This is a genomic window from Mycobacterium sp. NPDC048908 (assembly GCF_043197955.1).
GTDB lineage: Bacteria > Actinomycetota > Actinomycetes > Mycobacteriales > Mycobacteriaceae > Mycobacterium.
In genome coordinates this window covers 1-57,671 of record NZ_JBICUE010000001.1, presented here as the reverse complement: position 1 = coordinate 57,671, position 57,671 = coordinate 1, and the positions used below count along the sequence as shown (strand labels likewise).

Below are 57,671 nucleotides of genomic sequence, written 5' to 3'. Positions count from 1 at the left end.
CAGCTGCTTGGGGTCGTCGAGGTCGACGTCGAGAAGTTTGGCGATCTGGTCGAGCCGGTAATACAGCGACTGCCGCCGCATGTGCAGACGTTTGGCCGCCTCCGCCTTGTTGCCCCCGCAGGCGGCGAGCACCTCCAACGTGTGGGAGAGCTGACCGCTCTTCGCGGAGTCCGCCCGCTCGAGGATGCCGATCTGGTCCTCGACGAAACGTCTTGTGGCGTCCAGGTTTCCATGCGCGGTCAGCATGCGTTCGAGAGCAAGCGCCTGCACACTGACGATCGGCTGCCTCACGTGCAGATCCTGGCCAAGGGCCAGGGTTGCCCGCGCCTCGGACATGGCGCGCGGTAGATCCGACGGGTCGCGTACCGACCGCCCGACGGCTGCACACAGCCGAGTCTGGCGCGGCAGCGCATCCCGTGCCGCCGACCGCACCGCGTTGGCGAGATTCGGTGCCGCATCGTCGATCTGGCCGGCCATCAACGCGCACAGCGTCCCCTCGACCAAGCCGAAGATCCCGTGTCCCACATGCCGAACCAGCCCATCGACGATCTTCGCCGCCGACTCCACCCTGCGGGGATCGACCGCGATGCATGCGTATTCGTGGTTGGCGGTGGGCACGCCTGCCGCTCGCATCCTCGCCTCCAACAGGCGCCGCTCGACAGACTGATTGGTGCCGAGCTGGTCGAGCAGCAGCTGCTGGGCACGAAGAGTGCCCGCGACGTCTTTCTGCTCGCGGATCAGATACAGGCCCAAAACCGTTGGCGCCCGCTCCATCACGGCCTTGACGAACACCTCCGGCACGCCGTGTGCGCCGACGGTCAGGCGGCCCCATGCGGTGCCGTCGACCAGCACCGGCGCTTCGGCGCTCAGTCCGCCGCCCTTGTCGACGCCGCCTGCGGCGACGACGACTCGGCCTGCGTAGTCACTGAGCCGCACCCACGTTCCCAAGGTGGTGCCGATGTGTTCGATCAATTCGCGCAGCGAAGCACCACGGGCCAACCGCTCCGACAGCGTTCTGGATATCTCGTCGGCGTGCCGCAGTCGGGCCACCGAACGGTCGATCAGCTCACTGTTGACCGCCTCGGCCACCTCGGTGAAACGCAGCACCGGTTGCAGTTCGACGACAGGTAAGCCGACGTCACAGCCTTCGGCCACCATGTCTGCAGGCACCTCGGCGAAGGTTCGGCCCACCTCGAACAGCAGGCCCGCAACGCCGCTCTCGGCCAGCCGTCGCACGTACAGCCTGCGACCGACCTCATCGACGCCGATGAGCCCCACCCCGTTGGTCAGTAGCACCTCGTCACCGCGCAACAGCGGGGCGATGTCATACAGGTCGGCGGTGTGCACCCAGCGAACCGCGTGGTCGATGTGGTCGGCGCCGCTCAGCAGCACGGGCCGGGCGGGCGCCAGCACCGGATGGTCGAGGACCTGTCGCAGCATCACATCTGACAGTATGTCCCACACGATGCGGGGAAGTTCTGACAATTCGTCCGTTGCTGCACCACGGGATCGGTCGCATGCTGGACACTCATGAGCACCCTCGTGACCGGCGGCCTCGGCTTTGTGGGGCGTCACCTGGTCAATCAACTGCTGGAAGACGGCGACAAGGTCGTCAGCTACAACCGCGATTTCGCCGTCGACACTCGCGACGGGGTGACCCTCGTGCAGGGCGAGTTGTCCGACATCCCCCGCCTCACCGAGACGCTGCGTCGGCACAGCGTCGATCGCATCATTCACACCGCAGGCCAGAGCCACCCCGGTGTGTCGATCGACCTGCCGTGGACCACCTTCAAGGCCAACGCGGAGGGCACCCTCGCGGTCTACGAGGCGGCCCGCGTCACCGGCGTGCACCGCATCGTCAACTTCTCGTCGGAATGCGCGCTCGGCAATCTCGACCCAGCCACCACCGTCGACGAGACCGTCACGCCGCGACCGACGACGCCGTATGGCGTCACCAAGGTCAGTGGTGAATTGTTCGGCGTCGTCTACAACTCGCTGTACGGGATGGAGATCGTGTCGCTGCGGGTGACCGAGGTCTATGGCCCGGGGTTGTGGATGCCGAGTCTGCTTGGCGACATGATCCGCGCCGGTCTTCGCGGCGAGGCGTTCCAACTCGAAGCAGGCGGGGACCATCCGTTCCAGTTCGTCTATGTGGCCGACGTCGCCACCGCCGCCGGCCTGGCCGCGTTCAGCAGCACGGTGTCGCAACCGGTGTACAACGTCTCGGGCGGCCGCCAGGTCACCGTCGCCGAGACGGCGAGGCTGCTCGCGGGGCGCATCCCCGGCAGCCGCTATGAAATCGGCCCCGGCTTCCTACCCGACTGGGACCGCCAAGGTCCCTACGACCTCTCCGCGACAACGCGCGACCTCGGCTACACGCCGGCCTGGTCATTGGAGCGCGGACTGGACAGTCAAATCGCTTGGCTGCGTTCACGGGAAGCAGGCAGATGAGCGACGAGATGACCGACCGCATCGCCGTTGTCACCGGGGCCGCCTCCGGAATCGGACTGGCCACTGCCGAGGCGCTGGCCCGTGAAGGCGCGGCCGTCGCGCTGTTGTCGCGTCCCGGTGATGACCTCGACGGCGCGCGAGATCGGGTCAAACAGTACGGCGGTCGCGTCCTCACCGTCGCCGCTGATGTCGCGGATCCGGAGGCGGTCCGGGCCGCGTTCGCACGAGTGGAATCGCAGTTGGGTCCCGTCGATGCGGTGCACAACAACGCGGGCATTTCGATCGTCAGCCCGCTCACCGAGACCACCGATGAAGTCTTCCGGCGGCTCGTGGACGTCAACCTCGCCGGCTCGTTCTATGTGCTGCGCGAGGCCGCCCGCGTCATGCAGGGTCGCCGGGCCGGATCGATCGTCAACACCGCCTCCGAGTTGGCGATCATCGGCCAGACGGGGTATGTCGCGTACACCGCGACCAAAGGCGCGATCCTCGCGATGACGCGAAGCGCCGCCGCCGAATTGTCGTCGTGGAACATCCGGGTGAACGCGGTGTGCCCCGGTACCACCAAGACGCCGATGTTTCTAGCCGAGTTCGACGGCGCTGACGACCCGGCCGCCGAACTCGCCGACAACGCCGCAAGCGTTGCGATGAAGCGCATCGCCGAACCAGCCGAGATCGCCGAGGCGGTGGTCTTCTTGCTGTCACATCGCGCGGGATACATCACCGGCACACATCTGATCGCCGACGGCGGCCGCACCGGTTGTGTGCCCGCCGGGTCCATCGGCGTTGCCACCCATTAACCCACCGTCACGGAGGACACGATGTCCGAATCCCGTTCTCGGCTCGAGCAACTCGGCTATTCTCAGCAACTCGAGCGAAGACTGAACATCCCCGAAGTCGTCGGGCTTGCCATGGCCGACGTCTCGCCCACCATGGCGGTGCTGTTCCTGTCCGCGGGAGTGTTCGTGGTCGGAGGCACGTTCTCGATCGGCGCGGGCCTGCTGTTGTCGGTTGTCGTGGTTTTCATCGCGTTGTGCCTCGGCGAGTTGGCGGGGATGTTCCCGATCGCAGGCGGCATGTACTCGCTTGTCCGGCGCGTGCTGCCGGGACCGCTGTCATGGATCACGATGTTCAACTACCTCATTCAGGGCATCGTGATCCCGGCCAGTATCGCGCTCGGAATGGTCGGCTTCTTGCGGGACCTGTTCCCGTCGTTGGGGTTTCCCGACACCACCATCGCGATCGTGTTGTTGGCGCTGGCCACCGGGCTTGCGCTGACGAAAGTAGAGGTGGGCGCATGGGCGACCGCGGCGATGGTCGTCGTCGAATGCGTCGTACTGGGCATCATCACGGTGGCGGCGCTTTTACACCCACATCAGCAACTGGCCGAGGTCACCTTCCACCCGACCGTGCTGAGCAACGGAGAACTCGTCGCGGTCGGCGCCGCGGTCATGTTGGCCACCCTCGCGCCCGCATTCAATGTCATCAACGGCTACGACGCCGCTCTGGGTTTCTCTGAGGAACTCAAGGGCGGCGAACGCAATATCGCCAAGGCGGTCATCATCTCCGCCGTGCTCGCGTGCCTGCTGATCATGGTTCCGCTGATCGCTGCCGTCGTCGCCGCGCCGGATCTGAAGGAATTCTTCAACGCCCCGGCACCGGTCATCTATTCGGTGGAGGCGTCGCTTGGCGACAAGGCAAGGATCATCATCGACGTCGGGGTGATAATCGCGTTGTTCAACGCGATGTTGTCACTGCTGATGTACTTCGGTCGCGGGGTCTACACGACCGGCCGCGACGGGGTGTGGCCTGCCGCGGTGAACCGGATCCTCGGTTCGATCAACAGGTTCCGCGCACCGGGGGCAGGTGTCATGCTGCTGGCTGTCCCGGCGGGCGTGCTGATCTTCACCTCGGCGCTCAACTTCCTCATCATCTTCGCGGGTACCGTGATCGCCACTGTGTACTTCTGCATCGGCATGGCCGCGCTGTGGAGTCGCCGCAGCATGCCGGACGAACCGCGGCCGTACAAAATGCCTTTGTGGCCGCTGCCACCGCTGGTGGTGATCGGGTTCACCGGGATCGCGTTGGCGACTCAGGAGCGGCAGTACCTGATCGCCGAGGTGGTGCTCATCTGCCTCGCCCTGGCAGCATGGCTCGGCTCGAAGAAGTGGTCGGCCCCACGGCCCACGGCCCCCGCGCCCGAGACGGCGCCCGAGACCAAGATCCGCCTGGATCCGATTCCGTGATCCGCCAGATGATACGAAAGCCGTTGATCCGGAACAGGAGTTCGATATGACAGCGCCGCGCGTGTACCGCCAGATGACGTGGGAGGAAATCGCCGATGCGGCTCGCGCCGACACCCCGATCGTCATCCCTGTCGGCGCCACCGAGCAGCACGGACGCCATCTGCCGGTGTGCACCGACTGGGTGTTACCGGAGAACATCCTTCGCGAAGCCAGCCGAACCCGCGACCTGGTCGTCGGTCCGTTCATCCCGTTCGGCTACCGAAGCCGGCCCGGAAGCGGTGGAGGTCAACACTTCCCCGGCACCGTCTCGTTGCGGGCCACCACATTCATGAGCGTGCTCGAGGACGTCCTCAGCGAGCTCAAACGCACCGGATTCCGCAACATCGTGCTGTACAGCTGGCATTACGAGAATGCCGGGTTCGTATACGAGCCGGCGTATCTCGTCTCCGAGCAGAATCCGGAACTCAAGATCGTGGTGATCGAGGACGTCTTCCCCGAGTTCACCGCGGAACGCCGTCGGCTCATCTGGCCAGACGAATTTCCCGGACTGGCGCTCGAACACGCCGCCGTCATCGAGACTTCGCTGTGGCTGCACTTCGACCCCTCGGCGGTCCGCAACGACCGGATGTCGCCCGACCGCCCGCAACGGGTGGTCAACCACGACGTGGTTCCCATCGACACCCGCATGTCGACGGCGAGCGGGTCGCTGTCGTCGCCGCTGGGTGCCAGCGCTGAAAAGGGCAGGCTGCTCACCGAGTGGCTGGTGAATCGGCTGGCCGAGATCCTCGACGAGGAATTCGCAACGGCGGGTGGCGCGGCCGAGCGCAATGGCGACCGCGAAAGCTCAAAGGCCTGAAGCACTGGCGACGACCGCGCGGGCGAGCGCCTTCGCATTCGTGGCGATGCGGCGCTGACTGAGGTTGACCTCGCGGCGTTGAAACGCGTAGAGGTGGGCGTCCACGCAGGCAAGCAGCATGTCGGCGTACCACCCGGCGTCCTTGACACCGAGATCCGTACGCAACTCACGCAGCAATAGGGCGACATGCTGGCGCCAACCGCCGTAGGCGCCGACCTTCAACCGGCCTGGCGGGATGGCCTCAGTCGCAACGAGTGCGCCCAGGTTGCGTTCGGTCAGCGCCACCAACGCATCGATGAACGCCGCCAACCGTTCATCGGCAGGGGCGCCGGGCCCAAGCGGCGGCGCGCCCCGCAGGATGGCCTCCTGCAGCGCGCGTTCGTCGTCCCCGATCACGGCCGCCAGCAGCCCGCTCTTGTCGCCGAAGCGCCGATACAAGGTGCCGACCCCCACCCCGGCCGCCTGCGCGATATCGCGCATGTCGAGCTTTGTCGCGTCGGGAGACCGCAACACCGATCGCGCTGTCTGCAGGAGCCTTTCCTCGTTGCGCGCCGCCGCTTCCCGCTGAGGACGCCACCGCGGACCCTCGAGCGCAGATTTCGCCATCTCACCATTCTAGGTGCGGAATACAGTTCCGCATCTCCCTGTTCTGAGGTGCGGAACTTTATTCCGCACCTGCGAGGAGAAGACATGACTCATTCGGCCTGCGCAACCACCACGTCACGGGTGCTGTTCGTCATCGCGTCGCCGCGCGAGGATTCGCGTTCCGTCCATCTCGCCGAGTCGTTCCTCGACAGCTATCGCACCGTGCTACCGAACACGATCGTGGACCGGCTCAACACCTTCACCGATCTGCCCGCCTTCGGTGCTCACCATGTGGCTGCCAAGATGGCGGTGATCACCGGCGAGCAGGTGCCCGACGCCGCGGCGAAGAACTGGGCAGCGGCACTCGAGGTGGCCGGTCGACTCCAAGCGGCCGACACGTTGCTGTTCGCGGTGCCGATGTGGAACGGCGGAATTCCATGGTCGCTCAAGCTGTTCATCGACATCGTCACGCAGCCCGAAGTAGCGTTCAGGTACGACCCGGCGACCGGTTATACGGGTCTGCTCGGCGGCCGCCGCGCAGTGGTGGCCTACACCAGCAGGGTCTACGCACCCAACGTGGCTCCCGCCTTCGGTGTCGATCACCAATCCACCTACTTCGGATGGTGGCTGCGCTACTGCGGCATCGACGACATCCACGATCTACGTTGGCAGCCCGCACTTCCCAGCGATGCCCTGGCCGCCAAACACGAGCGAGTCGCGGCGGCAGCCAAGAGTTTGGGCCGGGTGCTGGCCGCCTCAGCGCTGACGGTACCCCGGTGACTCCATGGGCGTGGCTGCTGACCGCCTCAGCAGCGGAAGTGGCGTGGTCGCAAAGCATCAAGCCGACCGACGGCTTCACCCGCGTACTGCCCACTCTGCTGTGCTTCATTCTCGGCGTCGCCGCCGTCTATCCGCTCACACGCGCCATGCAGGGCATTCCGGTCGGCACGGCGTACACGGTGTTCACCGGCATCGGCGCGACAGGTGCGGTGACGCTAGGCATCCTGAGATACGGCGACCCCGTGACAGTGCTGCGATTGGTCGGCATCACGCTTGTCGTCACGGGCGTCGTCGCATTGCGCGCCTCGGGTGGATGACCTGTCAGGCGCTGCGCCGCCTGCTCACTGACTCGACCAGCATGCGCAGATGCTTGTTGACATCATCCGGCCGTTCCACAATCGCGCAGTGCCCGCCGGGCAACTCGACGAAGGACGCCAGGTTGGGCGCCATCTTGGCGATGTGCTGCGACGAAACCATGGGCAGCAGACGGTCTTTCGTGCTCCCGATGACCAGCGTCGGCACCGTCAGATTGGTCATCCCGATGTGCTCGGGGCCGAGCGCGTCGACCAGCGTGCGCGCCCATCCACCCCGCCCGGCGGCCGGCGTCGACGTGAACAACTCGTAGATGAAGTCGACGACCGAGGGGTCGGCGTCGCGACCCACCGCGATGGTCGACACGAACCGCCGACTCGGCCGGTCCGCCGCGCGCATAAGCGGCGCGGCACCAAACGTCTTGAGCAGGGTACCTGCGGCGCGCACCCGCGCCTGTGCCAGCGGCGCAGGGACCGGAAGAAGCTTCACATTTCGCAGTAGGTCGCCGGTGGTGGTGTTGATCAAAGCGACGGCGTCGGCGCGCTCGGACACCCGATCAGGAAACCGGTCGGCCCAGGAGGTGATCGCGATCCCGCCCATCGAATGCCCCGCGATGACCGCGCGCTGACCAGGCGACAGCGTCGCCGCCAGTACCGCGTCAAGGTCGGCGGCAAGCAGGTCGAGGCTGTACCGGTGGTGTCGCGGCGGCACCGCGCTCTTGCCGTGGCCGCGGTGATCGAATGCGATGACGCGGTAGTCGGTCGACAGGTCTGCAATCTGGTATGCCCACACCCGCAGTGCGCAGGTGATGCCGTGCGCGAGGACGATGGGGTAACCGTCGTCAGGTCCGAACACCTCGGCGTGCAAACGGATGCCGTCCTCGGATCGAACAGGAACGACGCGGCCCCTCGGCAACGCCTCGGCCGCGGCGAATCGTCTGGCCGGCGAACCGGGCCCCTGGCCACGTCCCATACGAGCTCCCATCGAGTTCGGCAACGCTGCCCTCATACCAGCCTACCGGTCGGTTGGCTGGCTATGGCGCAGGAGTTAAATTACAGCGGTGCGCGCGATTCAGATAAGCAGCCTCGACGGACCACAAGCCGCGACGGTCGTCGAGATCGACGAACCCAGCGCCGGTGACGGCGAAGTCCTCATCGATGTCCACGCCGCGGGTGTGGCGTTTCCCGATGCCCTGCAATCGCGGGGGCTGTATCAGTACAAGCCGGAGATGCCGTACACGCCGGGCGCCGAGATCGCCGGGGTGGTGCGCAGTGCGCCCGACGGTGCGCACGTGGCTGCGGGTGATCGTGTCGCGGGTCTGACGATGCTGTGCGGGGCGATGGCGGAAGTCGTTGCATTGCAAGCCGATCGGGTGTTCAAGCTGCCGGATGCGGTGTCGTTCGAAGCGGGCGCGGGCCTCTTGTTCAACGACTTGACCATGCATCACGCGTTGCGCACACGGGGTCGGCTCGCCGACGGCGAGACGGTGCTTGTGCACGGCGCCGCAGGCGGCATCGGCACATCGACGCTGCGGCTTGCACCGGCATGGGGCGCATCGCGCACCATCGCGGTGGTCAGCACCGAGGACAAGATCTCGATCGCCAAGGCGGCGGGGGCGTCTGATGTGGTGCTGGCCGACGGGTTCAAGGACGCGGTCAAGGAGTTGACCGGTGGGCGCGGTGTCGACATCGTCGTCGACCCCGTCGGCGGCGATCGGTTCACCGACTCGTTGCGGTCGCTGGCTCCTGGCGGCAGGCTGCTGGTCATCGGCTTCACCGGCGGCGACATCCCGACCGTCAAGGTGAATCGACTGTTGCTCAACAACGTCGACGTCGTCGGTGTCGGCTGGGGCGCATGGAGCTTGACTCATCCCGGTTATCTGCACGAGCAGTGGGAAGAGCTGCAGCCGCTTCTGGCGTCGGGCAGGGTGTCGGCCCCGGAACCGATCGTCTACCCGCTCGACCGGGCTGCCGACGCGATCGCCTCGCTCGAAGAGCGGACCGCGAAGGGCAAGGTCGTTGTCAAGGTGCGGTGAGCAACCGCCCCAGCTCTTCCCCCACCGCGGTGAGCAGTTCGGCCGCCCTCGCCATCGACTGCGCCTTGTCCGGCTCGAGGTCGCTCAGCGCGTATACGCCCGCGAAACCGGCTTCTTCTGCCTCGGTCGGCGTCAGGGCTGATACCCCCGCAATGGCGTACGTCGGCACCTCGTGCGCGCGTGCGCGCCAGCACACGCCGACTGCGGCCTTGCCCCTCAACGACTGTCGATCGAGCGAGCCCTCGCCGGTGATGACGGCGCGTGCGCCCTGCAGTTGGCGGTCAAGCTCGATGCGGTCGATGATGACATCGATGCCTGGCTGCATCTTGGCGCGTAGCACGGCGAGCGCGGCGAAGCCGACACCGCCTGCCGCGCCTGCGCCCGCGGCGGCACTGTAGACCGCTCCCATTTCGCGCTCGACCACCTCGGCCCAGCGGCGAAGCGACCGATCAAGCTCCTCGACTTGCCTGGCGTCTGCCCCCTTCTGCGGGGCATACACGCTCGCGGCTCCCACCGGACCGTAGAGCGGGTTGTCCACATCGCTGGCGAGAGTAAACGTGGCTGAGGCGATCTCGGGATGCAGTGCGGACAGATCGAGCGTTACCGCATCACCGATCCCCCGCCCGGTCGCCTCGATCGGGAATCCGTTGCGATCGCGCGCCACCGCGCCGAGCGCGGCGAGGAAGCCTGCTCCGCCGTCGGTGCTCGCGCTGCCGCCCACGCCAATGATGATGTCTCGGCAACCGTGCTCGAGCGCCTGCGCCACCACCGCGCCGAGGCCGTGGCTGGACGCCGTCATCGGAGCCGGCTCGGCGCGCGGAAGACGTTGCAGGCCACATATTTCCGCCATTTCAATGACGGCGGTGCCGCCGCTGCGGGCATATGCCGTCTGCACCACCTGACCCGTTGGCCCTTTGGCGTAGACAGGAATTCGCGCAAACCCGGCGGCGAGCACAGTGTCGAGCGTCCCATCGCCGCCGTCGGCGACCGGGCGGTGCATTGTCGCAAGTGTAGGGGCGCCGCGTTTGAGTCCCACCGAAATGGCCTCGGCGGCGGCCGCCGCCGTCAGCGAGCCCTTGAACTTGTCTGGCGCGATCACAACATGGCCGGCCACGGCCATCTCCCCTCGGTGGTAGCAAATAATTCCACTTTGCGGAATACCTATTCCATGACCATACCGTGGCACGTCCTGGGCATGACCGTCAATCGTTCCAGCCGGTTCGAAGCCCGTTACCAGCGGTCCGCCCTTGACAGCACGACCGGCCGTGAAGTTGACTATTTTGCATCGTGATTTAGAAATTCCGTAGTACGGAATATGAAAGGAAGTCAGATGACGGCCTATACGGTCAACTGCTCGATTCTGCTGACCGATCTCCCGCTGCTGGACCGCCCGCGCGCCGCGCGGAACGCGGGATTCGAGGCGGTCGAGTTCTGGTGGCCGTTCGACTCCCCGACGCCCCCTGACGCCGACGTCACCGCGTTCATCCGCGCCATCCAGGACGCGGGCGTGCAGTTGACCGGGCTCAACTTCGCCGCCGGCGACATGCCCGCGGGCGACCGCGGGATCCTGTCCAATCCCGCTCTGACGCAGGATTTCCGCGACAACGTCGAGATCGCCGTCGGCATCGCCGAAACCCTCGGCACCCGGGCCTTCAACGCGCTGTACGGCAATCGCATCGACGAGCACTCCCCCGCGACACAGGATGACGTCGCCGTCGGGAACCTCGGCTACGCCGCCCGCTCGGCAGATCGTATCGGTGCCACGGTGCTGATCGAACCGGTCAGCGGAGCACCGAAGTATCCGCTTCTCACCGCCGCTGACGCCATCCGCGTCATCGACCGGGTGCACGACGAACACGGCGTCGACAACCTGCGCTTGCTCGCCGACTTCTATCACTTGCACGTCAATGGCGACGACATCACGGCCGCGATAGCCGATTACGGCAGCCGGATCGGGCACGTACAGATCGCGGACGCCCCTGGCCGCGGTGAGCCGGGCACCGGCGAGATCCCGATCCGCACCTACCTCGAGCAACTCGCCGCACAGGGCTACCAGGGACACGTCGGCCTCGAATACAAAGCCACCAAACCCGACACGTTCGAATGGCTGCCGCGCGAAGACCGCGTTGCCACCTTGCAACCACAAGCAGAAACGAGGATCTAATGAGCACAATCGCTTTCATCGGACTTGGCATCATGGGCAGCCCGATGGCATGCCATCTGGTCAAGGCCGGCCACACCGTCGTCGGCCTCGACGCGACGCCCGAGCGCACCGCGGCGTTGGTGGAAGCCGGCGGCCGGGCAGCCGAATCCATCGAGCAGGCGGTCAAAGAGGCCGATGTGGTGGCCGTGATGGTGCCCGACTCGCCTCAGGTGCAGGCCGTTCTACTCGGCGACGACGGCGTCTTCGCCCACGCGCAGCCCGGCACGCTGGTCATCGACTTCTCGTCCATCCGGCCCGACGTCACCGCCGAATTCGCCAAGATCGGCGCCGAGCGCGGCCTGCGCATCCTCGACGCCCCGGTGTCCGGCGGCGAACCCGGCGCGAAAAACGCCACGCTGTCGATCATGGTCGGCGGCTCCGACGATGACTTCGCCGCGGCCAAGCCGATTCTCGATACCGTCGGCAAGACCATCGTGCACGTCGGGGCCAACGGCGCGGGCCAGACCGTCAAGGCGGCCAACCAGTTGATCGTCGCGGGCAACATCGAGTTGCTTGCCGAGGCGATCACGTTCCTGAAGGCCTACGACGTCGACATCGACGCCGCCGTCAAGGTCCTCGGCGGCGGGCTGGCCGGTTCGGCCGTGCTCGACCAGAAGGCGTCGAAGATGCTGGAACGCAACTTCGACCCCGGGTTCCGGATCGCGTTGCACCACAAGGACATGGGTATCGTCACCGCGGCCGCGCGCGAGGCGGGTGTGGTCACTCCGCTCGGTTCTCTGGTGGCACAGTTGATGGCCTCGGCGCTGGCCAACGGCGAGGGTGGTCTCGACCATTCCGCGCTGCTGCTGGGTGTCGAGCGGCTCTCGGGCAAGGAGATCTGATGGCGCGGATGCGAACCGTCGACGCAGCGGTCCGAATCCTCGAGATCGAGGGTGCGACACAGGCGTTCGGCCTCCCCGGCGCGGCGATCAACCCGTTCTACTCGGCGATGCGCGCGCACGGGGGTATCAAACACGTGCTGGCGCGGCATGTCGAAGCCGCCAGCCACATGGCTGAGGGCTTCACACGCGCCGCCGCCGGCAACATCGGCGTGTGCATCGGCACGTCCGGTCCTGCGGGGACCGACATGATCACCGGGTTGTACTCCGCCTCGGCGGACTCCATTCCGATCCTCGCGATCACCGGGCAGGCACCGGTGGACCGGCTCCACAAGGAGGATTTCCAGGCGGTCGACATCGCCGCTATCGCCGCGCCTGTCACCAAGATGGCGATGACGGTGCTCGAACCCGGCCAAGTCCCAGGCGCTTTCGCGCAAGCGTTCCACTTGATGCGCTCGGGACGGCCGGGGCCGGTGCTCATCGACCTGCCCATCGACGTTCAACTGGCCGAAATCGATTTCGATCCCGAGGCGTATCAACCGTTGCCGGTCTACAAGCCTGCGGCGTCACGGGCGCAGGCGGCGAAGGCCATCGACATGCTGATGTCGGCGGAGCGGCCGCTGCTGATCGCCGGCGGCGGTGTCATCAACGCCGACGCGTCGGAACTGCTTGTCGAGCTGGCCGAGATCCTCAATGTGCCTGTGGTGCCGACGCTGATGGGCTGGGGCAGCATTCCCGACGACCACCGGCTCGCCGCCGGCATGGTCGGGCTGCAGACGTCCCAGCGCTACGGCAACGCGACGATGTTGGCCTCGGACTTCGTGCTGGGCATCGGCAATCGGTGGGCCAATCGCCACACCGGCGGGCTGGAGACCTACCGTCGCGGCCGGCGTTTCGTTCACGTCGACATCGAGCCGACACAGATCGGTCGCGTCTTCGCCCCCGACTTCGGGATCGTCTCGGACGCGAAGGCGGCGCTGGAGCATTTCGTGGCCATCGCCAAGGAGCGACGCGCCGCGGGCGCGCTGCCCGATTGGAGCACCTGGGTCGAGGAATGCGGCCAGCGCAAGCGGACCATGCATCGCAAGACCCATTTCGACGACGTGCCGATCAAGCCGCAACGGGTCTACGAGGAGATGAACCGCGCATTCGGCCGCGACGTCCGCTACGTGACCGCGATCGGCCTGTCGCAGATCGCGGGCGGGCAGTTCCTGCAGGTGTTCGGTCCGCGCAATTGGATCAACTGTGGGCAGGCCGGACCCCTCGGATGGACGGTGCCCGCAGCGCTGGGTGTCGTCGCGGCGGACCCGAACGCCTCCGTCGTCGGGTTGTCGGGCGACTACGACTTCCAGTTCCTCATCGAGGAATTGGCGGTCGGAGCGCAGTTCAACCTGCCCTACGTGCACGTGGTGGTGAACAACTCCTACCTGGGGCTGATCAGGCAAGCGCAGCGCAACTTCGACATGAACTACCACGTGTCGCTGGGCTTCGACAACATCAATGCGCAGGAAAGCGAGGACAGCACCGTCCCCAAGGGCTACGGCGTCGATCACCTGCGAGTCGCGGAGGGCCTGGGCTGCAAGGCGATTCAGGTCGTCGATCCCGCCGAGATCGGCCCGGCCCTGATCCGGGCTCGGCAACTCGCCAAGGAACACAAGGTGCCGGTGGTGGTCGAGATCTTCCTCGAGAAGATCACCAACATCGCGATGGGCACCGAGATCGACAACGTCACCGAGTTCAACGATCTCGCCGAAACGCTCGACGACGCGCCGACGGCCGCGGCTTTGCTCCTGGTCGACTAGTACCCGGCTGCGACTGATACCCCCGGTTACGCGAAATGCACGTTTTGTAGAGGTCTTCTCGAAGTTCCTCTACAAAACGTGCATTTCGGCGTTTCTAGACGGCGGACTCCCGGTCGAATTCCGAAGCGATGTCACGCGCGACGCGTTTCAGCAGCGGCGCCACCTTCGTCGCGGATTTCAGCGTGAGGCGCGCGGCGGGCCCGGAGATGGAGATCGCGGTGGGGGTCGGGGCGTCTGGCACCGGTACCGCAAAACACCTGACGCCGATTTCCTGCTCGCCTTCGTCGATGGCGTAGCCGCGGGCCCTGCTCAGCTCGATGTCGCGGATCAGCGCCTCGGGGGTGGTGTAGGAGTTCTCGTTCGACGCCGGCATTCCCGCGCGCTTCAACAATGCCTCGACGCTGTCGTTGGGCAACTGCATGAGCAGGGCCTTGCCGACTCCGGTGCAATGCAGGTGCACACGCCGGCCCACTTCGGTGAACATCCGCATCGCGTGAGGCGAAGGGACCTGGGCGACGTAGACCGCCATGTCGTTGTCCAGTGCGGCCATGTTGGCGCTCTCACCGGTGCGCTCCACCAGCTCGGTGAGGTGCGGGCGCGACCACGCGCCGATGAGTTGGGCGGCGCTTTCACCCAGGCGAATCAGCTTGGGCCCCAACGCATAACGACGGTTCTGGAGCTGCCGCACGTAGCCCATCGCCAACAGCGTCCTGACCAGGCGGTGGATTGTGGGCTGCGGCAATTCGGCGCGGGTGGCCAACTCTCCCAGAGCGATACTGCCGCCGGCACTCGCCATGATCTCCAGCAGCTCGAAGGCGCGCTCCACCGATTGCACACCGTCCGCCACGGCAAACCTCCCGTCATCCGCCGAGCCAGCGCTCCGCTCAATGACTAGATTATTCCGTATTGCGAAACAATCGAAGTACTGGCCGTTTCGGGATGCCCGTGTGCCACACCTCTCAGCGGGTATGACCGTTGATTGGATCCTGACGACTGTATGCTGATGGCACCCTGCCGCAAACCAGAAGGGCAGCCCATGACCCACCCGATAACCCCCACCGCCACCCTCGGAGGCGGCGCGACGCGGAAACGGGCGCCCGTTGTCGAGCGTCCCGCGCCGCTGCGCGAGGCCGTCTTCGAGGCCCTTGTCGAGATGATCATCACTCGTGAGCTGGAGCCAGGTCAGCATCTGGTCGAGAAGGACCTGGCCGATGCGCTTGGGGTCAGCAGGCAGCCCGTTCGAGAAGCGTTGCAGCGCATGCACACCGAAGGTTGGGTTGACCTGCGCCCCGCGCTCGGCGCGTATGTCCACATCCCCACCGAGTCCGAGGCAGATCAGCTACTCGCCGCACGCAGCCTTCTCGAGGCTGAGTCGGCAAGGCTGGCAGCCGAACACGCGACACGCGAACAGATCGAGCACCTGTACGACTTGCAGCGCATCGGCGAGGAAGCGCTAGCCGTGGACGACGAGGAGGTCCTGGTCTCCGCCAACGCTGCGCTGCACACCCATATCGTGACGATGTCGGCCAACAAGGTGCTTGCCGACCTCAGGGCGTCGGTCGAGCACCGGGTGCGGTGGTACTACCTTCCCATCGCCCAGGTGCGTTCGAAGGCGGCCTGGGAGGAGCATGCCGAGTTGATCGACGCGATCGCCAAGCGAGACGCGGGACGCGCGGGCGCCCTGATGCGGCTGCACACCGAGCGCACCAGGGAGATCTATCAGGAGCAGCGACGCCAAGAGGCGGCCAAGGGGAACGTCTGACGTTCGCCCTTGGCCGCCTCTGCGGCTCGGTTCAGTCGGCCAGCGTTGGTGTCAGCGACTTCTCGGCAACCGAGTTGCTCGGCCGTGCCGCGGGTACCCGGTCGCGGCCCGGCTGCCGCAGGAAGGCCGCCAGCACCGCAGAGACCAGAGCGCTCGCCGCGGCCAGCCAGTAGGCGCCGCTGTAGCCCCATGCGTCAATGACACTGGCGCCCACGCCGATTCCGACGACAGATCCCAGCAGTTTGGAGCTGTAGACGAGGCCGTAGTTGCTGGCGTTGTTGTTCTCGCCGAAGTAGTCCGGCGTCAGCGAGGCGAACATCGGGTAGAACGCGCCGCCACCGAAGCCGACCAGGAAGGCGAACACCAGGAAAGCGACCTCACTGCCTGCTTTGCCGGCATAGAGCAACCCCACCAGTGACAACGCCTCGATCAACAACACCACAAGCAGCGTTTGCTTGCGCCCGAACTTGTCTGACAGCCAACCGGTCACGGTGCGACCGGTGCCGTTGATGACGGACAGCACACCGGCCGACGACGCGGCGATCAACGGGCCGAAGCCGAGGTCCTTGGCGAACGGCACCATGTAACTGATGCCGAAAAGCGAGACACCTGCGCTGATTCCCAATGACAGCCACATCAGCGGCAACATGCCGGTCTTGACGGCTTCCATCGGCGTGAACTGCCGTGCGGCAGGCGGGTTCTTCTTCAGGCTCTCCGCACCGCTCTTGCTGTCCGCCCACTCCACCGGGTCGATGTCCGACGGCCACCAGTTTTTCGGCGGGTCGCGGAAGAGCCATCCGCAGACGGCGCAGACGATCAGCATGTACGCGGCCACCAGGTCGAGCACCCATACATACGTGTTCGGATGCAGGGCGTAGCTGAAGATGAAGATGAACGGCACTGCGCCATAGGCGAATCCGCCGTTCACGAAACCCGTTTTGGCACCGCGCCGCTCGGGGTACCACTTGCCGACGAGGTTGATGCACGTGGCGTACACCAAGCCAGCGCCGACGCCTCCACATACCGCAAAGCCGAGGTATGCGAGCACCAGGTTGCTCTGGGTGATGCTGACGAAGCCGACCGCCGACAGCACCGCGCCCACGATCATGGCGGTCCGAGCTGAGACGATGTCCTTCTCGCGCAACTTCCCGGCCGGAAATGCGATGCCTGCCTGGAAGAACGCCCAGATCGACAGCAGCCAGAACGTCTGGCCCATGCTCCAGTGGTGCGCCTCCCGAAGGGCTTCCTCCGCGGCGCCGTAGCCGTACTCGTACACGCTGACGGCCATCATGGCGGCCCAGGGCAGCCAGACCATCCACGAGCGGGACCTGCCGAGCAGTTCCTGGTCGGTCTCCCCGACGCGGTACACCCGGCCGTTCGCGTCGGTGACCTCGCGATAACTTGCGAAAGTTGACGACATGCTTGATTCTCTTTCTACGAATGGTTGAAGGCTTGCGCATCGAGCGCTGTCGCGTGGCGTTTTCGCTACACAACTCTCAAGCGCTTGCTCAGCTTCACGCGGGTGGCAGCCCGTATGAATCAATTGCGTACCGCCGCTGTATTTTTCGTGGGCACGCGTGTTGTTGGCCTCGGCGGCGCATGCGCCGCCGCCCCGGTCTATCGCATGACAGTTTCGTCCTTTCGTCGCAGAGCCGACTGGCTCAGATGACGCCGGCGCTCCTGAACAGTTCGAGCTGCTCGGACGAGTAGCCGAGCTCCGTGCAGATCTCGTCGGTGTGCTCGCCGAGCAGTGGAGAGCGGACGATATCGACTGGCGAGTCCGACAGCCGAAGCGGAGAGCCGACGGTTTTGAAAGGGCCACGTTCGGGATGCTCGACCGTGACGATCGCTCCGAGTTCGGTCAGCGTTTCGTCCTCGATCAGCTCCTTGGTGGAAAGCACTGGCCCGCATGGGATGTTGATCGCATTGAGCGCCTCGAGCGCCTCCCATTTGGTGTGCCGTTCCGACCAGTCCTCGATCAGCGCGAAAACCTTGTCGAGCTTCGGAAGCCGGTCCTCTGGCCGTGCCCAGTCCGAGTGGTCGGCGAGGTCGGGCCTGCCGATGAGGTCGGCCAACGGCGCCCAGCCCTGCGGCTGCACGATCACATAGATGTAGTCGTTGGGGCCGCCGCCCTTTGTCTTGACCGCCCATCCCGGTTGACCACCGCCGGAGGCGTTGCCCGATCGGGGCACCTCGTCACCGAAGCTCTGATTCGGGTACTCAGGAAGCGGCCCGCTCGCGAGCCGTTGCTGGTCCCGCAGCTTGACACGGCATAGGTTGAGCACCGCCTCCTGCATCGAGACCTCGACGCGCTGCCCGCGGCCGGTGTTCGTGCGTTGATAGAGCGCGGCCAAAATGCCGGAGACGAGATGGATTCCGGTGCCCGAGTCGCCGATCTGTGCGCCGGTCGCGACTGGCGGGCCGTCTTCGAAACCCGTCGTGGCCATCGATCCGCCCATCGCTTGTGCGATGACCTCGTACGCCTTGAAGTCGAAGTACTTGCCTGGACCGAAGCCCTTGATGGAGGCGTAGATGAGGCGGGGGTTGATCTCGCGCAACCGATCCCAGGTGAAGCCGAACCGATCGACGACGCCGGGGCCGAAGTTCTCGACGAGAATGTCGACTCGCGAAACCAGATCGGTGAAGATCCGCTTGCCCTCATCGCTTTTCATGTTGAGTGTGATGCTGCGCTTGTTGCAGTTGAGCATCGTGAAGTACAGGCTGTCCGCGCCGGGAACGTCGCGGAGCTGCCCGCGTGTGACGTCGCCGGTGCCAGGCGCCTCGAGCTTGATGACGTCCGCGCCCAGCCACGCGAGCAGTTGGGTGGCCGATGGGCCGGATTGCACGTGGGTCATGTCAAGCACTCGCACGCCGGAGAGTGCCTTGCCCATCGGCGGGTCGGATTCCACCTTGTCGCTGACCGAGGGGATCTGAGCCATATCGGAGACTTCCTTAACTCGAGCCGGTGTGCTTCCTCGGGAGAGAAAGTCATCTCAAGATTGCATACCGTATGAGGTAGACAACAGTGTGGTGCACGCAACACAGGATGTCCAGCGATCCACCAGTACTCACAGACTTCTCTGTCAGGAACCTGAAAGCGCCCTTGCCGTAAGTCGACGCACAGGTCATCCGACTGCCGCCGCGGCCCGCGCGATGGCTTCGGGATCAGGCGTGTCGGGCCGATGCCGACGTGCACCAATTGGATGCGTTATGACGTTGTCTAACAACGTGTTTCATGACCACACTCGATCATTCGCTGACACCTCCGGGTGGCCAGAGGGCACCGCCGTAACCCTGCCGGCCATGCTCGGAGCGGGCACACTGTACGCGGTGATGTCGCGCTCGTGAAGTGCCTCCAGGAAACGTACAGAAAACTGGGGGCTTGCGCGCAGATTGTATGAGGTATACCGTACGCCGTGTGATGTCCGTTACTTTCCGACAAGGCAAGTGACTGCCTTCACACACCACAGCGAGCGAACTGTGCCGGGTCCGGCAAGCGGTCACTGATCAACGTGTGGTTCCCCGACGCGCGGGCTGTGCCCGCCGCACCGGCGATGAACCAAAACACCACTAAAGGGGACTGTCTTGAGGAAGGCACTCGATGGCGTGCGCGTCCTGGACATGACGCATGTCCAGTCCGGCCCGTCTTGCACACAGATCCTCGCCTGGCTGGGCGCGGATGTCGTCAAACTGGAATCTCCTGCCGGCGACGTCACCCGCAAGCAGCTGCGCGACATTCCCGGGGCGGACAGCCTCTACTTCACGATGCTCAACTGCAACAAGCGCAGCATCACGCTGAACATGAAGTCCGCGGAAGGCAAGCGGATCTTCGCCGACCTTCTCCCCCGGTTCGACATCCTGGCTGAGAACTTCGGCCCCGGTGCGATCGAGCGCATGGGCTTCGGATGGGAAGAGCTGCAGCGCATCAACCCGCGGCTGATCTTCGCCTCCATCAAGGGCTTTGGCGACGGGCCGTACACCCATTACAAGGCCTATGAGGTGATCGCCCAGGCGATGGGCGGGTCCATGAGCACCACCGGTTTCGAAGACGGTCCTCCGCTGGCCACCGGTGCGCAGATCGGTGATTCGGGCACCGGCATCCACACCGTCGCAGGCATCCTCGCCGCGCTCTTCCAACGCGAGCACACTGGTCGCGGACAACGCGTGACCGTTGCGATGCAGCACGCGGTGCTGAACCTGTGCCGGGTCAAGCTCCGCGACCACCAGCGCCTGGAGCACGGCCCGCTCGGCGAGTACCCCAACGACGACTTCGACGAGTGCGTCCCGCGATCGGGCAATGCTTCCGGCGGCGGTCAGCCCGGTTGGGCGGTGAAGTGTGCGCCCGGCGGGCCCAACGACTACATCTACGTCGTCGTCCAGCCCGTCGGCTGGGAACCCATCGCGAATCTGATCGGCAGGCCCGAGTTGGTCACCGATCCGGAGTGGAGCACGCCGCAGGCACGGCTGAACAAGTTGGACAAGATGTTCCAGCTCATCGAGGAGTGGACGATGAGCCTTGGCAAGTGGCGCGCGCTCGACCTACTGACCGAGCACAACATTCCTTGCGGCCCAATTCTTTCCACCAAGGAGATCATCGACGACCCGTCGTTGGCAGCCAACGAGATGGTGGTCCGGGTCGATCACCCCCAGCGCGGCGAGTTCACCACGGTCGGTTGCCCGATCAAGCTGTCCGACTCCCCTGTCGACGTCGTCCGCTCCCCTTTGCTGGGCGAACACAACTGCGACATCTACGGCGGCGAACTCGGGCTCGGCGACCACCTCTCCGCACTCAAGGCGAAGGGAGTCATCTAGCGATTCCGCTCCGAAAAAAGCAGACAGTCGGCAGTATACAGAGACGAAGAGGAGATTCGACACGAATGAACGCGTCAGCTCAGTCGACATACCGCGAGGTAGTCGACGATAACGGCAGGGTGTACCGGGTCGGCGAGACCGACCGGGACATCCTGGGACGGTCACGGGCCTGGATGGTATGGCTCCCGTGGATTGCGATGATGGCAGTCAGCTCGTCCGAATATGCCTTCACCTCCGCCGAGGAAACGCTGTCGGAGGCGCACAGCTGGCACGGCGGCCACATCTTCTGGTTGCTCGGCGTGTGGGTGATGTTCCAGGCGGCGGTGGCGTTCCCGGTCGGTCAGATGCGGGAAAGCGGCAAGCTGTCGGCGCGCTCGGCGATGTTGCTGGGCGCATGTGGGGCATTCCTCGGATACCTGTCACTGGCCTACGCCCCGCATGTGATCATCGCCTACCTCGGCTTCGGGTTGTTCGGTGGCGGTGGCGCCGGCTTCGTGTACGCCACCTGCATCAACATGGTGGGCAAGTGGTATCCGGAGCGGAAGGGCGGCAAGACCGGGTTCGTCAACGGTGGGTTCGCCTATGGCTCAGTGCCTTTCATCTTCTTGTTCACTAACTACATGGACCTGGAGAACTACGAGGGCATTCTGTTGGCCGTCGGCATCTTCCTGGCCGCGGTGGTCGCGCTGTGCGGCTTCTTCTTCATCGACCCACCGAAGAACTGGTGGCCGCCGCACGTCGATCCGCTCAAGGTCAACGACGATCCGAAGATCCGCCGGGCGCTGCGCAAGAACCCGCCCGCGGTCAGGCAGTACACCCCGAAGGAAGCCATCAAGACCGGCATCCTGCCGCTGATGTGGTTCGTGCTGCTGTGCACCGCGGGCATCAACATCTTCGGCATCGCGATGCAGGTGCCGTTCGGCAAGGAGATGGGCTTCGCCGGCGGCATCGTCGCCCTCGCGATGAGCTTCAAGGCCATCGTCAACGGCACGGGCCGCGGCGTGATCGGCTGGATCTCGGACCAGGTCGGTCGCAGGGACACCCTGATCATCGTTTGCGTGGTGTTGGGCCTGGCCCAGTACGCGGTCTACTTCTCCGGCTCGATCGGCAGCATGCCGCTGTTCCTGTTGGCGTCGATGGTGTCCGGCTTCGGCGGCGGCGCGATCTTCCCGTTGTTCGCGGCCATGACGGCTGATTACTTCGGCGAGAACAACAACGCCACCAACTACGGCCTGGTCTACAGCTCGAAGCTGGTGTCCGGTCTGGTCGGTGCGGGACTCGGCGCGGTTGTCGTGGACAACTGGGGATACGGCGCCGCGTTCGGAATCGCGGGCTCGGTGGGCATCGCCTGTGCCTTCCTGTCGATCCTGCTGAAGCAGCCCAAGCTGACGGACACCACACCGTCGCGGCGCGTCGATCCGACGCAGCCCGAGGAAAAGGTACTCGTAGTCGACTGATCGGCTCCGGCGGACAACACCCCGGGTGAGAGAGGTCCTGTTGGACATCCGCACCCGGGGTGTTCTGTTGCGTTAACGGAGGTATCCGGTGGCGCGTCGGCAGCGAACTCGGTTTATTGCATACGAAAGCCTGTAGTCTGGGTCCCCAGAACAACCTGGTTGGAGGAAAGCGCGATGTCACTTCCCACTCCGCGTAAGCGTGCCCAGACATTGAGCGACGCGGCCGCCCGGCGAGTGCAGCGCCCCGCGCCGCTGCGCCAGGCCGTCTACGACGCGATCGTGGATCTGATCGTGCAGGGCACGCTGCAACGCGGCCAGCACCTGGTCGAGAACGAACTCGCCGAGTACCTCGGCGTCAGCAGACAACCGGTGCGCGAGGCGCTGCAGCGGTTGCAGACGGATGGCTGGATCGACCTTCGTCCCGCCCAGGGCGCGTTCGTCCATACTCCCTCGGAGGACGAGGTGGACCAGCTTCTCGGCGTCCGCACCGTGCTCGAGACCTACTCGGCGCGACTCGCCGCGGAGAACGCCACTGCCGAAGACGTCAACCGGCTGTGGGAGCTGCAGCAGGACGGTCTCAACGCGCTCGCCGCCAACGACTCGGAGGCTTTGGTGGCGGCGAATGTGAACCTACACGCCGCGATCACCGACATAGCGGGAAATTCCGTGTTGGCCAAGCACATTGGCTTGGTCGAACGTCGGTGGCACTGGTATTACCTGCCGATCGCGAAGCCACGCGGTCAGGCTGCGTGGACCGAGCATGCCGAATTGATCAAGGCGATCGCCGCCGGGGACGCCGATCTGGCCAGCAGCATCATGCAGCGCCACACCGAGCACACGCAGAAGGTCTACCACGACCAGCGCCAGGCCAAATCAGAGGCGGAGTAGTCCGGCTTCGAGGGCTTCCGCCGAGGCCTCGTCTCAGCTCAGTACGGGCTGGGCCGAGGCGATCCGGTCAGCGCCGGAGTAGATGTTCATCGATGACCCCCGCAGGAATCCGATCAACGTCAGCCCCATCTCTCTGGCCAGATCCACCGCGAGCGATGAGGGGGCGGAAACCGCTGCCAGAGCTGGGATTCCGGCCATCACGGCCTTTTGCACCAATTCGAACGAGGCGCGACCGCTGACCATCAGCGTCGTGCCGGTGAGCGGCAAACGTCGCTGATCGAACGCCCACCCAATGACCTTGTCCACCGCGTTGTGCCGCCCGACGTCCTCGCGGACGCACAACAGATCGCCCGCCGCGTCGAAGAGTGCTGCCGCGTGCAACCCGCCCGTCCGATCGAAGACGCGCTGGGCCGACCGCAGCTTGTCCGGCAGAGTGGCGATCGTCTCGGTGTTGAGCCGCAACGGATCATCGCCCACACGCCACCTGCTGATGGTGCGCACCGTCTCGAGGCTGGCCTTGCCGCACAGACCGCACGATGACGTGGTGTAGAAGTTGCGCTCGACAGACGTATCGGGCAACGGGACGCCGGCGGCCAGCACCACGTCGAGGATGTTGTAGGTGTTGGCTCCGTCGGCGGTGGCACCCGCGCAGTATCGGATCCCGGCGATGTCCGAGTCGGCGGCGACGACGCCCTCGCTGACCAGGAAACCGCGCGCCAGGTCGAAGTCGTTGCCTGGCGTCCGCATCGTCACCGTGAGGGGTCGCCCCGACACCCGGATCTCCAGCGGCTCCTCCGCCGCCAACGAGTCGGGCCTCGCGGACGCCACGCCATCGGTGACGCGGACGATCCGGTATCTGCTGGTTACCCGTCCCATGGCGGTGCTCCGTTTCGGCTAGGTCGAACGCTGGACAAGTGATCCATGTCATAGTTATGCTACTCGCATACTGTATGCAATCGTACCGAAAACTCCCGGAGGCCGACCATGACCGGCAACAATCACGGAGTCGCAGTCGCCGAAGTGCGCGATTTCCACGGACTTTCCTACCGGGTCGGCGAGCGGCCGCAGGACATCATGGGCCGGTCCCGCCGATGGATGCTGTGGCTGCCGTGGCTGGCCATGGCGGCGGCGAGCGTGCTGCAGTACGGGTACAGCGTTGCCGTTATCGCGATGCAGGGCACCTCGACGGCGGCGTTCTGGGTGCTGTCTCTGTGGGTGATGTTCCAGGCTGGAGCCGCCGCATTGACCGCGACATTGCGCCATCGATCCGTCGTCGCTCCATCGCGGGCAATGCTGGTCGGCGCGCTGTTGTGCGCCGCGGGCCCGTTGAGCCTCGCCCACACCAACAGCTTCGCCATCGCCGTGCTCGGCTATTCGGTGCTGTGCGGCAGCGGCGCGGGCATCGTCTATGCCACATGCGCTTCCACCGTCGCAAAGTGGTATCCAGAGTCGCGCGGGGCGCGAATCGGCGTTGTCACCGGGGCGTTCGGCTACGGCGCGGTGCCGTTCATCATCCTGTTCACATCAGCGTTGACGGACGCCAACCATACCGCGATCTTCACCGTCGTCGGTGTGTTCGTTTTGGCGGTAGTGGCGTTGTGCGGCTTGCTTTTCCGGGATCCGCCAGTGGGTTGGTGGCCGGCTGATGTCGATCCGCGGCTGTGGGCGGTCGACAAGCGGATCAATCGCGGTTTGCGCAGCAATGCTCCCGCAGCGCGGCAGTATGCGCCGGGGCAGGCCGTGCGGACGACCGCGTTCGTGGTCATGTATCTGATCATGGTGTTCGCCGCCGCGGCGTTCTTGTTGGCGGTGGCTTACGCGCCAATCATCGCCATCTCCAATGGTTTCAGTGCCCTGGTGGCCGCGTCGGCCATCGGTCTGCTCGCTGTCGTCTCTGGCGGCGGTCGTGCGGTGGCCAGCCATGTCTCCGACCGGTTCGGGCGACGCCAAACACTCACTGCCGCATTGCTGCTCGCAGGTTGCGCGCAACTGGGGTTGGTGTACTCGGCCTCGATCCATCAGGCGGCACCGTTCGTGGTCTTCGCCGCGCTCAGCGGATTGGCCGGCGGCGCGTTCTACCCGTTGCTGGCGAGTTTGGTCGCGGACTACTTCGGTGAGCGCAACGCGGTGCGCAACTTCGGCGTTGTCTACAGCGCCAAAGTGTTCGGCGGCCTGCTCGGCATAGGGCTGCCCGCGTTCGTCGTGTCCTCCCCCGCCCTCTCGGGAGCGTTCGTCGCCGCCGGCGTGATCAGCCTGTGTGCGGCGGTCACCACGCGTCTGCTTCACCAGCCTGGGCACCTGCTGTCAAGACTGCCGCGCTAACACCGAAATACACTATTGCCAAGGAGTTTTCATGTCGTCAATCACTACTGAAATCGACGAGCTGCAAAAGCTGATCGCCGATTTACGGAATTGCGTGACCTCGCTTGTCGCGGCGTATCGAGAGTGCCCCGCGGCCCGTCGAATCGGGAACGACGTCGAATCCATTGTGAACGGGATCCACCGGCTTCAAATCGACATCGAAGAGCTCGAAGTAGCGGGCGTGCTTGCGCAAGCATCAAGGCAGATGATCCAAGTTCCGGACACTCAATACGATCACGATTTCTGGCGAGACGTCGACCATGAGGGGATCGGCGGACAGACCGGGGCTTGCACGCAGGTCTCACGCAACGGCAAACGCCGGTAGGTGGACACCGCATCGGCGAACATCGCCGTCAGCCGCCGCCCGAGGACGATCATCCTTGCCACGGTGCACCAACTCGGGAAGCGGCTTGGACACCCCATGCGAATCCGGCTTCGCAGAACAGGGTTTCGCACGCTTGGCGCATCGACGCGCTGCCCAACGGCTCGAGGGCGGCGGACGACTCCAAGACGCGGGCCGGTGTAGGCGGCTGCGCCGGCCCGTTGTCGCGGCCAGCGCCGAAAGCTACCGCAGCAGCGCCGCAGCGGCCACCGAAATGGGATCGAGATCCGTTGTGTCCGAAGCCGCAAGCATCAACAGCCGTTGCTTCATGCGCGGATCCCAGAACCGCCGGATGTGATCAGCGACGGCAGTCGCGGCCTGCTCGGCACGCAAATAGCCGAAGTGTGCGGCGATGTTGTTGATCATCTTGATCTCGGCAGGAGCGTTGGACGCCATGATCAATCCACCAGTTCCGCGGTCAACACGTCGTCGAGCGCCTGCTCCGACCGCTCGCTGACCGCTGGATGGGCCAGCGCCACCTGAACCGCGGTCACCTTGTACTCCGGGCAGTTCGTCGCCCAGTCCGAGTTGTCGGTGGTCACCACGTTGGCCCCGGTCACCGGGTAATGGAAAGTGGTGTACACGACGCCGGTTGGCATCCGGTCGGAGATCTTCGCGCGCAGTTTCGTCGTGCCGACCCTGCTCGCGACCGACACCTCGTCACCGTCGGTGATACCGCGATCCTCGGCGTCGTGCGGATGGATCTCGAGTACATCCTCCTGGTGCCAAGCGATGTTCGCCGTGCGCCGGGTCTGCGCGCCGACGTTGTACTGACTGAGGATCCGGCCCGTCGTCAGGATCAACCGGAAGCGACGCGTGCTGCGCTCGTCGGTGGGCACGAACGGCGTAGGCATGAACCTGCCCTTGCCCCTGGTGAACGACTCGACATGCATGATCGGCGTGCCGTCGGGGGCGTCGCTGTCGCAGGGCCACTGGATGCTGCCCATCTGGTCGATCCGGTCGAATGACACACCCGCGAAGGTCGGTGTCACCGAGGCGATTTCATCCATGATCTGGCTCGGGTGGTCATAGCGCATGGGATAACCCATCGCGGTCGCGATCTGGCAGACGATGTCCCACTCATGCCTGCCACTCTTCGGCTTCATCACCGCGCGCACGCGGTTGATCCGCCGTTCGGCGTTGGTGAATGTGCCGTCCTTCTCCAGGAAGGACGCCCCGGGCAGGAACACGTGGGCGTACTTGGCTGTCTCGTTGAGGAACAGGTCCTGAATGACCACCAACTCCATCGCGGCCAGCGCGGCGGTGACATGCCCGACGTTCGGATCTGATTGGGCGATGTCCTCGCCGTGCACGAACAGGCCACGGAAGCTGCCCTCAATCGCGGCGTCGAACATGTTCGGGATACGCAACCCCGGCTCCGGGAGAAGTGCTGTACCCCAGAGATTTTCGAAGACCTCACGCACCGCGTCGTCGGACACGTGCCGGTACCCGCTGAATTCGTGCGGGAACGAGCCCATGTCACAGGAGCCCTGCACGTTGTTCTGACCGCGCAGCGGGTTGACCCCGACACCGTCGCGGCCGATGTTGCCGCACGCCATGGCCAGGTTGGCCATGCCCATCACCATGGTCGATCCCTGGCTGTGTTCGGTCACCCCGAGGCCGTAGTAGATGGCGCCGTTGGGGGCCTGCGCGTACAACCGCGCTGCGGCCCGCACCTCGGCGGCAGGCACACCCGTGATCTCTTGCACGGCTTCGGGACTGTTCTCGGGGCGCGCGATGAACTCCGCCCATTCGTCGAAGCCCTCACAGCGCTCGGCGATGAACGACTTGTCGACCAAGCCCTCGGTCACCACCACATGCGCGATCGCGTTGACCACGGCCACGTTAGTGCCCGGCCTCAACTGCAGGTGGTGCTCGGCCTCGACATGCGGTGAGCGGACCAGGTCGATACGACGGGGGTCGACGACGATGAGCTTGGCGCCCTGGCGGATCCGCTGCTTCATCCTGGATCCGAACACCGGGTGGCCATCGGTGGGATTGGCGCCGATCACCATGATCACGTCGGCTTGTGCCACCGATCGGAAGTCCTGGGTGCCCGCCGACTCGCCGAACGTCTGCTTCAGGCCGTACCCCGTCGGCGAGTGGCACACGCGCGCGCATGTGTCGACGTTGTTGTTGCCGAACGCCGCCCGGACCATCTTCTGGACGACGTAGACCTCTTCGTTCGTACACCGCGACGACGTGATGGCGCCGATCGCGCCCGCCCCGTGCCGTCGCCGGATGTCGAGCATTTTGCGAGCGACGGTGTCGATCGCCTCATCCCATTCGACTTCGCGCCACGGGTCGGTGATTGCGTCGCGCACCATGGGGCGCAGTTTGCGGTCGGGATGGGTGGCGTAGCCAAAGGCGAACCGGCCCTTGACACATGAGTGACCCTCATTGGCGCCGCCGTCCTTGTGGGGCACCATGCGGACCAATTCATCACCACGCATCTCGGCTTTGAAAGAACACCCCACACCGCAGTAGGCACACGTGGTGACCACCGAACGCGAGGGCATGCCGAGCTCGATCACCGAGCGTTCCTGCAGGGTGGCGGTCGGGCAGGCCTGTACGCATGCCCCGCACGACACACATTCGGAGTCCATGAACGACTCACCGGCGCCGGGGGAAACCTTCGACGCGAAACCACGGCCTTCGATCGTCAGCGCGAACGTGCCCTGGATTTCGTCGCACGCCCGCACACAGCGGGAGCAGACGATGCATTTCGACGGGTCGAAGTCGAAGTAGGGATTGCTCTGGTCCTTGACCGCGTCGAAGTGGTTCTCGCCCTCGTAGCCGTACCGAACTTGCCGCAGACCGACAACGCCTGCCATGTCCTGCAATTCGCAGTCACCGTTGGCACCACAGGTGAGGCAGTCCAGGGGATGGTCGGAGATGTAGAGCTCCATGACGTTCTCACGAAGCTTGGCCACCTTCGGTGTCTGTGTGCGCACCACCATGCCGTCGGCGACCGGGGTCGTGCATGAAGCAGGCGTTCCCCGGCGCCCGTCGATCTCCACCAGACACAGCCGGCAGGATCCGAATGCGTCGAGCCGATCGGTCGCACACAATTTGGGAACGTCGATGCCTGCCAACGCGGCGGCGCGCATGACAGACGTGCCCTCAGGCACGGAGACGGAGAACCCGTCCACTTCGAGCGAGACCGTCGCGGGCCCGCTCTTGGCGGGGGTGCCGAAGTCGGGTTCCTTGAGCAAACTCATGGCTTACCTTCCGTCCTCGCGCTGATGGGTTCCTTGGCTTCCGGGTTCTTGGCAGAAAAGTCATCGGGGAAGTGGTTGATGGCGCTGCGCACCGGCATCGGCGTCAATCCGCCCATGGCGCACAACGACCCTTCGGTCATCACGTCGCACAGGTCCTCGAGCAGCGCGAGGTTTTCGTCGCGGTGCTCGCCCGCGGTGATCCGGTCGATGACTTCCACGCCGCGCACCGCGCCCACCCGGCACGGCGTGCACTTCCCGCACGACTCCGCCGCGCAGAACTCCATCGCAAACCGGGCCTGGGCGGCCATGTCGACCGTCTCGTCGAACACCACGATGCCGCCGTGGCCGACCATCGCGCCTGCCGCCACAAACGCCTCGTAGTCCATCGGCAGGTCGAACTGGTCCCTCGGCAGGTACGCCCCGAGTGGGCCGCCGACTTGCACCGCGCGCACTGGGCGACCGGACCGGGTTCCGCCGCCGTAACCGTCGACGAGTTCACCGAGGGTGATCCCGAATGCAGTCTCGACGATGCCACCGTGGTTGATGTTGCCGCCGAGCTGAAACACCTGCGTGCCGCGTGAACGCTCCACGCCCAGTTCTTGATACGCCTGTGCACCGTGTGCGAGCACGGTCGGCACGGTGGCCAGCGTGAGCACGTTGTTGACAACGGTTGGCTTGCCGAACAACCCATTGATCGCCGGAATGGGCGGCTTGGCGCGGACCATGCCGCGCTTGCCCTCCAGGCTTTCCAGCATCGAGGTTTCCTCGCCGCAGATGTATGCGCCGCCGCCCACTCGGACGAAGAGGTCGAAGTTCAACGACGAGCCGAGCACGCTGTCGCCGAGCCACCCTCGGCCGTAGGCGATCTCGATCGCCGCGCGCATCGTGGCCACCGCGTCCGGATATTCGGATCTGATGTAGATGTAGCCCTCGGAGGCACCCACCGCGTACGCGGCGATGGTCATACCCTCGATGAGAAGGAACGGATCGCCCTCCATCAGCATGCGGTCGGCGAAGGTGCCGCTGTCCCCTTCGTCGGCGTTGCAGCAGACGAACTTCAACTCGTCGACACAGTCGAGTACCGTCTTCCACTTGATGCCCGCCGGGAAGCCGGCGCCGCCACGCCCCCGCAGCCCGGATTCGGTCACCGCGGCGACGACGTCGGATGGTGAGTTCTCCAACGCGCGAACCAGTCCGACCAGTCCGCCGTGCCGCAGATAGTCGTCCGGCGAGAGCGGGTCGGTGATGCCCATCCTGCTGAAGGTCACCCGGTTCTGCGATGCCAGCCATGGCAAGTCGTCGACCACGCCCAAGCGCCCAGGCAGTTCCGCACCATCCAGTAGGCCCGCCGCCACCAAGCCGTCGACGTCGGATGCGGCGACCGGCCCATAGCCGACGCGGCCCTGCGGGGTAACCACTTCGATCAGCGGTTCGAGCCAGAGCATCCCGCGGGAACCATTGCGAACCACCTGAACTGAGCGGCCTCGCCGTGACGCAGCGCTCGACAGCGCAGCGGCGACGTCGTCGGCGCCAACCGATCGGGCCGCGGAATCCTTTGGCACGTAGACGGTTACCGGCGTGTTCATTGCGTGACCGCCTCATCAATGATTGTCGACAAGCGAGCTTCGTCCAGCCGTCCCCGCAAGCGGCCGTTCACCTGCGCTGCCGGCCCCAGCGCGCAGTTGCCCAGGCAGAAAACCTGCTCGACAGTGACAGATCCGTCCGGGCTGGTGTCACCCAGCCTCATGCCGTGGCTCTCGCGTACGTGGTCCACCAGACGTTGCGCGCCAACGGCCTGACATGCCTCTCCGCGGCAAATCCGCACCGTGGTGCGGCCCGCGGGTGTCGCGCGGAAGTCATGGTAGAAGGACACCACGCCGTGCACATCGGCGCGGGACAGGTTGAGTTCCTCAGCGAGCACCGGTATTGCCTCCGGCGGAACGCATCCCAGCGCTTCCTGGATGGCGTGCAGGATGGGAAGCAGAGCGCCGCGCTGTCCTTTGTGAGTGCCGACGATGTCTCGAACAAGCGCTGTATTCATCAGGGCTCGACTCCCAGAGAAAGGGTGGAACCGCCCCAGGTAGCCGAAGTGTCCTGGGGCGGTTCACACCCGGGCGGGCGGAATTAAACGACGATCTTCTTCTCGTGCCACGCCGCGATGGTGTCCGCGTCGTAGCCGAGCTCGGCGAGGACCTCATCGGTGTGCTCACCGAGCAGCGGTGCGCCCTTGATATCGGGCTTGAACGACGAGAACTTGATCGGGCTGCCGACGGTCAGGTAGGTGCCCCGCCCTGGCTGCTCGACCTCGACAATGCTTCCGCTCTTGCGCAAATCCTTGTCTTCGGCGAGATCCTTCATGGACATGACAGGTGCGCACGGCACCTCCCACTCGCGCAGGATGTCGACCGCTTCCCACTTCGTCTTGTCCGCCAGCCACTTCTCGATCTCGGCGAAGATGTCGAAGATCTTGTCTTGACGGGCGCGTGCGGTGCTGTAGCCCGGGTCATCCACCCACTCCGGCCGACCGATGGCCTCGGCGGTGCGCTTCCAGTTCTGCTCCTGGATGGTGAAGTAGATGTAGGCGTTGGGGTCGGTCTCCCAACCCTTGCACTTGACCACCCAGCCCGGCTGCCCACCGCCGCCTGCGTTGCCGCCGCGCGGAACGGCCTCACCGAACTCGCCGTTCGGCCACTGCGGGTACTCCTCCAGGTAGCCGACGCGCTCGAGGCGCTGCTGGTCGCGCAGCTTGACCCGGCACAGGTTCAGCACCGCATCCTGCATGGCGGCAGAGACCTTCTGGCCCTTGCCGGTCTTCTCCCGGTGAATCAGCGCGGTCAGGATGCCGATCAGCAGGTGCATACCCGTGTTGCTGTCGCCGAGGGCGGCGCCGGCCACGGTCGGCGGGCCATCCCAGAACCCGGTGGTCGAGGCGTTGCCGCCGGCACACTGGGCGACGTTCTCGTACACCTTGAGGTCATTCCACGACGAGTCGTCGTTGAAGCCCTTGACAGAGCCGAAGATCAGCCGGGGATTCCATTCCTGGATCTTGTCCCAGGACAGGCCCATCCGGTCCATCGCGCCCGGTGCGAAGTTCTCCACCAGGACGTCGGCCCCGCGAATCAGCTTCTCCATCACCTCGAGACCCTCGGCTGACTTCGTGTTGATCGCCAGCGAGCGCTTGTTGCTGTTGAGCATCGTGAAGTACAGCGCGTCCAGATCGGGGATGTCCCGCAACTGATTCCGTGTGACGTCACCCCCGCTCGTGCGCTCGACCTTCAGCACGTCGGCTCCCAGCCAGGCGAGCATCTGGGTGCAGGCCGGGCCGGCCTGGACCCCGGTGAAGTCAATCACCTTGATCCCGGAGAGCGGCAAATCGGTCATGACACGTTTCCTTTCGTCGGTTGCTGTCGTGTCGGTGCGAGCAAGCTCAGTGCTTTGCGGTGATTCCCTTGGGGTTGAGGTGCGCGATGTTGCCGCTCTCGGTCCCGTCGGATGGATCGATGACGCAGTCGATGAGCGCAGGCCTGCCCGACGCGAGGGCTTCGCGCAGCGCTGCGCCAACCTCTGCGGGCGTCGTAGCCTGATATCCCTTGCCGCCGAACGCCTTGATCATGTACTCGTGTCGAGCCTGCAGCACGGTCGGCGCGGGGTCTGTGGTGTTGGACGACTCATCACCGCGATAGACGCCGCTGTTGTTGAGGATGACGGTGACGATCGGCAGGTTGTAGCGGCAAACGGCCTCCAGTTCCATGCCGGAGAACCCGAACGCGCTGTCGCCCTCGATCGCGACCACAGGATCACCCGTCTCGACAGCGGCGGCGATCGCGTAGCCCATACCGATGCCCATCACGCCCCAGGTACCGCTGTCGAGGCGGTGCCGCGGCACCTGCATCCCAATGGTGTTGCGGGCCAGATCGAGTGCGTTTGCGCCTTCGTTGACGACATAGGCCTGCGGGTTGTCCTGCAGCACGTCGCGGATGGCCTGCAACGCGCCGAGGAACTTCATCGGGTGCGCGGTCAGCGCCGACTCGAGCCGGCCCGCCATCTTCGTGACGTTCGCCGACGACTTCGCCTCGAGTTCTTCACGCCACTGGGCCTGCACGCTGATCTGTCCGGGCTTCGCGCGCTCCAGCAGTGCTTCCATCACCGAGCCGATGTCACCGACGAGGGGCGCCGCGATCGGCTGGTTGCTGTCCATCTCGTTGGCCGCGATGTCAACCTGGATGAACTTCGCATCCGGATTCCATTGCGGCGCATCGCCATGCCCGAGCAGCCAGTTGAGCCGAGCACCGACCAACATGACCACGTCGGCGCGCTTGAGAGCCAGCGAGCGGGCGGTGGCCGCCGACTGGGGGTGGTCATCAGGCAGCAGGCCCTTCGCCATCGACATCGGCAGGTACGGCACGCCGGTGGTCTCGACGAATTCGCGGATCTGCTCGTCGGCCTGCGCGTAGGCGGCGCCCTTGCCGAGCACGATCAGTGGCCGCTCGGCATTGGCCAGCAGATCGATTGCCGAGTCCACCATCTCGGTTTCGGGCAGCTGCCGCGGCGCCGGGTTGACGACGCGCCACAACGTCTTGGCTGCCTCCTCCGCGTCGATCACCTCACCCAACACCGCGGCGGGGATGTCGAGATACACCCCGCCGGGGCGACCCGACACCGCGGTGCGGATCGCTCGGGCGATACCCCGGCCGATGTCCTCAGCCCGCGATACTCGGTACGCCGCCTTGGCGAACATCCTGGCCGCCGCCAGCTGATCCATCTCCTCGTAGTCGCCGCGCTGAAGGTCCACCAGATGGCGCTCGCTGGAGCCCGAGATCTGCACCATCGGGAAGCAGTTCGTGGTTGCGTTGGCCAGTGCCACAAGGCCGTTGAGGAAGCCGGGGGCCGACACCGTCAGGCAGATGCCCGGCTTCTTGGTGAGGAAGCCTGCGGCGGCCGCGGCGTGGCCCGCGTCGCTCTCGTGGCGGAAACCGATGTAGCGGATGCCCGACGCCTGGGCGAGTCGGGCCAGATCGGTGATCGGAATTCCGACCACACCGTAGATGGTGTGTACATCGTTGAGCTTGAGCGCATCCACGACCAGATGGATCCCATCGGTGAGCGCACCCGGCTGTTGGGGCTCGGGGGTGCTCTCTACCTCCGTGTCCGGCAGGGAAGCAATGGTCATGGTGTGGCCCTTCCTGGCTGTAGCGCTTTTCCCTTGTTGGAGTTAACTTTCCGCGTCTTGATGGAGTGAGTCCAACACCTGTCTCCGATCACCTGATAGACGACGGTTATCACGGCGTGCCGACCGTGGACCCACGCCCACTGCCGGCGTCATGCGACGTGGACGAGATCCTTTCCGTGTAGTTCGAAAATGTCGTTCAACGGCGTTCCCACGGCGACGTTGAGGAACGCGCGTGCGGCGACCGAACCGGGCATGCCCGCGTGGATCGCCATCGATATCTGTGCCGTGGTGTCGGGGCCAACCAGGCGGATCACCCGCGCCGCGCCGTTCACCGGCATCGCGCGCAGCCAGGTGTGCGGCACCACGCTCGCCCATGCACCGGTTGCGACATGCGCGTAAAGCGATGCGACGGAATCGGTTTCCACTTGCGGAGCGGGAAGCGCGCCGCTGCCGGCGAAGGCCTTGTCGATGAACTGGCGGAACCGCATATCGGGTGTCAGCAGCGCCAGCGGCAGCTGTGCAGCCTCGGCCCACGTGATGGTCCGCGTCGACGGCACCAGCTGATCACCCGACACCAGTAGCACGTACTGCTCTTGGTACAACGGAACCACCTCGAGCCCCGACTGATCATCGGGACCGAAATGGGCGATGGCGACGTCTAATTCGAAGTCGCGAAGTTGACGAAGCAGTTCCGTGGACGACAGCCGCGAGCAGACCTTGACCCGGGCCAGTGGGTGCAGCGCGCAGAAGGCGGCCACCGGAATCGCCGCCGTCGTCGATACCGTCGGCCCGGTGCCGAGTCGCAGGGTCGCCGAGATGCCGGACCGCATCGCGGCGGCTTCGGCCTTGAGGGCATCGTGCTCGGCGAGCACGCGCTTGGCCCAGACGACCAGCCGCTCCCCTTCGGGGGTGAGCCCCTCGAAGTTCTGCCCGCGATTGATGAGGGTGACGCTGAGCTCGCGCTCGAGCTTGGCGATCGAGGTCGACAGCGCAGGCTGCGACACGTAGCAACTCTCGGCCGCGCGCGCGAAGTGTCGCTCCCTGGCTACCGCCACGAAGTACTCCAGTTGGCGCAGCAGCACAGGCCCTCCTCGGCGTCTTACAGATTGTATTCAGTATTCGATATTGCGTATGCTAGAGGTCTGCTGCGACGATGTCCAGCGAGCAATCGGACAAAGAACGGAGCGTGACGTGGCTGAAGGTTCAACCGTGACTGGTGTGACTGAGGAGTGGCTTGCCACGGCGGTCGTCAGAGAATCCGCTGAGGCCATCGTGGTCACCGACCCGGCCGGAATCATCCGCCTGTGGAACGAGGGGGCCGCCAGAATGTTCGGCTACTCCGTCGAAGAAGCCATGGGCCAGAACCTCGACATCATCATCCCGGAGAAGCTGCGTGAGCGGCACTGGAAGGGCTACTTCCAGACCATGGCCACCGGATACACCCGGTACGGCGACAAACTTCTCGGCGTGCCCGCCAGTCACCGCGATGGGCAGCGGTTGTCGATCGAGTTCAGCGTCGCGCTGCTGCGTGACGACGCCGATCAGATCGTCGGGATCTCGGCGATCATGCGCGAGGTCTCCGAGCGCCGCAATACCGAACGCGAGTTGCGCGCCAAGATCGCCGAACTCGAAAGCCGGTTGGGGCCGGCCTGACCGGCCCCACGCGCCGTTCGCGGTGATCACTCGATGCGAAGCACCCGCATCCTGTCTGTGTAACCGGCGACCCCGTCACGGCTTCCGGACACCACAACCACCAAGCTGCCGGGTAGCGAGATACCGAGATCGGCCAGGCCTCGGCTGACCTCGGCGGGCATTGCCTCCGGCGTGCCCGACGGCGCCAGCACCGCGGACTGGATCCCCCAGGTGAACGCCAACCGCGCCCTGACGGATTCGTTGTGCGCGAACGCGATCAGCGGTAACGGCGAACGTTGCCGAGCCAACCGCATAGCCGTGTCCCCGGAACGGGTGAAGCAGCACAGGGCCGACGCTCCGATTCGTCTGCCCAGCTCGCAGGCGGCCGCCGTCACGGCATCGCTGATGCTCGCATCCTCGTCTTCCCGCAGCGCCGGTTCCGTCGCCTTCCTCTGACGCAGTGCGTCTTCGGCTGTCACGACGATGCGGCCCATCGTCGCGACGGTGTGCGCGGGATAGGCGCCGACGCTCGTCTCCGCGGACAGCATCACCGCGTCGGCACCGTCGAAGACCGCGTTGGCCACGTCGGACACCTCGGCCCGAGTCGGCCGCATATCGGCGACCATCGAGTCGAGCATGTGCGTTGCCACGATCACCGGCTTGGCCGCTTGTCTGCAGAGGCTGATCGCCCGCTTCTGCACCAGCGGAACCTGCTCCAACGGCATCTCGACGCCGAGGTCACCGCGAGCGACCATCAGCCCATCGAACGCGTCGATGATCGCGGGCAGGTCCGAAACCGCCTCCGGCTTCTCGAGTTTGACCATGACCGGAACTCGCTTGCCCATTTCGTCCATCACCGCGTGGGCCAGCTTGACCTCTTCGGGTGCACGAACGAACGACATGGCCACCATGTCGACGCCGAGTTTCAACGCGAACCTCAGGTCCTCGATGTCTTTCTCGGACAAGGGCGGAACGCTGACCGCGACACCGGGCAGCGAGATGCCCTTGTTGTCGCTGACGGGTCCGCCATGGATGACCTCGCAGTGAACGTCGTCGGCGTCCACGTCGAGCACCCGCAGTTCGATCTTGCCGTCGTTGACGAGCAGTCGATCGCCGGATCGCACGTCTGACGCCAGACCGTCGTAGGTCGTCGACACCCTGTCATGGTCGCCGGCGCACGCCGATGTGGTGATCACGATTCGCTCACCATCGGCCCAGAACACGGGTCCGTCGGCGAAGCGGCCCAGCCGGATCTTGGGACCCTGCAGGTCGGCGAGTACCCCGACCGCACGACCACGCTCGGCGGCGATCCGGCGCACGGTCTCATAGACCACCGAATGTTCGGCCTGCGACCCGTGGCTGAAATTGAGCCGTGCCACGTCCATTCCGGCTTCGATGAGTTCGGCAAGTCGGGGGGCCGTCGCGGTGGCAGGCCCCAGCGTGCAGACGATCTTGGCGCGTCGGTTCACGATGTTCCTCTCGTCAGCGCAGAGCGGGTTCGGGTTGCGGCTGCTGGACAGTGGACACCTGCGACGCCGCGGGTGCGCACGTCTGCGCGAGGAGGTCGGTGGCGGCGTGCACAGTGCGAAGCGTGGGCGCGGGAGCACCGGTGAGGTCGGCCATCTCCACCACCGCGGTGACGATGGCGTCCAGCTCCAGCTGCTTGCCTGCCTCGAGGTCCTGCAGCATCGACGTCTTGTGGTGGCCAACATTCTCTGCGCCGCGCAAGCGCTTCTCGATCGAAATGTCCGGTGTACTACCGACTCTGGCGGCGATGTCGAGCGTCTCTTCCATCAGTTGTGAGACGATCCGGCGGGTGTTGGGGTTCTGGCAGATCTCGACCATGGTCGCTCTAGTGAGCGCGCTGAGCGGATTGAACGCCACGTTGCCCATCAGCTTGATCCAGATGTCGTCGCGCAGATTGGCCTCGACCGGTGCCTTCAGCCCGCCGGCAATCATCGCGTCGCTCAAGTCTTTACAGCGTTGCGAGATTGCGCCGGACGGTTCGCCGATGGAGAACCTGGTGCCTTCGAGATGCCGAATCACACCGGGCGCCTCGATCGTCGTCGCGGGGTAGACCACGCACCCGATCGCCCGCTCCGGCGACAGCACCGCACTGGTGGCACCGCCAGGATCGACGGCTTCGATACGTCGGCCCTGGTACGGGCCAGGCAGTTGATGGAAGTACCACCACGGAATTCCGTTCTGCGCGGGCAGCACTGCGGTGTGCTCTCCCAACAACGGCGTCACCAGCGGACCGCACGAGGGGTAGCTGTGCGCCTTGAGGCCGAGGAAGACATAGTCGACGGGGCCGATCTCGGCGGGGTCGTCGGTGGCATGCGGATGGGCGACGAAGTCGCCGCGCGGGCTGAGAACTCGCACCCCGTTTTCACGCATGGCCCGCAGGTGCTCATTGCGCGCGATCAGATGGACCTCGGCGCCACCTCGGTGCAGTGCCGCACCCCAGTAGGCGCCGATTGCTCCGGCACCGACGACTGCAATTCTCACGGCGACTCCTGACTGTGAATATGTATGTGCAGCCACGCCCGGCCACGATGGCCGTGCGCGAGTTCCTAGGATCTGGTTGCATACAGTATGCGATCTCCTTTACTGTGGCAATGGTCCCCGCCTGGGCGTCGCCGTCGAAGGCGTACGAACTTTCTGCCCGGCCACAGCCAGGAAGAGGAATATGACGCTGATCGGAGTGCCGCGAGAGGCCGCGGAAGGTGAACGCCGTGTCGCGCTGGTCCCCAAGGTCGTCGAACGACTGCACGCCGCCGGCCTTGGCGTCGTCGTCGAAAGTGGCGCAGGCACAGGGGCATTGATCCCCGACGAAGAGTATGAGCGCGCCGGTGCCACCATCGGCGATCCATGGCCCGCCGACCTGGTAGTGAAAGTCAACCCGCCCACCACCGACGAAATCGCGCTGCTGAAGCCGGAATCCACCGTCGTCGGGTTCCTGGCGCCCCGCACGCGCCCGGAGGTCGCCGAGGGTTTGCGGCTCGCGGGCGTCACCGGCTTTGCCATGGAGGCGATTCCGCGGATATCCCGTGCGCAGGCAATGGACGCGTTGTCATCGCAAGCCAACGTCGCCGGATACAAGGCGGTGTTGGTGGCGGCCTCGGAGGCCACTCGGTTCTTTCCCATGCTGACCACCGCGGCGGGCACCGTGAAGCCGGCCACCGTGCTGGTGCTCGGTGTCGGGGTGGCCGGTCTGCAGGCACTCGCAACGGCAAAGCGGTTGGGCGGCAAGACCACCGGCTACGACGTGCGCCCGGAGGTCGCCGACCAGGTGCGCTCGGTCGGCGCGCAGTGGCTGGACCTGGGCAACAGTGCCGTCGCCGCGGCTGGCAGCGGCGGATACGCACGCGAACTCACCGAGGCCGAGCGGGCCCAGCAGCAGGACGCTCTGGAGAAGGCGATCACCGGATTCGACGTCGTCATCACCACGGCGCTGGTCCCCGGGCGTCCGGCGCCCCGCCTCGTGACGGCGGAGGCGGTGCGCGGCATGAAGCCGGGCAGTGTGGTGGTCGACCTGGCCGGCGAGGCCGGCGGCAACTGCGAGCTGACCGAACCGGGTCAGACCGTCGTCAAGCACGATGTGACGATCGCGTCGCCGCTGAACCTGCCTGCCACCATGCCCGAACACGCCAGCGAGTTGTACGCCAAGAACATTGCGTCGCTGCTCGACCTGCTGATCAAGGACGGCGAAGTGGCCCCGGATTTCGATGACGAAGTCATCGCCGCTTCATGCGTCACACGTGAGGAGACGAACTGAGATGTATGACCAGTTGTTGGCCAATCTCGCGATCCTGGTGTTGTCCGGATTCGTCGGGTTCTCGGTGATCTCCAAGGTGCCCAACACCTTACACACCCCATTGATGTCGGGAACCAACGCAATCCACGGCATCGTGCTGATCGGGGCGCTGGTGGTGCTGGGCCGCGTCGAGCATCCCAACCTCGCCGAGCAGGTCATCCTGTTCGTCGCAGTGGTGTTCGGAACGCTCAACGTGGTCGGCGGATTCGTGGTGACCGACCGCATGCTCGGCATGTTCAAAGGCAAGAAGGCAGCGCGATGAACTATCTCGTTACAGTGCTCTACATCATCGCGTTCGCGATGTTCATCTACGGTCTGATGGGCCTGACCGGACCGAAGACCGCGGTGCGGGGCAACTGGATCGCCGGCGCGGGCATGGCCGTCGCGGTACTCGCGACGCTGATCGCGATCCGGCACACCGACAACTGGGGATTGATCATCGCCGGTCTACTCGTCGGTGTGGCGCTGGGCGTGCCACCTGCCAGGATGACCAAGATGACCGCGATGCCACAGTTGGTCGCGCTGTTCAACGGCGTTGGCGGCGGCACGGTCGCGCTGATCGCGCTGTCGGAATTCATTGACACGTCGGGCTTCTCGAGCTTCCAGCACGGTGAATCGCCGACGGTGCACATCGTGGTGGCCTCGTTGTTCGCCGCAATCATCGGCTCGATCTCGTTCTGGGGTTCGATCATCGCGTTCGGCAAGCTGCAAGAAGTCCTGCCCGGCCGACCGATCGGTATCGGCAAGGCGCAGCAGCCGTTCAACCTGTTGCTCCTCGTGGGTGCCGTCGCCGCCGCGGTGGCGATCGGGCTTGGCGCGCATCCCGGCAGCGGCGGGGCGTCGCTGTGGTGGATGGTCGGACTGCTGATCACCGCGGGCGTATTGGGGCTGATGGTGGTGCTGCCGATCGGTGGCGCCGATATGCCCGTGGTGATCTCGCTGCTCAACGCGTTGACCGGACTGTCAGCTGCGGCAGCCGGTTTGGCGCTGAACAACACCGCGATGATCGTGGCGGGCATGATCGTCGGCGCGTCCGGTTCGATCCTGACCAACCTGATGGCCAAGGCGATGAACCGGTCCATCCCCGCGATCGTCGCCGGCGGATTCGGCGGCGGTGGTATCGCCGCGTCGAGCGACGACGGTGCCGACAAGGTGGTCAAGGCGACGTCGGCGGCTGACGCCGCGATCCAGATGGCCTACGCCAACCAGGTCATCGTCGTGCCCGGCTACGGCCTGGCCGTCGCGCAGGCCCAGCACGCCGTCAAGGACCTCGCAGGCATGCTCGAACAGCGTGGGGTGCCAGTGAAGTATGCGATTCATCCTGTCGCGGGGCGGATGCCCGGACACATGAATGTCTTGCTGGCCGAGGCGGATGTCGAATACGACGCGATGAAGGAAATGGACGACATCAACGACGAATTCGGCCGCACCGACGTCACGATCGTCATCGGCGCCAACGACGTCACCAACCCGGCGGCACGCAACGACCCGTCCAGCCCGATCCACGGCATGCCGATACTCAACGTCGACCAGTCGAAGTCGGTCATCGTGCTGAAGCGCTCGATGAACTCCGGATTCGCGGGCATCGAGAATCCGCTGTTCTACGCTGACGGCACCACGATGTTGTTCGGTGATGCGAAGAAGTCGGTCACCGAGGTCGCCGAGGAACTCAAGGTCCTCTGACCGGCGCTGATAACATCTCGCTATCGGCCGGTAACAGATTTCTGTTGGACGGCTGTGGGCCGAAGCCGCAATGATCGACGGCAGCAACGAGATTCGGCCGGTCCACGCGAGCGCGAAAGGCAACTGAACACATGGGCGTCGAGAACCCCAAGGTCAACCCGCCCAAGAAGTCAGCCGCCGGAGTGCCTGCCGTCATGCATGCGCTCGAGTACTCGCTGGAGCAGACATCGTTGGTGCGAACGGCGATCAATCTGCTCAGCATCAACCAGGCCGACGGCATCGACTGCCCCGGCTGCGCCTGGCCGGAACCCGAGGCAGGCAAGCGGCACCGCAACGAGTACTGCGAGAACGGCGCCAAACACGTCAACGACGAGGCCACCACTCGCCGGATCAGCCGAGAGTTCTTCCGCCAACACTCGATCGCCGACTTGGCGACCAAGTCGGACATGTGGCTCAACGAGCAGGGCCGGCTGACCGAGCCGATGGTGAAGTGGCCAGGATCGCAGCACTACGAACCCATCGACTGGGACGGCGCCTTCGATGTGCTGGCAAGCGAATTGCGCGGCCTCGACTCACCCCACGAGGCGCTGTTCTACACCTCGGGCAGGCTCAGCAATGAGGCGGCATTCCTCCTGCAACTATTTGCGAGGGCGTACGGCACCAACAACCTGCCCGACTGCTCCAACATGTGCCACGAGTCCAGCGGCGCAGGCTTGAGCGAGACACTCGGCATCGGCAAGGGCAGCGTCAGCCTGGAGGACCTCGAGACCGCCGATCTGGTGTTGGCCATCGGGCTCAACCCCGGCACCAACATGCCTCGCATGCTGTCCGCTCTGGAGCAGACCAAACGCAACGGCGGATACGTCATCGCCGTCAATCCGCTGCCTGAAGCCGGGCTGATGCGGTTCAAGAACCCGCAGAAGGTCAGCGGAGTCCTCGGCCGCGGCACCGCGATCGCCGACCAGTTCCTGCACATCAAGCCATGTGGCGACCTTGCGCTGTTTCAGGCCATCAACGCGCTGCTGCTGAAGGCCGAAGACGCCGGCGCCGGAACGGTGCTGGACTCGGAGTTCATCGACAGCCACACCGTGGGCTTCGCCGAGTTCGCCAACCACGTGCGACAGATCTCATGGTCGGATGTTCTTGACGCGACCGGGCTTTCGCAAGAGGAGATCCAACAGGTCGTCGACCGCGTGCTCATCAGCTCGAAGGTCATCGTGTGCTGGGCGATGGGAATCACGCAGCAGAAGCACGGGGTGGCCACGGTCCGCGAGATCGTGAACTTTCTGATGCTGCGCGGAAATCTGGGCCGACCGGGCGCAGGGGTCTGTCCGGTCCGTGGACACAGCAACGTCCAGGGTGACCGCACCATGGGCATCTGGGAGAAGATGCCGCAGTCGTTTCTCGACGCACTCGAGCGAGAGTTCGGTTTCACTCCCCCGACCGAGCACGGTCTGGATGCGGTCGACTCGATCCGCGCGATGCGTGATGGCCGGGCAAAAGTATTCGTGGGCTTCGCAGGCAATTTCGTGCGCGCGACCCCTGACAGCGAATTGACCGAACGCGCGATGCGGAACTGCCGACTGACGGCCCACATCTCGACCAAACTCAACATGTCGCACGCGGTGTGCGGCGAGACGGCGTTGATCCTGCCGACACTCGGCCGCACCGACCGTGATGTGCAGGCCACGGGTGAGCAGTTCATCACGGTCGAGGACTCGATGAGCATCGTGCATCAGTCTCGTGGCAGGCTGACACCTGCGTCGGGGCACCTGCTGAGCGAGGTGGCGATCGTCTGCCGACTGGCTCGCCGCACCCTGCGCGAGACGCACGAAATCGACTGGGAAAAGTTCGAATCCGACTACGACGTGATTCGCGATGCCATCTCGCGCGTCGTACCCGACTTCGAGGACTTCAACGAGCGGGTGCGCAAACCCGGCGGCTTCCGACTTCCCAACCCAGTCAACGAGCACCGATTCAACACCGCGTCGGGGAAGGCCCACTTCACCTGCAACACCTTTGAGCGAATCAAGGTTCCGCCAGGCCACCTCGTGTTGCAGACCATGCGCAGCCACGACCAGTGGAACACCGTGCCGTACGCCCCAAACGATCGCTATCGCGGCATCAAGAATGGGCGGCGCATCGTGCTGATCAATCCCGCTGACATCGACGAACTGGGCTTGGCCGACCGGCAGATGGTCGATTTGGTGGGCACGTGGGAAGACGGCGTCGAGCGGCGAGCCGAGAACTTCCGCGTTGTCGCATACCCCGCGGCGCGTGGTTCGGCGGCGTCGTACTACCCGGAAACCAACGTGCTGGTTCCGTTGGACAGCGTCGCCGACATCAGCAACACCCCCACCTCCAAAGGCGTGTTCGTCCGCTTCGAGCCGAGGGTTTGAGAACTGCGACGTCGGGTCCGCACTACCCGGTGAGCGGGGTCAGAAGTAGCCGGGAGCCCATTCCGACCGTGCCTGCCAGAGTGGCTGCATAGGCGTCGAACAGGAATCCGGACCTGCGCAATTCCCACAGGGTCTGCGCGTTCAACCAGGCGAAGTCGCGCGCCTTTTCGATGTCCCAGGAACAGACCAAGTGCGCGATGGGGCTCAGGTGGTCATCGATGGCCTCCTCGACCTCGGTCAGAAACGACCGCCGGATCTCCGCCTCCACGCTGGCGAGCAGTTCGTTGACCTTGTCGAAATCGTCACGGATTCCGGCACTTTCGGGCGTCCGTCGATGCGCGGCACAGGTGTCGACTACAGCGAACGGCAGATCGTGCTCGATGTGCGCGTTCATACCCGCGAGTGCAAACTGAATCGGCAACAGCCGGCGGTCCGCCCGTGCGGCGAACAACGGCGCCCAGGCCTTGGGCTTCACCCCGGACGCGTCATACGCTTTGAACCAGTACCCGGCAAATCGCACGTCGAGGTCGGCGATGAACGCGTCGTCGTGGAACACCCCGCCTCCAGCCAGGCGGTCCGCCATCATCTCGGTGACGCGAAGATAGACCCGATTGAACACGGCGGCACCGTCATCAGCGGGCGTCTGGGCATCGATGGCACGCATCCGCGTGAGCACATCTGCGACGGAATCCGAACCCATGCGCCCAATCACAGCAGACGTGATGATTCAAGAAGCCCGAACGCGGATATCGACGGTTCACCCCAGCACAACAGCCCGAAGCGGCCGCCGGGTCACCGGGCGGCCGCTGGACTGCTGCGCTCATACGTCGCTGGTGACGTACCGCTTCTTGACGGGGGGTTGGGCAAGCAGCGGAGGAAGGTCGGTGATTCGGCCCTCCTCGGCGCGAAACCGGCGGTACGCCTCGTCATGATCGACGGTGTCCCAGATTTCGTAAATGAGCCAGTGCGCTTCATCGTCCTCGTCGATCAGGACATCGGTTCGGCGATTTCCATCGAACGCGCGGGTGTCCTTCAATGCCCGACCCAGGACCTCACGAGCCGCTGGAACCGATTCTGGCTTGAATTGCAGTTCCAGTATCACGGTGACTGTCATCGTCATCTCCCTTTTCTTCCACGGTGGCAAAGCACCCACTTCTACAACGTTCGCGGCGCTGACGTCGTACAACACCAAGAGACTTTTTTGATCGTGCGCCCGTACCCCTCACATCCGATGCTCGGCCTCAAGGAACCGGGCCGCCCGCTCGCCGATCACCACGCATGGAGCCATGGTGTTGGCGGTGGTGATCCGCGGCATGATCGACGCATCCGCCACGCGCAGATTTTCGACGCCGTAGACCTTCAGGCGGCCGTCGACCACCGACATCTCGTCTCTGCCCATCTTCGCCGTACCCGACTCGTGCCAGTACGTGGTCACGGCGTTGCGCAGGTACGTCTCGAGGTCGACGCCCGACAGATCGCCCGGCATGACCTCGCGGGCGACGAAGGGCCTGAGCAACGCGGAGTTGCCGATCTCGCGTAGGGTTTCGACACACGCGATTGCCGCCTTGACGTCATCCGGGTGAGACAGGGCGTTGGCCTCGATCCTGATAGGGTCGGCCGGCCCCGGTCCCGACAACCGCAACCGGCCGCGGCTCTTGGCGTGTGTGGGAGCGCCGAACAGGGTCCAACTGTTCTGCGGCAAGCCGTATTTCGCCGCGTTCTCCGGCGTGGCTTTCGCGAACGCGCCGAAGCATGCGAACAGATCTGGTCCGTCGGCGTCGGCCGCACCGGAGTCCCAAAAGATGGTGGCGCCCACCTGGAGACTGCCTTGCACCTTTTCCGGAAACTCCCACACGCAGTCAAAACCGAAGTGGTCCTGAAAGTTTCGGCCCACCCCGGGAAGGTGCTGACGGACCGAAACCCCGGCGCGACGCAGTTCGTCCTCATCGCCAACGCCGGACTGCATCAACACCTTGGGCGTGTGGATGGCACCAAGCGACAACACCACCTCCACGTCGGCGGCCACATGATGGATCGTGCCACCGTACTGCACGTCGACCCCGCTCGCGCGGTTGCCGTCGAACGTCACCCGGGTCACCAGGGCGTGTGGAAGCACGGTCAGATTCGGCTTATCGAGATACGGGACCGTATACGTGCGATACACGGACAGCCGCTTATCGTCGCGCCACCGGAGGTCTGAGATGGCCGCGCCGCGCAATCCCTCCATCAGCCTGCCGTTGGGACTCTGATAGGTCGGGATTCCGATCGCCCTGGCCGCATCCAGCACCGACGGGGCCATCGGATGCACGCCGGGCGCCGGCTGCACAATGATCGGACCGCCCATTCCTCGGTGATCCGGCTCCCCCGTGCCGTGCCAGTCCTCGAGGCTGCGGTACAAGTCGAGCACCGGTTCGTATCCCCACGCCGGTTCCCCGGATTCGGACGCGAAGTAATCCCAGTCGCTGCGGTGCCCGCGGGCCCAGATCATCACGTTGATGCTGGAACCGCCGCCGAGCACCTTGCCCATCGAGAACGGAATCGAACGCCCGTACAGTTGCGGATCGGGTTCGGCGGCGAAACCCCAGTCTCGTTCACTGCCGAGGTTCAACGGCCACTGACTGGCCTCCATCACGCTGTCGACCTCATCGGTGCCGCCCGCCTCCAGGAGCAAAACCTCGAGATCGGGGTTCTCCGCGAGCCGGCGGGCGAGCACCGATCCGGACGTTCCTGCCCCGCAGACGACGACGTTGTAGCTCGATTTCAATTCAGCGGTCACGATTGCTCCATTCAGCTGGGTATAGCGGTCTATAACCAGCTGAAACGCCGACGCTTCTGAAACCGTTCAACGGTCAAGCAGATTCACAGGCGCGACTACGCTCGCTTGGATGGACGAACCGAGTCGCACCACCGCTGAACTGATCGTCGAGTGCCTGGAGAACGAGGGCGTGACGCACGTCTTCGGCATCCCCGGTGAGGAGAACATCCGACTGGTCGAGGCGCTCTCGAAGTCGTCGATCGAGTACGTGCTGACGCGTCACGAACAGGGTGCCTCGTTCATGGCGGAGGTGTACGGGCGGCTGACCGGCCGCGCCGGAGTCTGCTCGGCGACGCTGGGCCCCGGCGCGATCAACCTGTTACTCGGCGTGGCGGATGCCACCACGAATTCCACTCCCATGGTTGCGCTTTCGGCACAGGTGGGCATGGGCCGTAGTTATAAGGAGTCGCACCAAGGGGTGGACCTGGTGTCGATGTTTGCCCCGGTGACCAAGTGGTCTGCGCTCGTCGCGACCCCGCAGGCGGTGCCCGAAATGGTCAGGAAGGCGTTCAAGCTGGCACAGACCGAGCGCCCTGGGGCCGTCTATCTAGCGGTCCCCGAGGATGTGGAAGACGCCGCGGCTCCGGACGGGTTCAGTCCGCTGCCGATCAATGTCCCACGGCCTGACGACCCCTCGGACGCCCAACTGGAGCGCGCGGCAGAAATCTTGCGGGCCGCCCGCAATCCCATCCTGTTGGCCGGCCACGGCGCTGCCCGCGGTGGGGCCGCCGACGCGGTGCGCCGATTCGCCGAAGCCCTCGACATCCCGGTGGCGACAACGTTTCACGGCAAAGGTGTGATGCCCGACGACCATCGCCTCGCGCTCGGTGCCGTTGGCTTCATGCGCCATGACTACGTCAACTTCGGCTTCGATCAGGCTGATGCGATCGTTGCCGTCGGTTACGAGTTGCAGGAATTCGACCCGGTGCGGATCAACCCGAGCGGTGACACGAAAATCGTCCATATCCACCGCTTCCCCGCCGAGGTAGACGCGCACTACGACGTCGCGGTCGGCCTGCACGCCGATACCGGGCGGACCCTCGATGCGCTGGCAGAACGGGTGTCGCGCGAGCATCCGTCGCTGTCGGGTCACGAACGGATTCGTGAGTTGCTGTTCGGCGAACTCGAGCGGGGCCGCGCCGACGACAGCTTTCCGCTCGCGCCGGCCCGCATCGTCGCCGACACACGAGAAGCCCTGCGCCGCAACGATATTGTGCTCGTCGATACGGGTGCCCTCAAGATGTGGATGGCGCGGCTGTACCCGACGTACGAGCCGAACACCTGCCTGATCTCCAATGGGCTCTCGACGATGGCGTGGACGCTGCCAGGGGCGATCGCGGCCAAGATCGCCCGGCCGGAGGCGAAGATACTCGTCGCGACGGGCGACGGTGCATTCTTGATGAACTCGCAGGAGATCGAGACTGCTCTGCGACTGCAAACCCCGATGGTGATCCTGATCTGGGACGACAACGCCTACGGCCTGATCAGCTGGAAGATGGACCTCGAGATCGGCCACAACGTCGACACACATTTCGACAATCCCGACTTCGTGGCTTACGCCGAGAGCTTCGGCGCAAGGGGTTATCGCATCTCGGCGGCCGATGAACTGCTGCCGACCCTGCGCCGAGCACTCGCTGATGACACGGTCAGCGTGATCGCCTGCCCGGTCGACTACTCGGCGAACAGCGCCCTGATCGCCTCGCTCGGCGAGTTGGACGAGTCGTTGTCCTGACGGTTGGCCGCGCTGCCCGCGCGAGCCGCCACCAGCGGATGACCGCGGGCAATTCGTCCCCGCTCGCCGACGGCGCCAGTGCCGTCGGCGACCGAGTTGCGGGAACGCAATGCACGCGACGCGTGATCGGCGTCTGCATCGGCTCAGGTCAGGGCATCGCACTCGTGCTGGAGAAACCGCAGGCTGGGTGACGCTGAGCAATCGTGAAGAAACGGTTGTTGAGCGGCCGCCCAGCACTTAGTCTGCCTTGGTGTCCAGCACGGCAGCTGACGAGCGACCACGCGTCCGGCGTGAGGCGGCGAGGGCCTCGCTGATCGAGGCAACTGCCCAAATCATGCTCGACGAGGGCTATGCGGCGGCAACCTCGCGGCGGGTCGCGGCCAAGGCGGGTGTGAAGCCGGCGTTGGTGCACTACTACTTCCCCAGCATGGACGACCTGTTTGTCGCGGTGCTGCGTGATAAGGCCGAGGACAATCTGGCCCACCAACGAGAGGCGATCGCCGAGGCGCAACCGGTGCACGCATTGTGGCGGCTCAACGAAACTCTTGATGCGCAATTGTTCGCCGAGTTCTTGGCGATGGCCAACCATCGCAAGGCGATTCGCAGCGAGATCGTCGCATACGCCATGCGGTTCCGCGACCTACAGGAGGGCGTCGTCACGTTGGCGCTGAAAGCGCGAGGGGTCGACCTGGAACAGTTCCCGCCGGTCGTGATGACCATGATCATGGGCGGTTTGGCCCGCATTTTCCTTCACGAGAAAGGTCTTGGCATCACGCGCGGACACGCTGACGCCACCGCCTTCATCGACCGGTGGCTTGATCGGTTCGAAATGCCGAGGTGGGATCCGCTTGAGCCCGAGACGAAGGACCGGTAGATGTTCCGTCTCGCCAAGCGCTTCTGGGTGCTGCTGGTCATCCTGCTGGTGGTGGTCATCGGGGTGTTCGTCGTGGATCGGTTCCGCGGCTTCTTCGGCCAGACCGTGTTGACAAAGCCGGGCGCAGGTCTGGTCAACGACCCCGAGCCGTTCAACCCCAAGGTCGTCAAGTACGAGATCTTCGGCGATGGCGGCCAGGCCACGATCAACTATCTCGATCTGGACGCTCAACCGCAGAAGGCGCTCAACGCGCCGCTGCCGTGGGAACTGACGTTGACCACCACCGCGCCCGCGGCCAGCCCGAACATCATCGCGCAAAGCGACGGCAACAACATCACCTGCCGGATCACCGTCGACGGCGCGATCAAAGACGAGAGGACCACCGACGGCGTGAACGCGCAGACCTTCTGCCTGGTGAAGTCGGCATGAGCGAGGCTTACGGGCGAATGGTCGGCACCGGATCTGGGGGCCGAAGCGGCCGAGCCTGCGAGGTCATCGAATGAGCAATGCGCATGTGGGCGCGCACCCGATGATTCCGCGGTTCATTCGGTTGTTCTGCGTGCCGATCTTCTTGGGCTGGATCGCGCTGGTGGTGATCGTCAACGTGGTGGTCCCCCAGCTGGAAGTGGTCGGCGAGGCGCATGCGGTGTCGTTCGCGCCCAAAGACGCCCCGTCGATGCAGGCGATGCAGCGCATCGGTCACAACTTCGAAGAGTTCAGTTCCAACAGCTCGGCGATGATCATCCTCGAGAGCGACCAGCCACTGAGCGACGCCGCGCACAAGTATTACGACGACCTGATCGACAAGCTCGAGGCGGACAAGACCCACATCCAACACGTTCAGGATTTCTGGGGTGATCCGCTGACCGCCTCTGGTGCGCAGAGCGCGGACAACAAGGCTGCTTACGTTCAGGTTTACCTCGCGGGTAACCAGGGCGAGAGCCTGGCGAACGAATCCGTACAAGCCGTGCGCGACATCATCGACAAGTCAACGCCGCCACCGGGACTCAAGACATACGTCACCGGTGCGACGCCGCTGTCGACCGACCAGCACCATGCGGGCGACAAGAGCGTCAAGCTGATCACCGCCATCACCATGGGCGTGATCTTCGTGATGCTGTTGCTGGTTTACCGGTCGATCGTCACCGTGTTGCTGGTCTTGGTGATGATGTTCATCGAGCTGTCCGCCGCCAGGGGAATTGTTGCCGCACTGGCTTATTACGACTTGATCGGGTTGTCGACATTCGCGGTCAACCTACTCACCACCTTGGCGATCGCGGCGAGTACCGATTATGCGATCTTCCTTCTCGGCCGCTACCACGAAGCACGCAACAACGGTGAGGACCGCGTAACCGCCTTCTACACCATGTATCACGGCACCGCACACGTGATCCTGGGCTCGGGTCTGACCATCGCGGGCGCCACGTTCTGCCTACACTTCACCCGGCTGCCGTACTTCCAGTCGCTGGGTATTCCGTTGGCGATCGGCATGCTGGTCGCGACTTTCGCCGCGCTGACCATGGCGCCCGCCCTGTTGACGATCTGCAGCCGATTCGGCCTCTTCGACCCGAAGCGGAAGACCGACACCCGCACGTGGCGGCGGGTCGGCACCGCCGTCGTGCGTTGGCCCGGACCGATTCTCGCCGCGTCGGTGGCGCTGGCGCTGATCGGGTTGCTCGCGCTGCCGTCGTACCAACCCGGCTACAACGACCGCAACTATCTTCCGCCGGACATCCCCGCCAACATCGGCTACGCCGCCGCCGATCGGCATTTCCCACAAGCCCGGATGAATCCGGAGTTGCTGATGGTCGAGACCGACCACGATGTGCGCAACCCGGCGGACATGCTGGTGATCGAGCGGATCGCGAGAGCGATCGCCCACACCCAAGGGGTCGGCAGGGTGCAAGCGATCACCCGGCCGCGGGGCGTGCCCATCGAACACACCTCGATTCCATTCCTGATCAGCGCGCAGGGCACCAGCCAGCAGATGAATCAGGACTACATGGACAAGGTCATGGCCAACATGCTCACGCAGGCCAATGACATGCAAACCTCCATCGACACGATGGAACGAATGCAGAACATCACTGTGCAGATGGCGGCCACCACGCACAGCATGGTCACCAAGATGCAGACCACCACGGTCGACATCGAGGAATTGCGGGACCACATCGCGGATTTCGACGACTTCTTCCGGCCCATCCGCAACTACCTGTATTGGGAACCGCACTGCTTCGACATCCCGATCTGCTGGTCGATGCGGTCGATCTTCGACACCCTCGACGGCATCGACACCATGACCGACGACATCAAGAATCTGATGCCGGATCTGGAGAAGCTGGACACGCTGATGCCGCAACTGATCGCGATCATGCCCGCGCAGATCGAGACGATGAAGAGCATGCAGCACATCACGCTGACCATGTATCAGAGTCAGAAGAGCCAGCAGGACCAGACGAAGGCGATGCAGGAGAACCAGAACGCCATGGGCCAGGCGTTCGATGCGTCCAAGAACGACGACTCGTTCTACCTGCCGCCGGAGGTGTTCCAGAATGAAGACTTCAAACGCGGCCTGAAGATGTTCGTCTCCCCCGACGGAAAGTCGGTGCGATTCATCATTTCTCACGAAGGAGATCCCGCTACCCCCGAAGGCATCAAGCTGATTCCGCAGATCAAGACCGCGGCGTTCGAGGCCATCAAAGGCACGCCACTGGAGGGCTCGAAGATCTACCTGGCCGGCACCGCCTCGACCTACAAGGACATGCAGGAAGGCGCCAACTGGGACCTCCTGATCGCCGGAATCTCGTCGCTCTGCCTGATTTTCATCATCATGCTGCTGTTGACCCGAGCGGTGATCGCCTCCGCTGTCATCGTCGGCACCGTGTTGATGTCGCTGGGCACCTCGTTCGGGTTGTCCGTGCTGATCTGGGAACACATCCTCGGCACGCCATTGCACTGGCTGGTGCTGGCCATGTCGGTGATCATCCTGCTGGCGGTGGGCTCCGACTACAACCTGCTGTTGGTGTCCAGGTTCAAAGAAGAGATCCATGCCGGCATCAAAACCGGCATCATTCGGTCCATGGCAGGCACCGGCGCGGTGGTGACGTCAGCCGGTTTGGTGTTCGCGTTCACCATGATGACGATGATGGTCAGCGATCTCGTGGTGGCTGGGCAGGTGGGCACCACGATCGGTCTCGGCCTGCTGTTCGACACGCTGGTGATCCGATCGTTCATGACGCCGTCGATCGCTGCCATGATGGGCCCGTGGTTCTGGTGGCCGCAGACCGTCAGGATGCGCCCCAGACCCTCGCCGTGGCCCAAGCCGCGGGGGCACGCCGAGGAAGACACGGTGCGTGTCGGCACTCATGACGAAAACCCAACCGGGCCAATCACATAGCGGGTGTCATACAGCCGGCGTGATGCGAACGCCGACGGTCCACCGGCGCCGCGCTCCTGGGCGCAGGTGCTGCCGATCCTCGAAGACCGCAGCGCCGCAATCATTTTCGCGTTCGCGGGCGGCGAGTTGGCACCGATGTCGAACATATGTTCTAATTGTGATCTCAGCGCAAGCCCGCTCACGCGGGCGATGTTCAAAGGAGATCGCCGCACGATGACTGTAGACACTCTGCCAGCACAAGCGCCGTCCACCGACTCCGACACTCCCGACGTCTTGCTTACTTCCGTAGAACCGACGCCTGTTGCTGTCGCCCCTGCCGAGGAGAAGCCCAAAAAGGCTCCCGCCAAGAAGGCCGCGGGCAAGAAACCCAAGACTCTCGAGCTGACTCTCACCGTGACCGGTACCGCCGACGGCGAATGGCATGCCGAGCTCAAGCAGGGCACCACCTACCTCGCGCGCAACCTCGCGGTCGCGGCCGCCGCGGTATCCCGCGCAGCCAAGGAACTCCACGAAGACCTGTCCAACCCGATCGATCGGGTCATCGAAGAGGCGCGTACCCAGCAGGCCGCCAAGGTCGCCGCGCTCGAGGCCGAACTGGAAGCCGCCCGCAAGGCGCTCGCCGACTTGGACTGAGCGCCTCGCTACGACGCCCGATAAACACGGATACGGGCGTCTCGGCCATCTACTCTCCCGACATGGACCGCATCTGGCAGTGGGCCTGGGATCGATACGGGCACCGATACTCGTGGGCGCTGTGGGCCCTGACATCGGTCGCAGTTCTGCTGCCCTACGTCACGTTGTCGGCTATGGTCGTCGCCTTCCAGCGGTCCGATAGCTACGTCGAGGCAGCCGCTGTCACCGTCGTCGCAGTGCCCTTGCTGGCCTACGGGTATTTTCTCCCGGGCTGGGGGCCGCTGCGCCTTGCCGAGCAGCGGGCGCGTGGTCGAAACGTCGACCGCACGAGCGCGCTGGAGGCCACCTACGCCACTTCACGAGGCGTGGTGGCGCGAGGATTGACGATCACGTTCGTCTGGGGTGCCGCGCTGTTCGTCATTGTCGGTCTGATCACGGGGGCAACCTGGTCGCGGCTGATCCAGTACGGGCTTTTGGGGGCGTCGCTCGGCGTTGCCTCCTCGTGGATCGGTGTGCACAGCATCGCCGAAGGCGCGCTGCGACCGGCCCGGGTCGCCATTGCCGGTGACACCGACATCGGCGACGCTCTACCGCGCTCCCGGCCGACATTTGCGGCGTGGTCGAACATGTCGATGCTCGCCGTGGCTTTCGGGTTCGCGGTCGGAGCCGCGATGCTGGGCGCTGCCTTCGATCCAGTCCGGGACAACCCCGCACTCGCGGTCGTGATCGGGGGTGTGGGCATCATCTTCGCGGCGCCGATCACCGTGGGTTTCGGGTTCGCACCCTCGTTGCGACCGGTCCGCGACCTCGCCGAGGGGACCGAACGCGTTGCGGCTGGAGATTATTCGCGACGTTTGCCGGTCGTTCAAGACGATGACCTCGGTGCATTGACGGCGTCGTTCAACCGCATGCAAGCGGGATTGGTTGACCGGCAACGACTTCAAGCAGCATTCGGCGCCTACGTCGACCCGGCGCTGGCGGCGCGCATACTCGAGCAGGGCGATGATGTCTTCACCGGGGAACGTCGCGAGGTTACCGTGATGTTCGTCGACGTTCGAGACTTCACGCCGTTCGCCGAGGCGAACACCGCCGAGGACACCGTCGCCCGTCTCAACGCACTGTTCGAAATCGTCGTGCCCGCCGTCGTCGACGCCGGCGGCCATGTCAACAAGTTCCTCGGCGACGGCGCGCTTGCAGTGTTCGGCGCACCCAACGTCCTGGTCACCCATGCCGACGCTGCGATCACTGCCGCAGTTCAGATTCACCGACTGGTCAACAGTCAGTTCAACGGCGAACTTCGGGTCGGCATCGGAATCAACACAGGTGTCGTGATCGCCGGAACCATCGGGGCCGCAGGTCACCTCGAGTTCAGCCTGATCGGCGACACCACCAACGTCGCCGCCCGCGTCGAGCAGCTCACCAAGACCACCGGTGACGCGATTCTTCTCACCGAGCAATGCATGGACGCGGTCGCGTCTCGGCCAGCCGGGCTGATCGACCGCGGCGTCCACGCGTTGAAGGGAAAGGCCGCTGCAGTTCACGTGTTTGGCCTTGATCCAACGCGCTGAGGTAGCGGCCTGTGTGTGCCGTCTGATCAGAACTGGTCTAAAGGCTGCTCTCCATGACGATTCGCCGCTCGGGATGAATGATCGTCATCCTGACGCCCTTTTCCCCCGCGTGACTACCGGGCGTTGTCGGCCCTCGACCGTCAATGAGACCGGCTTGCGTGTGGTGTCGTGCAACCGGTTCGAGCAAGCCGAGCTTGCGGGCCCTCGCGACCGCAGCGGCGCGGTTCTCAACACCCAGTTTGCGGTAGACAGCGCGCTGGTGCGTCTTGACCGTGTTCAGTGAGACATAAAGCCGCTTACCGATCTCACGGCGCGACAACTGGGTTGCCAACAGCCGGAGGACTTCTTGTTCCTTGGCCGTGAGTGCGTCGACGAGCGTGTCTGGCTTGTGACCGCGACTTACCGCGACGCGCTCGCCGCGCTGGGGCGCGCTGTACAACGTCTGGGCCACATCGGCGTGTGCACAGTTTGTCAGCAGCGCGCTGGCCTCATTCCGGCTCGCAGCCGCGGCCTCGTAGTCGCCGAGATCCTCGGCGATCTTGGCCGTGAGCATCAGCGCCTTGGCAACTTCGAGGATCCCCCCACCTTTGCGAACCAACTCGACAGCCACTCGGCAGGCGTCAGCGGCAGCGGCCGCATCGCCGCGCGCATCATGGACAGTGGCCACCGCCAGCGGCACCATCGCATTGATGAAGTGACCGCCGTCCGCGGGATATGTACCGACGCCGGTTGCCCGGCGGATGTGGTGCTCGGCATCGGCGAGTTGACCGGATTCGGCGGCGATCAACGCCAGATAGGCCATCGAATAGATTCTCCGGCGGCGATCTCCTATTTCGGCGGCCAGCTGCGTGGCGCGGTGGAAGGTGGCTTGGGCTTGGTCGGTGCGGCCGGCGAAGTACAGCGCGCAGCCATAGATGCAGTACACCGCGCAGCGGGCCTGCTGGGCGTCGTGGAAGTCCAGGGTCATCGCGCGGCGAGCCGTTTCGAGCGCGGTGGTGACGTCGCCGGTCTTGAACGCATAGACCGCCCGCAGCGCGACCAGTTGGGCAGCCAGCCCGCCATCCTCATCTGCGGTACCGGTGTCGATCGCCTCGATCCACCGGCGCGCGTCGTCGAATTGGCCCACGTTCAACGCGACCCATGCCCGCGCCACGCTCAGCCGCCGATCCTGTCGAACCGTCTCCTCGGGCAGCAGATCAAGCCAGCCCGACACCGTCGACAGCCCGCCGCTGTTGAACTCCTCGACCCAGTTGCCGGCAATCACATCCGCACAGCGGGCCAACTCACTGGCGGCGACCAAATGGTGCAGCGCCTCATCGATCAAACCCTGCCCCTCAAACCACACCGCGGCACGCTCATGCAGACCCGCGACCAGACCCGGCTCGCTGCGACACAACTGCGCGCGCAGCAACTCGCCGAACAAATGGTGATACCGATACCAGCGACGCGACATGTCCAACGCCACCACGAACAGGTTCTCCCGCTCGATCCTGGCCAACATCGAGGCCGCACCCGTGGTTTGCAGCACCGCGTCACACAACGGGCCGCACAACCGACCCAACACCGACGTGGCCACCAAAAACTCACGCATCTGTCGCGGCTGCCCGTCGAGCACCTCAGCCATCAGGTAATCGACGATATGGCGGTTGTCACCAGCAAACGCCGCGATGGACACCCCAGCATCGGCGCGCCCCACCAACGACAAAGCCGCCAGATACAGCCCTGCCACCCACCCCTCAGTGCGTTGCTGCAACAGTTCAACCTCGGCCCGGGCCACCTGCAGCCCGAGCACATCATGGAGCAGCTGTTCAGTCTCGGCCAACTCGAAACGTAAATCCTCGCTCCGCAATTCGACCAGATCACCACAGGCCCGCAACCGCGCCAACGGCAACACCGGATCCGACCGAGTCGCCACCACCACATGAAAATTCACCGGCATCCGGTCGACGACGAACGCCAACTGCTCATGAACCACCGGATTGGCCACCAAGTGAAAATCATCAAGCACCAACACCATCGGACCGGCGACCGTGGCCACATCATTCAACAGCGTCGGCAACACCACCTGCACCGGATCAGCACCCACCGCCAACAACTCCACCGCCCGGACCCCGACCCCAGGACAGACCCGCTGCAACGCAGCAACCACATACATCCAAAACCACACCGGGTCATTGTCAGAACGATCAAGCGACAACCAACCCAACACCTGGCCCTCACCCGCACTCAGAGCCCATTGCGCCAACAACGTCGTCTTACCCCACCCCGCAGGCGCACTCAACAACGTCAACTTATGGCGACGTCCCACCGACAACGCCTCCAACAACGCAGCCCGATCAACGAGCCCGCCCGCCAAAGTCGGCACATGCAACTTCGATTCGAGCAACACCGCCCGTTCGACGCCTGCTCCGACGGGCCTGTGGGTACGCCCGGCTGAGCCGGTCACGTCCGGAATCCGGGCATCCCAGGAACTCAACGTTCGGGCGGGCAGGCTCGGCCTTACTTCAGACGCAGCTTGGATGAGTCGGTCCGGCACGCTCATGCTCGTCGGGATACCAACACGTAGCCGCCGACGCCGAACGCGACCGGCATCATCATCAACATTCCCAACAAGGTGCTCATCATCGTCATCTCGATTCCTCTGTGCCGTCGCGCCGGCCGGTCCCCGGTGGAGCGGTGGTGGTCGCGGCGATCCAGACCTCAATGAGTACGTTGCAGCACCGGCGCCACCGCCACCATCGCCCTGCGAATGATGTTTAGGGACGGGTCGGTGTAGGCCTAACCGTCTTGCTGTCGGGCGGACTAGTTGTGATGTCCAGGGAGGTTATCGGGGTCGCTGTCGGTGAGCCTGTGTGACAGGGAAGGCCTCCGGTTGTGAAGTGGAGCTGTCTAGGAACCACTTCGTCAACCAGGAGGCCTTCGTGTCCCACGCTAACGCCGCTTTGACCCCGCGCGCCCGATT

General features: G+C 64.8%; 48 protein-coding genes (1 of these 48 running past the window's edge). 27 read left to right on the top strand and 21 right to left on the bottom strand.

The features are described from left to right. Positions 1–1,440 carry the 5' portion of a PucR family transcriptional regulator gene (locus ACGFK1_RS00240; protein WP_393423858.1) on the bottom strand. The gene continues 57 nt to the left of window position 1, outside the view, so only the first 1,440 of its 1,497 coding nucleotides appear in the window; it begins with the start codon at positions 1,438–1,440; its stop codon lies off the left edge, out of view. 90 nt (positions 1,441–1,530) lie between these two features. On the opposite strand from ACGFK1_RS00240, the gene ACGFK1_RS00235 reads away from it, so the two are divergent. From ACGFK1_RS00235 to ACGFK1_RS00220, 4 genes are read left to right on the top strand one after another with little or no spacing between them, the layout of a single operon-like run. Then, positions 1,531–2,451 carry an NAD-dependent epimerase/dehydratase family protein gene (locus ACGFK1_RS00235; protein WP_393423855.1) on the top strand — a complete coding sequence of 307 codons (921 nt, stop codon included), beginning with the start codon at positions 1,531–1,533 and terminating at the stop codon, positions 2,449–2,451. Beyond that, positions 2,448–3,248: an SDR family NAD(P)-dependent oxidoreductase gene (locus ACGFK1_RS00230; RefSeq protein WP_393423852.1), complete on the top strand. Its 801-nt coding sequence runs from the start codon at positions 2,448–2,450 to the stop codon at positions 3,246–3,248. The genes ACGFK1_RS00235 and ACGFK1_RS00230 overlap by 4 nt, the downstream gene beginning before the upstream one ends. Positions 3,249–3,269: 21 nt before the next feature. Beyond that, positions 3,270–4,694: an APC family permease gene (locus ACGFK1_RS00225; RefSeq protein ID WP_393423849.1), complete on the top strand. Its 1,425-nt coding sequence runs from the start codon at positions 3,270–3,272 to the stop codon at positions 4,692–4,694. 46 nt (positions 4,695–4,740) lie between these two features. Beyond that, complete coding sequence (locus ACGFK1_RS00220; RefSeq protein ID WP_393423846.1) at positions 4,741–5,550, top strand: creatininase; 810 nt, start codon at positions 4,741–4,743, stop codon at positions 5,548–5,550. Here ACGFK1_RS00220 and ACGFK1_RS00215 read toward each other — a convergent pair. Then, a complete protein-coding gene (locus ACGFK1_RS00215; protein ID WP_393423843.1) occupies positions 5,539–6,156 on the bottom strand; it encodes a TetR/AcrR family transcriptional regulator in 618 nt (205 codons plus the stop codon). The two genes, ACGFK1_RS00220 and ACGFK1_RS00215, sit on opposite strands and share 12 nt — an antisense overlap. An 84-nt stretch (positions 6,157–6,240) precedes the next feature. Here ACGFK1_RS00215 and ACGFK1_RS00210 point away from each other — a divergent pair, with 84 nt between their 5' ends. Both ACGFK1_RS00210 and ACGFK1_RS00205 read left to right on the top strand, forming a co-directional pair. After that, positions 6,241–6,915, top strand: a complete 675-nt coding sequence (locus ACGFK1_RS00210; RefSeq protein WP_393423840.1) for an FMN-dependent NADH-azoreductase — start codon at positions 6,241–6,243, stop codon at positions 6,913–6,915. Beyond that, positions 6,912–7,232: a DMT family transporter gene (locus ACGFK1_RS00205; protein ID WP_393423837.1), complete on the top strand. Its 321-nt coding sequence runs from the start codon at positions 6,912–6,914 to the stop codon at positions 7,230–7,232. Before ACGFK1_RS00210 ends, ACGFK1_RS00205 begins: the two co-directional genes overlap by 4 nt. Before the next feature lie 4 nt (positions 7,233–7,236). On the opposite strand, the gene ACGFK1_RS00200 is transcribed toward ACGFK1_RS00205, so the two are convergent. After that, the gene (locus ACGFK1_RS00200; protein WP_393423834.1) at positions 7,237–8,199 is read right to left on the bottom strand and encodes an alpha/beta fold hydrolase; all 963 of its coding nucleotides are present in this window, start codon (positions 8,197–8,199) and stop codon (positions 7,237–7,239) included. 88 nt (positions 8,200–8,287) lie between these two features. On the opposite strand from ACGFK1_RS00200, the gene ACGFK1_RS00195 reads away from it, so the two are divergent. Continuing rightward, entirely contained in the window at positions 8,288–9,262 is a 975-nt protein-coding gene (locus ACGFK1_RS00195) for an NADPH:quinone oxidoreductase family protein (protein ID WP_393423831.1), read from the top strand. On the opposite strand, the gene ACGFK1_RS00190 is transcribed toward ACGFK1_RS00195, so the two are convergent. Continuing rightward, positions 9,249–10,376 (bottom strand): glycerate kinase, encoded by a 1,128-nt coding sequence (locus ACGFK1_RS00190; protein ID WP_393423828.1) that lies wholly within the window; start codon positions 10,374–10,376, stop codon positions 9,249–9,251. The two genes, ACGFK1_RS00195 and ACGFK1_RS00190, sit on opposite strands and share 14 nt — an antisense overlap. Positions 10,377–10,592: 216 nt before the next feature. On the opposite strand from ACGFK1_RS00190, the gene ACGFK1_RS00185 reads away from it, so the two are divergent. From ACGFK1_RS00185 to gcl, 3 genes are read left to right on the top strand one after another with little or no spacing between them, the layout of a single operon-like run. After that, a complete protein-coding gene (locus ACGFK1_RS00185) occupies positions 10,593–11,426 on the top strand; it encodes a hydroxypyruvate isomerase family protein (RefSeq protein ID WP_393423825.1) in 834 nt (277 codons plus the stop codon). Further along, a complete protein-coding gene (locus ACGFK1_RS00180) occupies positions 11,426–12,307 on the top strand; it encodes a 2-hydroxy-3-oxopropionate reductase (RefSeq protein ID WP_393423822.1) in 882 nt (293 codons plus the stop codon). The genes ACGFK1_RS00185 and ACGFK1_RS00180 overlap by 1 nt, the downstream gene beginning before the upstream one ends. Beyond that, positions 12,307–14,106, top strand: coding sequence for a glyoxylate carboligase (gene gcl / locus ACGFK1_RS00175; RefSeq protein ID WP_393423819.1), 1,800 nt, complete (start codon positions 12,307–12,309; stop codon positions 14,104–14,106). Before ACGFK1_RS00180 ends, gcl begins: the two co-directional genes overlap by 1 nt. 94 nt (positions 14,107–14,200) lie before the next feature. Here gcl and ACGFK1_RS00170 read toward each other — a convergent pair whose 3' ends face one another. Beyond that, positions 14,201–14,953, bottom strand: a complete 753-nt coding sequence (locus ACGFK1_RS00170; RefSeq protein WP_393423816.1) for an IclR family transcriptional regulator — start codon at positions 14,951–14,953, stop codon at positions 14,201–14,203. Between the two features lie 189 nt (positions 14,954–15,142). On the opposite strand from ACGFK1_RS00170, the gene ACGFK1_RS00165 reads away from it, so the two are divergent. Continuing rightward, a complete protein-coding gene (locus ACGFK1_RS00165) occupies positions 15,143–15,868 on the top strand; it encodes a GntR family transcriptional regulator (protein ID WP_393423814.1) in 726 nt (241 codons plus the stop codon). A 31-nt stretch (positions 15,869–15,899) separates the two neighbouring features. Here the strand turns inward: ACGFK1_RS00165 and ACGFK1_RS00160 are convergent, their stop codons facing one another. After that, on the bottom strand, positions 15,900–17,288 hold the full coding sequence (locus ACGFK1_RS00160; protein WP_393423811.1) for an OFA family MFS transporter: 1,389 nt from the start codon (positions 17,286–17,288) through the stop codon (positions 15,900–15,902). 241 nt (positions 17,289–17,529) lie between these two features. Next, entirely contained in the window at positions 17,530–18,807 is a 1,278-nt protein-coding gene (gene frc, locus ACGFK1_RS00155; RefSeq protein WP_393423808.1) for a formyl-CoA transferase, read from the bottom strand. A gap of 646 nt (positions 18,808–19,453) precedes the next feature. Here frc (ACGFK1_RS00155) and frc (ACGFK1_RS00150) point away from each other — a divergent pair. The 3 genes from frc (ACGFK1_RS00150) to ACGFK1_RS00140 all read left to right on the top strand — a co-directional run bounded on the left by frc (ACGFK1_RS00150) (position 19,454) and on the right by ACGFK1_RS00140 (position 23,025). Beyond that, positions 19,454–20,680, top strand: coding sequence for a formyl-CoA transferase (gene frc, locus ACGFK1_RS00150; RefSeq protein WP_393423805.1), 1,227 nt, complete (start codon positions 19,454–19,456; stop codon positions 20,678–20,680). A gap of 65 nt (positions 20,681–20,745) precedes the next feature. Then, positions 20,746–22,137: an OFA family MFS transporter gene (locus ACGFK1_RS00145; RefSeq protein WP_393423802.1), complete on the top strand. Its 1,392-nt coding sequence runs from the start codon at positions 20,746–20,748 to the stop codon at positions 22,135–22,137. A 174-nt stretch (positions 22,138–22,311) separates the two neighbouring features. Continuing rightward, on the top strand, positions 22,312–23,025 hold the full coding sequence (locus ACGFK1_RS00140; protein WP_393423799.1) for a GntR family transcriptional regulator: 714 nt from the start codon (positions 22,312–22,314) through the stop codon (positions 23,023–23,025). Between the two features lie 33 nt (positions 23,026–23,058). Here the strand turns inward: ACGFK1_RS00140 and fdhD are convergent, their stop codons facing one another. After that, the gene (fdhD, locus tag ACGFK1_RS00135; protein WP_393423796.1) at positions 23,059–23,901 is read right to left on the bottom strand and encodes a formate dehydrogenase accessory sulfurtransferase FdhD; all 843 of its coding nucleotides are present in this window, start codon (positions 23,899–23,901) and stop codon (positions 23,059–23,061) included. Between the two features lie 108 nt (positions 23,902–24,009). Here fdhD and ACGFK1_RS00130 point away from each other — a divergent pair, with 108 nt between their 5' ends. After that, complete coding sequence (locus tag ACGFK1_RS00130; protein ID WP_393423793.1) at positions 24,010–25,347, top strand: OFA family MFS transporter; 1,338 nt, start codon at positions 24,010–24,012, stop codon at positions 25,345–25,347. Positions 25,348–25,378: 31 nt separating this feature from the next. Continuing rightward, the gene (locus ACGFK1_RS00125; protein WP_393423791.1) at positions 25,379–25,711 is read left to right on the top strand and encodes a hypothetical protein; all 333 of its coding nucleotides are present in this window, start codon (positions 25,379–25,381) and stop codon (positions 25,709–25,711) included. A 240-nt stretch (positions 25,712–25,951) separates the two neighbouring features. Here ACGFK1_RS00125 and ACGFK1_RS00120 read toward each other — a convergent pair whose 3' ends face one another. The 7 genes from ACGFK1_RS00120 to ACGFK1_RS00090 all read right to left on the bottom strand — a co-directional run bounded on the left by ACGFK1_RS00120 (position 25,952) and on the right by ACGFK1_RS00090 (position 35,241). Then, on the bottom strand, positions 25,952–26,164 hold the full coding sequence (locus ACGFK1_RS00120) for a formate dehydrogenase subunit delta (RefSeq protein WP_393423788.1): 213 nt from the start codon (positions 26,162–26,164) through the stop codon (positions 25,952–25,954). Positions 26,165–26,166: 2 nt separating this feature from the next. Beyond that, positions 26,167–28,989: a formate dehydrogenase subunit alpha gene (gene fdhF / locus ACGFK1_RS00115; RefSeq protein WP_393423785.1), complete on the bottom strand. Its 2,823-nt coding sequence runs from the start codon at positions 28,987–28,989 to the stop codon at positions 26,167–26,169. Continuing rightward, complete coding sequence (locus tag ACGFK1_RS00110) at positions 28,986–30,575, bottom strand: formate dehydrogenase beta subunit (RefSeq protein ID WP_393423782.1); 1,590 nt, start codon at positions 30,573–30,575, stop codon at positions 28,986–28,988. The genes fdhF and ACGFK1_RS00110 overlap by 4 nt, the downstream gene beginning before the upstream one ends. Beyond that, the gene (locus tag ACGFK1_RS00105; protein ID WP_393423779.1) at positions 30,572–31,030 is read right to left on the bottom strand and encodes a formate dehydrogenase subunit gamma; all 459 of its coding nucleotides are present in this window, start codon (positions 31,028–31,030) and stop codon (positions 30,572–30,574) included. The genes ACGFK1_RS00110 and ACGFK1_RS00105 overlap by 4 nt, the downstream gene beginning before the upstream one ends. 83 nt (positions 31,031–31,113) lie before the next feature. Beyond that, positions 31,114–32,370 (bottom strand): formyl-CoA transferase, encoded by a 1,257-nt coding sequence (gene frc / locus ACGFK1_RS00100; protein WP_393423776.1) that lies wholly within the window; start codon positions 32,368–32,370, stop codon positions 31,114–31,116. 46 nt (positions 32,371–32,416) lie between these two features. Continuing rightward, complete coding sequence (gene oxc / locus ACGFK1_RS00095; RefSeq protein ID WP_393423773.1) at positions 32,417–34,159, bottom strand: oxalyl-CoA decarboxylase; 1,743 nt, start codon at positions 34,157–34,159, stop codon at positions 32,417–32,419. Between the two features lie 149 nt (positions 34,160–34,308). Further along, positions 34,309–35,241 carry a LysR family transcriptional regulator gene (locus tag ACGFK1_RS00090; RefSeq protein ID WP_393423770.1) on the bottom strand — a complete coding sequence of 311 codons (933 nt, stop codon included), beginning with the start codon at positions 35,239–35,241 and terminating at the stop codon, positions 34,309–34,311. A gap of 127 nt (positions 35,242–35,368) precedes the next feature. Between ACGFK1_RS00090 and ACGFK1_RS00085 the strand changes: the two genes are divergently transcribed. Next, complete coding sequence (locus ACGFK1_RS00085) at positions 35,369–35,812, top strand: PAS domain-containing protein (protein WP_393423767.1); 444 nt, start codon at positions 35,369–35,371, stop codon at positions 35,810–35,812. A 26-nt stretch (positions 35,813–35,838) separates the two neighbouring features. Here ACGFK1_RS00085 and pyk read toward each other — a convergent pair whose 3' ends face one another. Together pyk and ACGFK1_RS00075 are read right to left on the bottom strand one after the other, a co-directional pair. Then, complete coding sequence (pyk, locus tag ACGFK1_RS00080) at positions 35,839–37,260, bottom strand: pyruvate kinase (protein ID WP_393423764.1); 1,422 nt, start codon at positions 37,258–37,260, stop codon at positions 35,839–35,841. A gap of 13 nt (positions 37,261–37,273) precedes the next feature. Continuing rightward, positions 37,274–38,299: a 2-dehydropantoate 2-reductase gene (locus tag ACGFK1_RS00075; protein WP_393423761.1), complete on the bottom strand. Its 1,026-nt coding sequence runs from the start codon at positions 38,297–38,299 to the stop codon at positions 37,274–37,276. Positions 38,300–38,480: 181 nt separating this feature from the next. On the opposite strand from ACGFK1_RS00075, the gene ACGFK1_RS00070 reads away from it, so the two are divergent. The 4 genes from ACGFK1_RS00070 to ACGFK1_RS00055 all read left to right on the top strand — a co-directional run bounded on the left by ACGFK1_RS00070 (position 38,481) and on the right by ACGFK1_RS00055 (position 43,690). Next, positions 38,481–39,569, top strand: a complete 1,089-nt coding sequence (locus ACGFK1_RS00070) for a Re/Si-specific NAD(P)(+) transhydrogenase subunit alpha (protein WP_393423758.1) — start codon at positions 38,481–38,483, stop codon at positions 39,567–39,569. A 1-nt stretch (position 39,570) separates the two neighbouring features. Beyond that, on the top strand, positions 39,571–39,870 hold the full coding sequence (locus tag ACGFK1_RS00065) for an NAD(P) transhydrogenase subunit alpha (RefSeq protein WP_393423755.1): 300 nt from the start codon (positions 39,571–39,573) through the stop codon (positions 39,868–39,870). Beyond that, positions 39,867–41,291, top strand: a complete 1,425-nt coding sequence (locus ACGFK1_RS00060; protein ID WP_393423753.1) for an NAD(P)(+) transhydrogenase (Re/Si-specific) subunit beta — start codon at positions 39,867–39,869, stop codon at positions 41,289–41,291. Before ACGFK1_RS00065 ends, ACGFK1_RS00060 begins: the two co-directional genes overlap by 4 nt. 131 nt (positions 41,292–41,422) lie before the next feature. After that, complete coding sequence (locus tag ACGFK1_RS00055) at positions 41,423–43,690, top strand: FdhF/YdeP family oxidoreductase (RefSeq protein ID WP_393423750.1); 2,268 nt, start codon at positions 41,423–41,425, stop codon at positions 43,688–43,690. A 22-nt stretch (positions 43,691–43,712) separates the two neighbouring features. On the opposite strand, the gene ACGFK1_RS00050 is transcribed toward ACGFK1_RS00055, so the two are convergent. From ACGFK1_RS00050 to ACGFK1_RS00040, 3 genes are all read right to left on the bottom strand, one after another. Beyond that, on the bottom strand, positions 43,713–44,390 hold the full coding sequence (locus ACGFK1_RS00050; RefSeq protein WP_393423747.1) for a DUF5995 family protein: 678 nt from the start codon (positions 44,388–44,390) through the stop codon (positions 43,713–43,715). A 120-nt stretch (positions 44,391–44,510) separates the two neighbouring features. Continuing rightward, positions 44,511–44,804 carry a putative quinol monooxygenase gene (locus tag ACGFK1_RS00045; RefSeq protein WP_393423744.1) on the bottom strand — a complete coding sequence of 98 codons (294 nt, stop codon included), beginning with the start codon at positions 44,802–44,804 and terminating at the stop codon, positions 44,511–44,513. A 108-nt stretch (positions 44,805–44,912) separates the two neighbouring features. Then, positions 44,913–46,469: a GMC family oxidoreductase gene (locus ACGFK1_RS00040; protein WP_393426211.1), complete on the bottom strand. Its 1,557-nt coding sequence runs from the start codon at positions 46,467–46,469 to the stop codon at positions 44,913–44,915. Between the two features lie 106 nt (positions 46,470–46,575). Here ACGFK1_RS00040 and ACGFK1_RS00035 point away from each other — a divergent pair, with 106 nt between their 5' ends. The 6 genes from ACGFK1_RS00035 (at position 46,576) to ACGFK1_RS00010 (ending at position 54,709) form a co-directional block, all read left to right on the top strand. Further along, complete coding sequence (locus tag ACGFK1_RS00035; RefSeq protein WP_393423741.1) at positions 46,576–48,237, top strand: acetolactate synthase large subunit; 1,662 nt, start codon at positions 46,576–46,578, stop codon at positions 48,235–48,237. Between the two features lie 250 nt (positions 48,238–48,487). Next, positions 48,488–49,111, top strand: coding sequence for a TetR/AcrR family transcriptional regulator (locus ACGFK1_RS00030; protein ID WP_393423738.1), 624 nt, complete (start codon positions 48,488–48,490; stop codon positions 49,109–49,111). After that, positions 49,112–49,540, top strand: a complete 429-nt coding sequence (locus tag ACGFK1_RS00025) for an MmpS family transport accessory protein (RefSeq protein ID WP_393423735.1) — start codon at positions 49,112–49,114, stop codon at positions 49,538–49,540. A gap of 70 nt (positions 49,541–49,610) precedes the next feature. Beyond that, positions 49,611–52,508, top strand: coding sequence for an RND family transporter (locus ACGFK1_RS00020; RefSeq protein ID WP_393423732.1), 2,898 nt, complete (start codon positions 49,611–49,613; stop codon positions 52,506–52,508). Between the two features lie 213 nt (positions 52,509–52,721). Beyond that, positions 52,722–53,141 (top strand): DUF6319 family protein, encoded by a 420-nt coding sequence (locus ACGFK1_RS00015; protein ID WP_393423729.1) that lies wholly within the window; start codon positions 52,722–52,724, stop codon positions 53,139–53,141. Between the two features lie 62 nt (positions 53,142–53,203). Further along, entirely contained in the window at positions 53,204–54,709 is a 1,506-nt protein-coding gene (locus ACGFK1_RS00010) for an adenylate/guanylate cyclase domain-containing protein (protein WP_393423726.1), read from the top strand. A 37-nt stretch (positions 54,710–54,746) separates the two neighbouring features. On the opposite strand, the gene ACGFK1_RS00005 is transcribed toward ACGFK1_RS00010, so the two are convergent. Further along, on the bottom strand, positions 54,747–57,155 hold the full coding sequence (locus tag ACGFK1_RS00005; protein ID WP_393423723.1) for a LuxR C-terminal-related transcriptional regulator: 2,409 nt from the start codon (positions 57,153–57,155) through the stop codon (positions 54,747–54,749). Between the last annotated feature and the right edge of the window lie 516 nt (positions 57,156–57,671).

Excerpts from the sequence above, each read along its gene's own strand:
- ACGFK1_RS00235 (WP_393423855.1), top strand. The coding sequence starts at position 1,531 with ATGAGCACCCTCGTGACCGGCGGCCTCGGCTTTGTGGGGCGTCACCTG.
- ACGFK1_RS00230 (WP_393423852.1), top strand. The coding sequence starts at position 2,448 with ATGAGCGACGAGATGACCGACCGCATCGCCGTTGTCACCGGGGCCGCC.
- ACGFK1_RS00225 (WP_393423849.1), top strand. The coding sequence starts at position 3,270 with ATGTCCGAATCCCGTTCTCGGCTCGAGCAACTCGGCTATTCTCAGCAA.
- ACGFK1_RS00220 (WP_393423846.1), top strand. The coding sequence starts at position 4,741 with ATGACAGCGCCGCGCGTGTACCGCCAGATGACGTGGGAGGAAATCGCC.
- ACGFK1_RS00215 (WP_393423843.1), bottom strand. The coding sequence starts at position 6,156 with ATGGCGAAATCTGCGCTCGAGGGTCCGCGGTGGCGTCCTCAGCGGGAA.
- ACGFK1_RS00210 (WP_393423840.1), top strand. The coding sequence starts at position 6,241 with ATGACTCATTCGGCCTGCGCAACCACCACGTCACGGGTGCTGTTCGTC.
- ACGFK1_RS00200 (WP_393423834.1), bottom strand. The coding sequence starts at position 8,199 with ATGGGACGTGGCCAGGGGCCCGGTTCGCCGGCCAGACGATTCGCCGCG.
- ACGFK1_RS00185 (WP_393423825.1), top strand. The coding sequence starts at position 10,593 with ATGACGGCCTATACGGTCAACTGCTCGATTCTGCTGACCGATCTCCCG.
- ACGFK1_RS00180 (WP_393423822.1), top strand. The coding sequence starts at position 11,426 with ATGAGCACAATCGCTTTCATCGGACTTGGCATCATGGGCAGCCCGATG.
- gcl (WP_393423819.1), top strand. The coding sequence starts at position 12,307 with ATGGCGCGGATGCGAACCGTCGACGCAGCGGTCCGAATCCTCGAGATC.
- ACGFK1_RS00165 (WP_393423814.1), top strand. The coding sequence starts at position 15,143 with ATGACCCACCCGATAACCCCCACCGCCACCCTCGGAGGCGGCGCGACG.
- ACGFK1_RS00160 (WP_393423811.1), bottom strand. The coding sequence starts at position 17,288 with ATGTCGTCAACTTTCGCAAGTTATCGCGAGGTCACCGACGCGAACGGC.
- frc (WP_393423808.1), bottom strand. The coding sequence starts at position 18,807 with ATGGCTCAGATCCCCTCGGTCAGCGACAAGGTGGAATCCGACCCGCCG.
- ACGFK1_RS00145 (WP_393423802.1), top strand. The coding sequence starts at position 20,746 with ATGAACGCGTCAGCTCAGTCGACATACCGCGAGGTAGTCGACGATAAC.
- ACGFK1_RS00140 (WP_393423799.1), top strand. The coding sequence starts at position 22,312 with ATGTCACTTCCCACTCCGCGTAAGCGTGCCCAGACATTGAGCGACGCG.
- fdhD (WP_393423796.1), bottom strand. The coding sequence starts at position 23,901 with ATGGGACGGGTAACCAGCAGATACCGGATCGTCCGCGTCACCGATGGC.
- ACGFK1_RS00130 (WP_393423793.1), top strand. The coding sequence starts at position 24,010 with ATGACCGGCAACAATCACGGAGTCGCAGTCGCCGAAGTGCGCGATTTC.
- ACGFK1_RS00125 (WP_393423791.1), top strand. The coding sequence starts at position 25,379 with ATGTCGTCAATCACTACTGAAATCGACGAGCTGCAAAAGCTGATCGCC.
- ACGFK1_RS00120 (WP_393423788.1), bottom strand. The coding sequence starts at position 26,164 with ATGGCGTCCAACGCTCCTGCCGAGATCAAGATGATCAACAACATCGCC.
- fdhF (WP_393423785.1), bottom strand. The coding sequence starts at position 28,989 with ATGAGTTTGCTCAAGGAACCCGACTTCGGCACCCCCGCCAAGAGCGGG.
- ACGFK1_RS00110 (WP_393423782.1), bottom strand. The coding sequence starts at position 30,575 with ATGAACACGCCGGTAACCGTCTACGTGCCAAAGGATTCCGCGGCCCGA.
- ACGFK1_RS00105 (WP_393423779.1), bottom strand. The coding sequence starts at position 31,030 with ATGAATACAGCGCTTGTTCGAGACATCGTCGGCACTCACAAAGGACAG.
- frc (WP_393423776.1), bottom strand. The coding sequence starts at position 32,370 with ATGACCGATTTGCCGCTCTCCGGGATCAAGGTGATTGACTTCACCGGG.
- oxc (WP_393423773.1), bottom strand. The coding sequence starts at position 34,159 with ATGACCATTGCTTCCCTGCCGGACACGGAGGTAGAGAGCACCCCCGAG.
- ACGFK1_RS00070 (WP_393423758.1), top strand. The coding sequence starts at position 38,481 with ATGACGCTGATCGGAGTGCCGCGAGAGGCCGCGGAAGGTGAACGCCGT.
- ACGFK1_RS00065 (WP_393423755.1), top strand. The coding sequence starts at position 39,571 with ATGTATGACCAGTTGTTGGCCAATCTCGCGATCCTGGTGTTGTCCGGA.
- ACGFK1_RS00060 (WP_393423753.1), top strand. The coding sequence starts at position 39,867 with ATGAACTATCTCGTTACAGTGCTCTACATCATCGCGTTCGCGATGTTC.
- ACGFK1_RS00055 (WP_393423750.1), top strand. The coding sequence starts at position 41,423 with ATGGGCGTCGAGAACCCCAAGGTCAACCCGCCCAAGAAGTCAGCCGCC.
- ACGFK1_RS00050 (WP_393423747.1), bottom strand. The coding sequence starts at position 44,390 with ATGGGTTCGGATTCCGTCGCAGATGTGCTCACGCGGATGCGTGCCATC.
- ACGFK1_RS00045 (WP_393423744.1), bottom strand. The coding sequence starts at position 44,804 with ATGACAGTCACCGTGATACTGGAACTGCAATTCAAGCCAGAATCGGTT.
- ACGFK1_RS00035 (WP_393423741.1), top strand. The coding sequence starts at position 46,576 with ATGGACGAACCGAGTCGCACCACCGCTGAACTGATCGTCGAGTGCCTG.
- ACGFK1_RS00025 (WP_393423735.1), top strand. The coding sequence starts at position 49,112 with ATGTTCCGTCTCGCCAAGCGCTTCTGGGTGCTGCTGGTCATCCTGCTG.
- ACGFK1_RS00020 (WP_393423732.1), top strand. The coding sequence starts at position 49,611 with ATGAGCAATGCGCATGTGGGCGCGCACCCGATGATTCCGCGGTTCATT.
- ACGFK1_RS00015 (WP_393423729.1), top strand. The coding sequence starts at position 52,722 with ATGACTGTAGACACTCTGCCAGCACAAGCGCCGTCCACCGACTCCGAC.
- ACGFK1_RS00010 (WP_393423726.1), top strand. The coding sequence starts at position 53,204 with ATGGACCGCATCTGGCAGTGGGCCTGGGATCGATACGGGCACCGATAC.